At 64.5% G+C, this 55,550-nt stretch carries 56 protein-coding genes and 1 pseudogene (1 of these 57 running past the window's edge); 25 read left to right on the top strand and 32 right to left on the bottom strand.

Translation table 11 applies throughout. The annotated features are described in order from the left end of the window. A protein-coding gene (locus tag RT582_RS16940) for a LysR family transcriptional regulator (protein WP_278446718.1) crosses the window boundary here: on the bottom strand, window positions 1–841 show its 5' portion. 59 nt of this gene lie to the left of the window's left edge; only the first 841 of its 900 coding nucleotides appear in the window; it begins with the start codon at window positions 839–841; the stop codon falls past the left edge of the window. 207 nt (window positions 842–1,048) lie between these two features. Here RT582_RS16940 and trpB point away from each other — a divergent pair, with 207 nt between their 5' ends. Continuing rightward, window positions 1,049–2,260: a tryptophan synthase subunit beta gene (gene trpB, locus RT582_RS16935; RefSeq protein ID WP_313478690.1), complete on the top strand. Its 1,212-nt coding sequence runs from the start codon at window positions 1,049–1,051 to the stop codon at window positions 2,258–2,260. Then, window positions 2,257–3,078: a tryptophan synthase subunit alpha gene (trpA, locus tag RT582_RS16930; protein WP_313478689.1), complete on the top strand. Its 822-nt coding sequence runs from the start codon at window positions 2,257–2,259 to the stop codon at window positions 3,076–3,078. Before trpB ends, trpA begins: the two co-directional genes overlap by 4 nt. Before the next feature lie 172 nt (window positions 3,079–3,250). Here the strand turns inward: trpA and RT582_RS16925 are convergent, their stop codons facing one another. The 4 genes from RT582_RS16925 to RT582_RS16910 all read right to left on the bottom strand — a co-directional run bounded on the left by RT582_RS16925 (window position 3,251) and on the right by RT582_RS16910 (window position 5,491). Continuing rightward, window positions 3,251–3,439: a DUF1289 domain-containing protein gene (locus tag RT582_RS16925; protein WP_313478687.1), complete on the bottom strand. Its 189-nt coding sequence runs from the start codon at window positions 3,437–3,439 to the stop codon at window positions 3,251–3,253. A 2-nt stretch (window positions 3,440–3,441) separates the two neighbouring features. Next, window positions 3,442–3,813 (bottom strand): hypothetical protein, encoded by a 372-nt coding sequence (locus tag RT582_RS16920; protein ID WP_313478684.1) that lies wholly within the window; start codon window positions 3,811–3,813, stop codon window positions 3,442–3,444. Window positions 3,814–4,016: 203 nt separating this feature from the next. Next, a complete protein-coding gene (locus RT582_RS16915; protein WP_313478681.1) occupies window positions 4,017–5,258 on the bottom strand; it encodes a type II toxin-antitoxin system HipA family toxin in 1,242 nt (413 codons plus the stop codon). Continuing rightward, on the bottom strand, window positions 5,255–5,491 hold the full coding sequence (locus RT582_RS16910) for a helix-turn-helix domain-containing protein (protein WP_230357644.1): 237 nt from the start codon (window positions 5,489–5,491) through the stop codon (window positions 5,255–5,257). The genes RT582_RS16915 and RT582_RS16910 overlap by 4 nt, the downstream gene beginning before the upstream one ends. Window positions 5,492–5,750: 259 nt before the next feature. On the opposite strand from RT582_RS16910, the gene yghU reads away from it, so the two are divergent. From yghU to RT582_RS16895, 3 genes are all read left to right on the top strand, one after another. Next, on the top strand, window positions 5,751–6,593 hold the full coding sequence (gene yghU / locus RT582_RS16905; protein WP_313478678.1) for a glutathione-dependent disulfide-bond oxidoreductase: 843 nt from the start codon (window positions 5,751–5,753) through the stop codon (window positions 6,591–6,593). 300 nt (window positions 6,594–6,893) lie between these two features. Then, window positions 6,894–7,703, top strand: coding sequence for a hypothetical protein (locus RT582_RS16900; RefSeq protein ID WP_313478675.1), 810 nt, complete (start codon window positions 6,894–6,896; stop codon window positions 7,701–7,703). Window positions 7,704–7,916: 213 nt separating this feature from the next. Further along, the gene (locus tag RT582_RS16895) at window positions 7,917–8,312 is read left to right on the top strand and encodes a hypothetical protein (protein WP_313478673.1); all 396 of its coding nucleotides are present in this window, start codon (window positions 7,917–7,919) and stop codon (window positions 8,310–8,312) included. A 96-nt stretch (window positions 8,313–8,408) separates the two neighbouring features. On the opposite strand, the gene RT582_RS16890 is transcribed toward RT582_RS16895, so the two are convergent. The 9 genes and pseudogenes from RT582_RS16890 to RT582_RS16850 form a co-directional block, all read right to left on the bottom strand. After that, the gene (locus tag RT582_RS16890) at window positions 8,409–8,912 is read right to left on the bottom strand and encodes a DUF4126 family protein (protein ID WP_313478670.1); all 504 of its coding nucleotides are present in this window, start codon (window positions 8,910–8,912) and stop codon (window positions 8,409–8,411) included. Window positions 8,913–9,009: 97 nt separating this feature from the next. Beyond that, window positions 9,010–9,414, bottom strand: a complete 405-nt coding sequence (locus RT582_RS16885) for a hypothetical protein (protein WP_042925965.1) — start codon at window positions 9,412–9,414, stop codon at window positions 9,010–9,012. Window positions 9,415–9,529: 115 nt separating this feature from the next. Beyond that, window positions 9,530–9,823: a GNAT family N-acetyltransferase gene (locus tag RT582_RS16880; RefSeq protein WP_313478668.1), complete on the bottom strand. Its 294-nt coding sequence runs from the start codon at window positions 9,821–9,823 to the stop codon at window positions 9,530–9,532. 213 nt (window positions 9,824–10,036) lie between these two features. After that, window positions 10,037–10,663 carry a Type 1 glutamine amidotransferase-like domain-containing protein gene (locus RT582_RS16875; RefSeq protein WP_125878319.1) on the bottom strand — a complete coding sequence of 209 codons (627 nt, stop codon included), beginning with the start codon at window positions 10,661–10,663 and terminating at the stop codon, window positions 10,037–10,039. Between the two features lie 169 nt (window positions 10,664–10,832). Then, a pseudogene (locus RT582_RS16870) lies at window positions 10,833–12,666 on the bottom strand (ABC transporter ATP-binding protein). Window positions 12,667–12,916: 250 nt separating this feature from the next. Next, window positions 12,917–13,483 carry a DUF1993 domain-containing protein gene (locus RT582_RS16865; protein WP_313478664.1) on the bottom strand — a complete coding sequence of 189 codons (567 nt, stop codon included), beginning with the start codon at window positions 13,481–13,483 and terminating at the stop codon, window positions 12,917–12,919. Between the two features lie 150 nt (window positions 13,484–13,633). Next, entirely contained in the window at window positions 13,634–13,972 is a 339-nt protein-coding gene (locus tag RT582_RS16860) for a hypothetical protein (RefSeq protein WP_313478661.1), read from the bottom strand. Window positions 13,973–14,085: 113 nt separating this feature from the next. Further along, window positions 14,086–15,387 carry a hypothetical protein gene (locus tag RT582_RS16855; protein ID WP_313478658.1) on the bottom strand — a complete coding sequence of 434 codons (1,302 nt, stop codon included), beginning with the start codon at window positions 15,385–15,387 and terminating at the stop codon, window positions 14,086–14,088. Between the two features lie 87 nt (window positions 15,388–15,474). Then, window positions 15,475–15,660 (bottom strand): NERD domain-containing protein, encoded by a 186-nt coding sequence (locus RT582_RS16850; protein WP_313478656.1) that lies wholly within the window; start codon window positions 15,658–15,660, stop codon window positions 15,475–15,477. Between the two features lie 236 nt (window positions 15,661–15,896). Between RT582_RS16850 and RT582_RS16845 the strand changes: the two genes are divergently transcribed. Next, entirely contained in the window at window positions 15,897–16,436 is a 540-nt protein-coding gene (locus RT582_RS16845; RefSeq protein WP_313478653.1) for a DUF421 domain-containing protein, read from the top strand. Between the two features lie 129 nt (window positions 16,437–16,565). After that, window positions 16,566–17,453 (top strand): LysR substrate-binding domain-containing protein, encoded by an 888-nt coding sequence (locus RT582_RS16840; RefSeq protein WP_313478650.1) that lies wholly within the window; start codon window positions 16,566–16,568, stop codon window positions 17,451–17,453. An 11-nt stretch (window positions 17,454–17,464) separates the two neighbouring features. On the opposite strand, the gene RT582_RS16835 is transcribed toward RT582_RS16840, so the two are convergent. The 3 genes from RT582_RS16835 to RT582_RS16825 all read right to left on the bottom strand — a co-directional run bounded on the left by RT582_RS16835 (window position 17,465) and on the right by RT582_RS16825 (window position 21,804). Next, the gene (locus RT582_RS16835; protein WP_313478647.1) at window positions 17,465–19,507 is read right to left on the bottom strand and encodes a hybrid sensor histidine kinase/response regulator; all 2,043 of its coding nucleotides are present in this window, start codon (window positions 19,505–19,507) and stop codon (window positions 17,465–17,467) included. Between the two features lie 433 nt (window positions 19,508–19,940). Beyond that, window positions 19,941–21,422: a YdgA family protein gene (locus RT582_RS16830; RefSeq protein ID WP_313478645.1), complete on the bottom strand. Its 1,482-nt coding sequence runs from the start codon at window positions 21,420–21,422 to the stop codon at window positions 19,941–19,943. A 184-nt stretch (window positions 21,423–21,606) separates the two neighbouring features. Then, complete coding sequence (locus tag RT582_RS16825) at window positions 21,607–21,804, bottom strand: DUF2934 domain-containing protein (protein ID WP_023446418.1); 198 nt, start codon at window positions 21,802–21,804, stop codon at window positions 21,607–21,609. Between the two features lie 248 nt (window positions 21,805–22,052). Here RT582_RS16825 and pgm point away from each other — a divergent pair, with 248 nt between their 5' ends. Beyond that, window positions 22,053–23,717, top strand: coding sequence for a phosphoglucomutase (alpha-D-glucose-1,6-bisphosphate-dependent) (gene pgm, locus RT582_RS16820; protein ID WP_313478641.1), 1,665 nt, complete (start codon window positions 22,053–22,055; stop codon window positions 23,715–23,717). 16 nt (window positions 23,718–23,733) lie between these two features. On the opposite strand, the gene RT582_RS16815 is transcribed toward pgm, so the two are convergent. The 7 genes from RT582_RS16815 to pbpG all read right to left on the bottom strand — a co-directional run bounded on the left by RT582_RS16815 (window position 23,734) and on the right by pbpG (window position 32,057). Continuing rightward, window positions 23,734–23,919 carry a hypothetical protein gene (locus RT582_RS16815; protein WP_125878311.1) on the bottom strand — a complete coding sequence of 62 codons (186 nt, stop codon included), beginning with the start codon at window positions 23,917–23,919 and terminating at the stop codon, window positions 23,734–23,736. Between the two features lie 106 nt (window positions 23,920–24,025). Then, complete coding sequence (locus tag RT582_RS16810; protein WP_313478637.1) at window positions 24,026–24,631, bottom strand: eCIS core domain-containing protein; 606 nt, start codon at window positions 24,629–24,631, stop codon at window positions 24,026–24,028. A 79-nt stretch (window positions 24,632–24,710) separates the two neighbouring features. Next, window positions 24,711–26,780, bottom strand: coding sequence for a maltose alpha-D-glucosyltransferase (gene treS, locus RT582_RS16805; protein WP_313478634.1), 2,070 nt, complete (start codon window positions 26,778–26,780; stop codon window positions 24,711–24,713). Between the two features lie 57 nt (window positions 26,781–26,837). Beyond that, a complete protein-coding gene (locus RT582_RS16800) occupies window positions 26,838–28,394 on the bottom strand; it encodes a PepSY domain-containing protein (RefSeq protein WP_313478631.1) in 1,557 nt (518 codons plus the stop codon). Window positions 28,395–28,399: 5 nt separating this feature from the next. Continuing rightward, the gene (locus RT582_RS16795; protein ID WP_313478628.1) at window positions 28,400–30,448 is read right to left on the bottom strand and encodes a TonB-dependent receptor; all 2,049 of its coding nucleotides are present in this window, start codon (window positions 30,446–30,448) and stop codon (window positions 28,400–28,402) included. A gap of 120 nt (window positions 30,449–30,568) precedes the next feature. Next, complete coding sequence (locus RT582_RS16790) at window positions 30,569–30,961, bottom strand: DUF2946 family protein (RefSeq protein WP_313478625.1); 393 nt, start codon at window positions 30,959–30,961, stop codon at window positions 30,569–30,571. Between the two features lie 154 nt (window positions 30,962–31,115). Beyond that, window positions 31,116–32,057, bottom strand: coding sequence for a D-alanyl-D-alanine endopeptidase (pbpG, locus tag RT582_RS16785; protein ID WP_104098675.1), 942 nt, complete (start codon window positions 32,055–32,057; stop codon window positions 31,116–31,118). A 233-nt stretch (window positions 32,058–32,290) separates the two neighbouring features. On the opposite strand from pbpG, the gene RT582_RS16780 reads away from it, so the two are divergent. Together RT582_RS16780 and RT582_RS16775 are read left to right on the top strand one after the other, a co-directional pair. Beyond that, the gene (locus RT582_RS16780) at window positions 32,291–32,599 is read left to right on the top strand and encodes a DUF883 family protein (RefSeq protein ID WP_003282345.1); all 309 of its coding nucleotides are present in this window, start codon (window positions 32,291–32,293) and stop codon (window positions 32,597–32,599) included. Window positions 32,600–32,611: 12 nt separating this feature from the next. Next, window positions 32,612–33,223 carry an NAD(P)-dependent oxidoreductase gene (locus tag RT582_RS16775; RefSeq protein WP_313478622.1) on the top strand — a complete coding sequence of 204 codons (612 nt, stop codon included), beginning with the start codon at window positions 32,612–32,614 and terminating at the stop codon, window positions 33,221–33,223. A 156-nt stretch (window positions 33,224–33,379) separates the two neighbouring features. Here RT582_RS16775 and aroE read toward each other — a convergent pair whose 3' ends face one another. Both aroE and hemF read right to left on the bottom strand, forming a co-directional pair. Beyond that, window positions 33,380–34,192 carry a shikimate dehydrogenase gene (gene aroE, locus RT582_RS16770; RefSeq protein ID WP_014818513.1) on the bottom strand — a complete coding sequence of 271 codons (813 nt, stop codon included), beginning with the start codon at window positions 34,190–34,192 and terminating at the stop codon, window positions 33,380–33,382. Between the two features lie 42 nt (window positions 34,193–34,234). Next, window positions 34,235–35,152 (bottom strand): oxygen-dependent coproporphyrinogen oxidase, encoded by a 918-nt coding sequence (gene hemF / locus RT582_RS16765; RefSeq protein ID WP_313478620.1) that lies wholly within the window; start codon window positions 35,150–35,152, stop codon window positions 34,235–34,237. Between the two features lie 152 nt (window positions 35,153–35,304). On the opposite strand from hemF, the gene RT582_RS16760 reads away from it, so the two are divergent. Beyond that, window positions 35,305–36,282, top strand: coding sequence for an NADPH:quinone reductase (locus tag RT582_RS16760; RefSeq protein WP_313478618.1), 978 nt, complete (start codon window positions 35,305–35,307; stop codon window positions 36,280–36,282). A 54-nt stretch (window positions 36,283–36,336) separates the two neighbouring features. Here RT582_RS16760 and RT582_RS16755 read toward each other — a convergent pair whose 3' ends face one another. The 3 genes from RT582_RS16755 to RT582_RS16745 all read right to left on the bottom strand — a co-directional run bounded on the left by RT582_RS16755 (window position 36,337) and on the right by RT582_RS16745 (window position 39,280). Next, a complete protein-coding gene (locus tag RT582_RS16755) occupies window positions 36,337–36,894 on the bottom strand; it encodes an L-threonylcarbamoyladenylate synthase (protein WP_023446431.1) in 558 nt (185 codons plus the stop codon). Between the two features lie 176 nt (window positions 36,895–37,070). Continuing rightward, a complete protein-coding gene (gene dprA / locus RT582_RS16750) occupies window positions 37,071–38,168 on the bottom strand; it encodes a DNA-processing protein DprA (RefSeq protein WP_104098673.1) in 1,098 nt (365 codons plus the stop codon). Window positions 38,169–38,254: 86 nt separating this feature from the next. Continuing rightward, complete coding sequence (locus tag RT582_RS16745; RefSeq protein ID WP_313478616.1) at window positions 38,255–39,280, bottom strand: LysM peptidoglycan-binding domain-containing protein; 1,026 nt, start codon at window positions 39,278–39,280, stop codon at window positions 38,255–38,257. Window positions 39,281–39,428: 148 nt separating this feature from the next. Here RT582_RS16745 and def point away from each other — a divergent pair, with 148 nt between their 5' ends. From def to RT582_RS16700, 9 genes are all read left to right on the top strand, one after another. Beyond that, entirely contained in the window at window positions 39,429–39,935 is a 507-nt protein-coding gene (def, locus tag RT582_RS16740) for a peptide deformylase (protein ID WP_014818507.1), read from the top strand. A gap of 211 nt (window positions 39,936–40,146) precedes the next feature. Beyond that, a complete protein-coding gene (fmt, locus tag RT582_RS16735; protein WP_313478613.1) occupies window positions 40,147–41,091 on the top strand; it encodes a methionyl-tRNA formyltransferase in 945 nt (314 codons plus the stop codon). Further along, entirely contained in the window at window positions 41,088–42,410 is a 1,323-nt protein-coding gene (rsmB, locus tag RT582_RS16730; protein WP_104098671.1) for a 16S rRNA (cytosine(967)-C(5))-methyltransferase RsmB, read from the top strand. Before fmt ends, rsmB begins: the two co-directional genes overlap by 4 nt. A gap of 75 nt (window positions 42,411–42,485) precedes the next feature. Continuing rightward, window positions 42,486–43,859 carry a Trk system potassium transporter TrkA gene (gene trkA, locus RT582_RS16725; protein ID WP_014818504.1) on the top strand — a complete coding sequence of 458 codons (1,374 nt, stop codon included), beginning with the start codon at window positions 42,486–42,488 and terminating at the stop codon, window positions 43,857–43,859. Window positions 43,860–44,184: 325 nt separating this feature from the next. Continuing rightward, window positions 44,185–45,042, top strand: a complete 858-nt coding sequence (ehuB, locus tag RT582_RS16720; RefSeq protein ID WP_023446435.1) for an ectoine/hydroxyectoine ABC transporter substrate-binding protein EhuB — start codon at window positions 44,185–44,187, stop codon at window positions 45,040–45,042. 120 nt (window positions 45,043–45,162) lie between these two features. Next, window positions 45,163–45,822 (top strand): ectoine/hydroxyectoine ABC transporter permease subunit EhuC, encoded by a 660-nt coding sequence (gene ehuC / locus RT582_RS16715; protein WP_003284262.1) that lies wholly within the window; start codon window positions 45,163–45,165, stop codon window positions 45,820–45,822. After that, window positions 45,819–46,478, top strand: coding sequence for an ectoine/hydroxyectoine ABC transporter permease subunit EhuD (ehuD, locus tag RT582_RS16710; RefSeq protein ID WP_008569079.1), 660 nt, complete (start codon window positions 45,819–45,821; stop codon window positions 46,476–46,478). Before ehuC ends, ehuD begins: the two co-directional genes overlap by 4 nt. Then, window positions 46,475–47,311 (top strand): ectoine/hydroxyectoine ABC transporter ATP-binding protein EhuA, encoded by an 837-nt coding sequence (gene ehuA, locus RT582_RS16705; protein WP_023446438.1) that lies wholly within the window; start codon window positions 46,475–46,477, stop codon window positions 47,309–47,311. Before ehuD ends, ehuA begins: the two co-directional genes overlap by 4 nt. 145 nt (window positions 47,312–47,456) lie before the next feature. Beyond that, entirely contained in the window at window positions 47,457–47,774 is a 318-nt protein-coding gene (locus RT582_RS16700; RefSeq protein ID WP_014818499.1) for a tetratricopeptide repeat protein, read from the top strand. 22 nt (window positions 47,775–47,796) lie between these two features. Here RT582_RS16700 and RT582_RS16695 read toward each other — a convergent pair whose 3' ends face one another. From RT582_RS16695 to RT582_RS16685, 3 genes are all read right to left on the bottom strand, one after another. Further along, window positions 47,797–48,063 (bottom strand): PilZ domain-containing protein, encoded by a 267-nt coding sequence (locus RT582_RS16695; RefSeq protein WP_014818498.1) that lies wholly within the window; start codon window positions 48,061–48,063, stop codon window positions 47,797–47,799. Between the two features lie 33 nt (window positions 48,064–48,096). Next, the gene (locus RT582_RS16690; protein ID WP_313478609.1) at window positions 48,097–48,984 is read right to left on the bottom strand and encodes a lysophospholipid acyltransferase; all 888 of its coding nucleotides are present in this window, start codon (window positions 48,982–48,984) and stop codon (window positions 48,097–48,099) included. 92 nt (window positions 48,985–49,076) lie between these two features. Continuing rightward, window positions 49,077–49,649 (bottom strand): DNA-3-methyladenine glycosylase I, encoded by a 573-nt coding sequence (locus RT582_RS16685; RefSeq protein ID WP_023446441.1) that lies wholly within the window; start codon window positions 49,647–49,649, stop codon window positions 49,077–49,079. Between the two features lie 107 nt (window positions 49,650–49,756). Between RT582_RS16685 and glyQ the strand changes: the two genes are divergently transcribed. The 5 genes from glyQ to RT582_RS16660 are packed head-to-tail and all read left to right on the top strand — an operon-like array spanning window position 49,757 to window position 55,480. After that, the gene (glyQ, locus tag RT582_RS16680; protein ID WP_003284253.1) at window positions 49,757–50,704 is read left to right on the top strand and encodes a glycine--tRNA ligase subunit alpha; all 948 of its coding nucleotides are present in this window, start codon (window positions 49,757–49,759) and stop codon (window positions 50,702–50,704) included. Next, window positions 50,701–52,755 (top strand): glycine--tRNA ligase subunit beta, encoded by a 2,055-nt coding sequence (gene glyS / locus RT582_RS16675; RefSeq protein WP_313478606.1) that lies wholly within the window; start codon window positions 50,701–50,703, stop codon window positions 52,753–52,755. Before glyQ ends, glyS begins: the two co-directional genes overlap by 4 nt. A gap of 4 nt (window positions 52,756–52,759) precedes the next feature. Next, window positions 52,760–53,302, top strand: a complete 543-nt coding sequence (gene gmhB, locus RT582_RS16670; RefSeq protein WP_041013087.1) for a D-glycero-beta-D-manno-heptose 1,7-bisphosphate 7-phosphatase — start codon at window positions 52,760–52,762, stop codon at window positions 53,300–53,302. Further along, window positions 53,299–54,048: a lysophospholipid acyltransferase family protein gene (locus RT582_RS16665; protein WP_313478603.1), complete on the top strand. Its 750-nt coding sequence runs from the start codon at window positions 53,299–53,301 to the stop codon at window positions 54,046–54,048. The genes gmhB and RT582_RS16665 overlap by 4 nt, the downstream gene beginning before the upstream one ends. A gap of 52 nt (window positions 54,049–54,100) precedes the next feature. Next, a complete protein-coding gene (locus RT582_RS16660) occupies window positions 54,101–55,480 on the top strand; it encodes a GGDEF domain-containing protein (RefSeq protein WP_313478601.1) in 1,380 nt (459 codons plus the stop codon). Window positions 55,481–55,550 lie beyond the last annotated feature (70 nt).

Raw genomic sequence — 55,550 nt, 5'->3', positions numbered from 1 at the left:
GCCGATCCAGCCGCCGCGCCGGCACCCAGAGCGCCAGCCGGGCGCTGGTTTCGACGAAGCCCCAGGGCGCCAGCAACCGGCCGGACTTCAGATCGTCGGCGACCAGCTGCTGGGGCGCGATGGCCACGCCAAGGCCGGCCAGCGCCGCCTCGAGAAGGAAGTACAGGTGCTCGAAGCTTTGCCCCAGGCGCAGCCGTGCAGGGTCCAGCCCCTGCTGGCGCGCCCAGTTCGGCCAGGCCTGCGGGCGTGAAGCGGTATGCAGCAGCGTCTCCTCGAGCAGGGCCGCCGGCGCCGCGTCGCGCAGCTCGACGCAACGCGGATGGTAGGGGCTGAGCACCGGGCCGATGCGCTCGGCGGCAAGTTCGAACACCTGCATGTCCGCCGGCCACGGTGGCTCGGCATACCACAGCGTCGCATCCAGCCCCGGCTTGCGCGGGTCCAGCTCGCCCTCGCTGGCCGATAGCTGCAGGCGCAGCTCCGGCAGGTCGCGATTGAGCCGGTCCAGCCGCGGAATGAACCAGCGCGCCAAAAGGCTGCCGGGACAACCGAGCACGAACGGCGCCTCGCTGGTCTGTCGCTGCAGCTCGATGCAGGTGCTGCGCAGGCGTTCGAAGGCCTCGCTGGCGGCGTCACGCAGACGCACGCCGGCATCGGTGAGTTTTACGCCGCGCCCTTCCTTGGCGAACAGGGCCAGACCGAGGGCTTCTTCGAGCTGCTTCAGCTGCCGGCTGATGGCCCCGTGGGTGACGTGCAGCTCGCGTGCGGCTTCGCTTACGCTACCCAGGCGGGCAGCCGCCTCGAAGGCACGCAGGGCATTGAGCGGTGGCAGATCGCGGGCCATATATGTGAGTTTTCCTGACAGGTTCGGGCGATCTTATCGCTTTTAACCCGGCGCCGGCAGCCGTAAGCTCACCCTCAATGATTGCCGTAGGGTGGAAACCGCGAAGCGATTTTCCACGCTGGCGTATCGATCGCGTGGACAAGGCTGCACCGTTGTCCACCCTACGCTCACCCCGACTGCGTGTCGGCACCCTCCAAGGAGCCTCGCATGACCTCATACCGCACCGGCCCGGACAACCGCGGGCTGTTCGGCCGCTTCGGCGGCCAGTTCGTCGCCGAAACCCTGATGCCACTGATCAACGAGCTGGCCGCCGAATACGAAAAGGCCAAGACCGATCCGGCCTTCCTCGAGGAGCTGGCCTATTTCCAGCGTGACTACATCGGCCGCGCCAGCCCGCTGTACTTCGCCGAGCGCCTGACCGAGCAGTTCGGCGGCGCGAAGATCTACCTCAAGCGCGAAGACCTGAACCACACCGGCGCGCACAAGATCAACAACTGCATCGGCCAGATCCTGCTGGCCAAGCGCATGGGCAAGCAGCGCATCATCGCCGAGACCGGCGCCGGCATGCACGGCGTGGCCACCGCCACCGTGGCCGCGCGCTTCGGCATGCAGTGCGTGGTCTACATGGGCACTACCGACATCGAGCGCCAGCAGGCCAACGTCTTCCGCATGAAGCTCTTGGGCGCCGAGGTGATCCCGGTCACCGCCGGCACCGGCACGCTGAAGGACGCGATGAACGAGGCCCTGCGCGACTGGGTGACCAACGTCCACAACACCTTCTACCTGATCGGCACCGCCGCCGGCCCGCACCCCTACCCGGCCATGGTGCGCGACTTCCAGTCGGTGATCGGCAACGAAGTACGCGAGCAGATCATGCAGAAGGAAGGCCGCCTGCCCGACTCGCTGGTCGCCTGCATCGGTGGCGGCTCCAATGCCATCGGCCTGTTCCACCCGTTCCTCGATGACGAGTCCGTGCAGATCGTCGGCGTCGAAGCGGCCGGCCACGGCATCGAGACCGGCAAACACGCCGCGAGCATGGCCGGTGGCGCACCGGGTGTGCTGCACGGCAACCGCACCTTCCTCTTGCAAGACGCCGACGGCCAGATCACCGATGCGCATTCGATTTCCGCCGGCCTCGACTACCCAGGCGTCGGCCCTGAGCACGCCTGGTTGCACGAGATCAAGCGCGTCGAATACGTGCCATGCACCGACGACGAAGCGTTGAAAGCTTTCCACCTGTGCTGCCGACTGGAAGGCATCATCCCGGCGCTGGAGTCCGCCCACGCCCTGGCCGAAGCCTTCAAGCGCGCGGCGAAGCTGCCCAAGGATCATCTGATGGTGGTCAACCTCTCCGGCCGCGGCGACAAGGACATGCAAACCGTCATGCACCACTACGACGAACAGGAAGAACATATATGAGCTCGGTGAACTCCCGTCTGCAGACGCGCTTCGCACAGCTGAAGCAGGAAGACCGCGCCGCGCTGGTGACCTTCGTGACCGCCGGTGACCCGGACTACGCCACCTCGCTCGCCATCCTCAAGGGCCTGCCGGACGCCGGCGCCGATGTCATCGAGCTGGGCATGCCGTTCACCGACCCGATGGCTGACGGCCCGGCGATCCAGCTGGCCAACATCCGCGCTCTGGCGGCGAAGCAGAACCTGCCGAAGACGCTGCAGATGGTCCGTGAATTCCGCGAATCCAACAGCAGCACCCCGCTGGTATTGATGGGCTACTACAACCCGATCTTCGCCTACGGCGTCGAGCGCTTCGTCAGCGATGCGAAAGAAGCCGGTGTCGACGGCCTGATCGTCGTCGACCTGCCGCCGGAGCATAACGACGAACTCTGCGACCCGGCCCAGAGCGCCGGCATCGACTTCATCCGCCTGACCACCCCGACCACCGACGACCAGCGCCTGCCGGTCGTGCTAAACGGCAGCTCGGGCTTCGTCTACTACGTCTCGGTGGCCGGCGTGACCGGTGCAGGTTCCGCCACCCTGGAACACGTCGAGGAAGCGGTAGCGCGCCTCAAGCGCCACACCGACCTGCCGGTGTGCGTCGGCTTCGGCATCCGCACCCCGGAACAGGCCGCCGCCATCGCACGGCTGACCGAAGGCGTGGTGGTGGGCTCGGCACTGATCGACCAGATCGCCGGGGCCAAGAGCCCTGAGGCTGCGGTTGAAGGCGTGCTTGGCCTGTGCCGCGAGATCAGCGCCGGAGTACGTGGCGCCCGCGGCTGAGGCTTTAATGCCGTAACCGAAAAGCCGCTGCCCCCGTGAGAGGGCAGCGGCTTTTTTCATTCCTGTAGCGGGCTTTTCAGCAGATTCCGGCCGACCGGCATCAGGCATGGACATGCCGGCGGCCCCGCCCAGCGCCGGCAGGCGACACCCACGCGTGGCGCCCCTTGTGGGCTCAGCCTTTCTTTTTCTTCTTCTTCAGTGCCTTCAACCGCTGCGCCGCGCGCTCTACCGTGGACTTCTTGTCCGGCCGCTTCATGCGCTTCCATTTGCGGATCTCGTCCTTGGTGCGACCACAGCTGGTACACACCTCGTCCGTGAGCTTGCAGACGGAAATGCACGGATTCTCGACGTCCTTGCCCATGGTCAGTGCCGTGTCGTGGCGTTGCGGGCCAGGCGACGTTGCCAGTCACCGCCATCGTCGCGCTTGCAGGCTTCCTCGCTGTCGAAGCGCACCGGTGCAATCAGGGCATCCATGTCCACACCCGCCTCAGCGAGTGCCGCTCGGGTAAGCGCCTGCATGCGTGCGCCCTGACCTTGGGCAATCGCCAGAGCGCGCTGCGCCTCCGTGACGAATACCCAGGTGACCTGCAGGCTCTCGGGAAAGCGCGCGTAATCGACCTCATGGGTGAGCCAGCTGAATCCGACGATCTCCGCCTTGCCCGCCTCGCAGGCCTGGCTCAGGCAGCTGGAGAGTTGCCGTTCCATACGGGTCTGGTCGCGTTTGCTGAGGGACATCGTGAAGTCCTGTTACGGTTTGGCCCCGAGCCGAAGGGACAGTAAGCAGGAGTCTAACGCGACCCCTGCATGCCGGACCGTCGGCACCGCTTGTTGTCAGTACCACTGATCGATTACTGACTATGCTTGCCACGCTCGCAGCAATCTCACACAGCGAGGCTCTAGCGTGGGCTGTAGGCATTCACGAAGGAGGACCCTGGGCGCTACAGCTTGCGGTAGCGGCGGCACTGCTGAACGACGTATTTGCGCACATGCTGCACCTTCGCCCAACCCGCCTCATCCATGCCAACCGTCTGCAGTTCAGCTTGCAACTCGGCGCTATTGGCAGCTGGCTCGAGCAGATCCAGCATTTGCCGCAGCTCCCGCAGTACGAACGGCGGCGCGAGGCCCATGTGGCGCGCCAGCTCTTCCCAATCGGCTCTGCGCAGCTGCTGCGGATGGAAGTTACTGCCGACCGCGAAACCAAGGCTGGGGCTGTAGGGCAGCACCATCGTACATACCAGGTCATAGGCCGGCGCCAATGACCAGCGCCCCTTGGCGTCTTGTAACAGCGAAATGTTCTTGGCATGGCCATCGCTGTTGCCGGCCAGCACGTTGAATATCTGCCAGCGCAGCAGCTGGCGCACCTGCAGCGCAGGCATGGCCGTCACCGCGCGCAACAGGTCTGCGCAGGCAGCCAGCGTCGGGCCGCCCTCTTCCTGGTACTTGAGCCGCCGCGGATAGCCAAGCGCCTGGCACATGTCCTCCTGGTGCACACGCTCGATCTGGTTATCCACTCGCTCACGATCGTAACGAGTCACAGCAAGATATTGAGCCTTCCCTGCCTGACCTGCGTGCGAGTCGGATACCACAAGCCCAGCGATCCGAGCCAGGCGGTTCATATAGAGTTCGTTGAAAACCAACGCCGGCTTTAGCGAGAACTTGATCAGATGCGAAGAAGCGGAGGCGCCGCGCGGGAGGTAGAGCTGGCCGCCTTCGAGGATTACGGGAATCTTGTCCTGGGCGCCGGCAAGCGAAAGCCGTGTCGCCTTGCCCGGCTGGAACAAGGCGTAGCGCTCCTTACCCTGCGCCCAGCGCGCCAGCTGATTGGGGTCGACCGGCTCCTGGCCAGATTCGATCAACGCATCGGCCCGCTCCGGGTCAACAATGCGCAACGCACCGGCACAATCACCACCGATGGCGGCCAACAGCGAAAAGTCGTTATCAGCGATCCCAAGCCGGTTCACCAGCAACTGCCGCGAAGCTTCTTCGGGAAGCAGATTGGCAAACCAGTTATGTGCCGTGCCGAGCGTTGGCGCAAACATACCGGTTGCAAGCGGCAAGCTATTGGAGATTGCAAACCGCGCTGCTTCGCTATAACGAAAACCCATGCTGCGGCCATCGTCACCCAGCCAAAGCTCACCGATACGGCAATCACCCCGGTAGACGCCGAGCAGTCCGCTCACAGGTCGCTCCCGTCACGTCTAGCCGCCAACAGCTCGATGCCAAGCGTATGGCACACGTTCAGCACCCGCCCGAACGAACAGCTCTCGCGGCCATTTTCCAGCTCGCTCAGAAAGCGCACGCTCACGCCACATAGACCGGCAGCGTCCACCAGACGCAGCCCCTGCCCCTTGCGAGTGCGCTGGATCAGTTTGCCCAGCTCGGCCATCGAAACAAATGCGGTAGGTCCACCCATTTTCCCGTTCCGTACAATTTGGTCTTCGGAAACAGCTCATTCCCAATTTTTTCCCAATAGGGAAAATACTCTCCGTCGCTGGCGAGTGCACTGGATTTTTTACCGATCGGGAAAAAGATCTTCCAGCTCATCTCAACAACCACCTCGCAGAACAAACCATCGGTCATCGATGACCAATATCGAGCCGCTTGATTTCGACAGCGCCGGCTGAGGGCGTAGCATGCCCTGCACATCCCCAGAGCCACCGAGGAGGTTGTTCATGCCTGATACCCCTTACGTCCCGCCGAAGGTCTGGACCCACGACGCGCCTTCGGGCGGCAAGTTCGCCAGCATCAATGCCCCCACCGCTGGTACGCGGGAGGAGAAGGCCTTGCCGGTGGGCAAACATCCGCTGCAGCTCTACTCGCTGGCGACGCCCAATGGCGTGAAGGTCTCGATCATGCTCGAAGAGCTGCTCGCCGCCGGCCACAGCGGCGCCGAGTACGATGCCTGGCTGATCAACATCGGTGAGGGCGATCAGTTCGGCAGCGGCTTCGTCGAGATCAATCCCAACTCGAAGATCCCCGCGCTGGCCGATCACAGCGTCGACGGCAAGCCGCTACGGGTGTTCGAGTCCGCTTCGATCCTCGCCTACCTGGCGGAGAAGTTCGGCGCCTTCCTGCCCACGGAAATCCGTGCGCGTACCGAGACGCTGAACTGGCTGTTCTGGCAGATGGGCTCGGCGCCCTTCCTCGGTGGCGGCTTCGGGCACTTCTACGCCTACGCGCCGGAGAAGTACGAGTACCCGATCAACCGCTACGCGATGGAGGTCAAGCGCCAGCTCGACGTGCTCGACCGCCAGCTGGCGGAGAATCGTTACGTTGCCGGTGACGAATACACGATCGCCGACATGGCGATCTGGCCCTGGTACGGCGTGCTCGCGCGGGGCGAGCTGTACGACGCTGGCGAATTCCTTTCCGTGCAGGACTACAAGCACGTCCAGCGCTGGGCCGCGGAAGTCGCCGAGCGCCCGGCCGTGATCCGCGGGCGCAAGGTCAATCGCACCTGGGGCAATGAATCCGAACAGGCCCCCGAGCGCCACAGCGCTGCCGACCTGGACTGAACCGCAACCTGATCGGGCGGAGGAAGGCGCGAAGCCTTTCCACCGCCCTTGATCTTGCCCTGGCAGGCTGCCCGGCCCCGTCTGCCGAGGGGGCCTGCTTCAACGCTCCTCATCGCCGCGCAGTCCTCCGCGCAGCGACCTGCACTGCCCTCCTCCGACCGCTGATCCTCCACGCTGAACTATGCCGGTGCGCTCCGACCCAATGTCTATGAGCGCCGTTAAATCCGCGATAGACGCGGCCATCATCGCGACACGCGCAGCGCTCACATCCCGGTTGTTCAACACAACGTGAGGTGGATCATGAGACATACACTGGTAGCAGCGTTCGCAACGCTGACCGACGCCAACCGCACCCGCGGCGATCTGATGTCGCGGGGCATAGCGCGCGAACAGATTCACGCCATTGGTGCCGAGAGCGCCGATATCCATGCCTACGATGCGCCCTACACCACCACTCCCGACGTCCCGGTGGATCGTACGCATCACGAATCCAAGGTCACGCATTTCTTCAAATCGCTGTTCGGCCATGAACCGCACGAAACGCACCGCCACTACGCCACCGCCTATCCAGATGCCGTACGCCGCGGTGCCCTGGTGATCGCCGTGGATGTCGACGATGAAGATCAGCTGGCCAAGGCGCGCGATGCTCTGGAATACAACGGTGCCATCGACATCAACGAGCGCGGCGGCACCGGCACAGTCGAAGGCTATCCAGGCCCGAGCAGCCCCTATGCTGGCGCGACCGGCGGCGACAGTCACCTCGACAAGCACTTCAGCGCAACCGGCACGGCAACCGCTGGCAGCGACCGACCTCTGAGTGGCGCGCACACCGGCGACGGTGCCCACATCGGCAATACAACCGCGCCCGGCGCCGACCCGACCGATTACAACGACCGCAGCTCGGCCGACACCGGTCGCTATGACATCGGCGGCGCGGCCAAGCGCGCCGGCACCGACTACCCGGACACCACCGCCACCACGGCACCCACCGGTGCCGGCGCGACCGGCCACGGCAGTAGCCCGGACACGCCGGAAGTGGCACCCGGCGTCGGCACCCGTGACGCCGGCCTCTGCCGCGACCGCATCTGCGTGATCCAGCGACCGAGCTGACCGCTGCTGCGCAGTACCACGGGCCGCATCACGCGGCCCGTTTTATGTCATGTCCCGGCCGGGCGGCCGCACCCTGCCGACGCGCAATCCATCACGGCCTTAGCCTGCTGCGACGATTGGCGCAGAGCCCGACTGCTGAGTGCTGGATGCACCTGGCGTATGCTGGATTCATCCGGCAGCCCGAGTGCTGCCACGCCCTGCGAGGGCCAAGTCATGCATCTGCCGACAATCGTCCCGTCTTGCCTGCTGCTGTGCTTGTCGGTATTCCCCGACGTCTGGGCCGCACAGCTGGCCATGGAACAGACGGAAGGCGACTCGAAGAGCGCCTTCGTCCTGCATGAAGGCGGCAACATGCACACCGACCAGGCGGCCCTGCGCGAGCGTCGCGCCAAGGCGTACGAAGTGGAGCTGCGCGAAGCCCACGACGAGCTGATGGCCGCCAAATACGCCATCACCCAGAAATACCTGGCCAAGCTGCCAGCCCATGAGCGCGAAGCTATGCAGGCCGAAGTGGCCGCGCAGCACGCCACCTTCGCCTACCGCTACCCCGAAGCCCACGCGCGCTTGCTGCAGAGCAATCCGCACAAGACCGAGATCAGCCAGGACTGACGGGTCCCGAGGGCAACCCGCGCAGGGTGAAAAACGGCAACGCCTTTTCCACGCGCCCGCGTCACCGCACCACGAAACGCGAGGAGTTCACGGCGTCTAGCGCCCGCGCCGCTCCGCGCCCAACGCCCGCCGCAGCCCGGCTCGGCCAATCACCAACGCCAGACATTCCTCCGCCGCACCCAGGGCCGCATTGACCAGCGGCCTCGGCTGATAGGGCTTGCGCAGGCTCAGCCCGACCCTGGATGCGACCAGCGCCGCCGTCGCACCGAGCAAGGCCGGCACCAGCACCGGCTCGCGACGGACACCGGCCAGCGCCGCCGCGCTGACGCCGCCGGACAGCGCACGAAACATCATCGACGGCACGATGGTGCGATCCGGCGCGAAGGGCATCTTGTCGCCGATCATCTCGCTGGCCGCGAGCGTTGGCAGAAAGGTCTGCGCGGTGTCCGACGTCAGCAGTTGCGCAGCCTCCCCCGCCCCGGCGAGATCATCGCGCTCGCTCAACGCCCGGCTGACCAGCGTCGGCGCCAGCATGCTGCGCATGCCCGTCACCGCCCCGATCGCCAGGGCGGCCCATAACAAATTGCTCGAAGTCGACATCGTCAGATCTCCCGGTGGTTACCAATACCGACCGGGCGCCCGACGCCAGCGTTCGGCTGCGCAGCGCAGCCAGCGACGGATGACACGCTCGCAGTGCTCACCACTGGTAGAGCCCGTAGGCGAACACGCCAAGGCCAAAGCCCATCTGCGCCAGCAACAGCGCGCGGATGGCAAAGGTGTAGCTGATCACCCGGCTCTGCCCAAGCGCATCGGCAGCGAACAGCCGGTGGCTCTCGGGAAACTCGGCTTCCATCTCCTTCAGCGCAGTGATGGTCAGCTCCAGCAGCTGCCGGCTGCGTGCATCCACCAGCCAGAACACCTGCGCCAGCAAGACGGTAAAGGCACCGAGCAGAATCAGCAGCCCGGGCGAGAAGCCGCGCTGCAGCGCCGCCAGCACACCGCCATCGGCGAAGATCGCCAGCACCACGAAGAAGTTGAAGCCACGCAGGCGCTGCTCGGCATTGAGCTTGAAATGCGCCCAGACAAACTCTCGACCATCCACGCGATTGCCCTCAGAGGAAACCAGCTGCTAAAGCAACGCCACGCGGCGCAGCGGCAGCGATCACTCAGATAAGAGCGTCGGCTCCGGCAATAAATCCCGCCGGAAGGCGCGGCGCTCAGGCCGGATCGACCAGGTCCTGCCACTGCGCGTGGCGCTCGATGTAGCTGGCGATGAACTCGCACTGCGGCACCACCCGCTTGCCGCGGCGCCGCGCATCCTCCAGCGCGGCCTTGGCCAGCACACTGCCAAGCCCCTGCCCGGACAGGCTGGGGTCGACCTCGGTATGGGTAAAGACCATCCGCTCGCCCTGCTCGCTGTACTCGGCGGCGCCGAGTGACTGGCCGTCGACCAGCAGCTCATAGCGCTGCTGCGCGGCATCGTGGCGGACGGTGGCTTGTCGATCGCTCATGGCGGGCTCCCTCTCAGTTAATGACTGCGCTAGAGGTACGAGTGGGCGCAATGTATGAGGGTTCAGGTGGCGCGACGACGAACCGGAATGCGCCGTGCGCGTTGCTCAGGGCCTTGCAAGCCCGCGCCATGGCGCTGCTCCAGAGGTAGCGGCGGCAAGGGCTTTTGGTAACTGATAGAGGCTTGGCAGAGCAGGCAGGCCTTGAAGCTGGCGTTAGCCTCGTGCGCCGCTCGTTTGGATTTCAGCGTGACCGCCCGACACGACGATCGCCTGGTTATTGCTGAATGGGCGAAGCGCCAATACCTGCCCATACTCCTTCAGCACCTGCTCGACGGCCTCGTCGAACGGCGCATTTCGGTAGTGCGGCAGCGGGTAGAAATCGACCAGCCCCAGGGCGGTGTAGGACTCCAGATCAGGCGCCGCAGTGACGTCGTCCAGAGCCCGAATATAGTCAATGCTCGGGGCGAGTATCGCGGAGCCGGCGGATTCGCCGATATAGCACTTCCCGGCCCTGACCTGTTCCGCGATCAACCTGTCCGCGCCCTTGCGCTTCAGCTCCTGCAGCAGAAAGAAGGTGTTGCCGCCTGACACATAGATGTAATCGCCACGTTCGAGCTTGCTGACGATCTCGTCCTGAGTTGCGGTTGAAACCTCGAGTTCATTGATCACCAGACCGGCTTCGACAAGCGCCTCCCTGGCCGCAACAAGGTAGGAATTGACCTCCTCGGCAAGGCTCGCCGTAGGAATCAGCGTAACCGTCCTGCCGCGGCACTCGCCTCCGGTGAACCTGACAAACAAGTCCACGACCTCAGCAAAGGAGGATGTCAGGAAGATATTCATGGTCACCTCTGCGCTCGACTGGATTTGGGCTCGCCAGACTCGCCCCTGTTCTGAGAAAACGGCCGGATAGCTGATACAGACCTGCTGCGCTGCGTGGGAGTGCCGCGAGTGCGCCACGCTTCGACCGCCTCGACGAACTCACCCGCTACCGATCCCACGCCCGTTCGAATCAATCCACCCCGACAAAACCTCCGGTCTGGTGCTGCCACAGCCGCGCATAGAGCCCGCCGCGGGCGATCAGCTCGGCGTGGGTGCCGGTCTCGATCACCTGCCCCTGGTCGATCACCACCAGCCGATCCATGCGCGCGATGGTCGACAGCCGGTGGGCGATGGCGATCACCGTCTTGCCTTCCATCAGGGTATCCAGGCTCTCCTGAATCGCCGCCTCGACCTCCGAATCCAGCGCCGAGGTGGCTTCGTCGAGCACCAGGATCGGCGCGTCCTTGAGCAGCACCCGGGCGATGGCGATGCGCTGCCGTTGCCCGCCGGAGAGCTTCACGCCGCGCTCGCCCACCATCGCCTCGAAGGCCAAGCCGCCCTGGCTGTCGTCCAGGGTCTTGATGAAGGTGTCCGCACGGGCCTTGCGCGCCGCGGCCCAGAGTTCTTCCTCGGTGGCGTCGGGCTTGCCGTAGCGCAGGTTGTCGCGGATCGAACGGTGCAGCAGCGAGGTGTCCTGGGTGACCACGCCGATATTGGCGCGCAGGCTTTCCTGGCTGACCTCGGCGACGTTCTGCCCGTCGATCAGGATGCGCCCGCTCTCCAGGTCGTAGAGGCGCAGCAGCAGGTTGACCAGCGTCGACTTGCCCGCACCCGACGGCCCGACCAGGCCGATCTTCTCGCCCGGGCGAATGTCGATGCTCAGCCCGCTGATCACCCCGCCCTGCTTGCCGTAGTGGAAATGCACATCCTCGAAGCGCACGCCGCCCTGCTCCACCTGCAACGGCCTGGCGTCCTCAGGGTCGAGCACATCACGCGGCCGGACGATGCTCTTCATGCCGTCCTGCACGGTGCCGACGTTCTCGAAGATGCCGTTGACCACCCACATGATCCACTCGGCCATGTTGTTGATGCGGATCACCAGGCCCAGCGCCAGGGCGATGGCGCCTGTGGTGATCAGCGCCTCGCTCCACAGCCACAGCGCCAGCGCGCCGGTGCCGACGATCAACAGGCCGTTCATGCAAGTGATCAGGAAATCCAGGCTGGTTATCACCCGCGACTGCAGGCGGAACTTGCCAAGCAGCTCCTGCATGGCCTCGCGGGCGTAGCCCTCCTCCCGCGAATGGGCGAACAGCTTGAGCGTGGCGACGTTGCTGTAGCCGTCCACCACCCGCCCCATCACCTTCGAACGCGCCGCGGAAGCCGCCGCCGAGCGTGCGCGGATGCGCGGCACGAAATACCAGAGCGCGGCGCTGTAGCCGACGATCCACAGCAGCAACGGCACGATCAGGCGCAGGTCGGCGGCGGCGAACAGATACAGCGCACTGCCCGCATAGACCACAACATGCCACAGCGCATCGATCACCTGCATGGCCGAATCGCGCAGCGACGGCCCGGTCTGCATCACGCGCTGGGCGATGCGCCCGGCGAAGTCGTTCTGGAAGAAGTTCAGGCTCTGCTTGAGCACGTAGCGGTGGTTCTGCCAGCGGATCAGATTGGTCAGCCCCGGGTTGATCGCCTGATGCGTCAGCAGGTTGTGCAGGCCGAATACCAGGGGCCGGATGACCAGCGCCACCGCCGCCATCCACAGCAGTTCGTTGCGGTGCTCAGTGAAGAAGGTCCGCGCGTCATCAGTCGTCTGGGCCATGTCGATCAGTTGGCCGAGAAAAGCTGAACAGCGCCACCTCGATCAGCGCCGCGAAAAAGCCGACCACCAGCACGGCCGTCATCAACGGCCAGACCTGCTTCAGGTAATGGCCATAGAAGCGCAGCATCCCGGCCGGCGGCTCTACGTCCGGGCTGGGCTTGAAGACATCGATCAGGTTTTCGAAACGGCGGAACAGCATGGGGAAGTCTGCTTTGTGGCGAGGTGGGCGAACGTCATTCGCAAATACGACCGCTCTGGCGCGGCATCCCGGTTGGACGCCCCGAGCCCCGGAGCGTTTCGTCAACCACCTGCCCTGCCCATCGATTCGCATCGGTGGACAAGCGCAGCGTTGTCCACCCTACGCCACTCCGCCTCCTCTGCCGACACCGGGCATACGTAGGGTGGAAAACGGCGAAGCCTTTTCCACGCGCTACTTTCAGGCCACCTCGTTAGTCCTTCGGAACCGATCCCGGCCGCAGATACGGCAGCATATGCGCCACGTAATCCGCCTTGCCCAGCTCGATCCCTTCCTTACGCAGGATCGAATACGCGGTCATCACATGAAAATAGAACTGCGCCAGCGTCCAGTCGCGGGCGTACTGCTCCGCGGTCAGGTCGAAGATCATCCCGTTTGCCAGCTCATGGGCGATTGGCTTGTCCGCGTCCATATCCAGCGCATCGGCGGCGAGGCCGTCGAGCAACGCCACCGTTTCTTCGATCCGGGCATAGGCATCGGCCAGCGTGCCCGGCCGCTCACCCGCCTGCCGCCCCTCGTCCAGCAACTCGTTGATCACCGCCGGGAAGGCCTCGCCTCTCAACCGGGACACGGCTTCCCGCGCCTGCACACAGGCAAACCGAACCTGAGTCGACAGCGGAAACATATCCGGCGCTAACCGCGCGGATAACAACGCCTGCGCCTCCGCTTCCGGCAGCAGGGCCTGCGCCTTCTTTAGCCAGCCGGAGAGGGTTTTGAGCATTTGCGTGTAGGTTGGGACGAGGAGGGTTGTTAGCTGCATAGGTTTACCTTGAGAGAGGCGATCTACGCCGATTAGGTGACAGCTTTACTTGTTGGACCTATCTACCTGAAGGTAAGTAATTCTTTCTTCTTTTTTAAGGCAGGCCGGGTAAACATTCCAGCAAAAAAGCTAGCCGCTTCAGCAGCTTCTTTAGAATTTAAGCTCTAGGTCGCCTTCAAATGCATATTCACTACCCTCTTCAATCCAACATCCTGAAATCGATAAGTACTTATCCGCGTCCTCCAATAACCGAAATCTTAGCCTGCATGGCACACCTTGCTGCCCCGTTTCCTCTTGTCGAGAGTTCACCATGTCAGATTCGAAAAAATCACTTCGTAACTGAGCCACTCCAGAACGCCGCCATTTCCCTTGACCACCCCAACTGGCTATGACCTCGAAAGCTACAGATGATCTATCATCGCGAACAATAAAAGATATGACATCGATGACGTCATCATCTTCAAAATACAACTCACCTTGATACTTCACAACTCACCTCGTTACCTCAAAAATTAATCTGTGCTCTTCATATGAGAGCGACTTTATTTGCCTACAGGCTTGCTTTTGCTTGCATTTCCTTTCCGCCACTTTAAATTTAGTGGTTAGATTTCTTCGATTGGATTAGGTATATCCGCAAGTATCTCTTCTCGATCGCAGTGCCGCAGAAAGAAGTATAGGGAGGAATCAATTATCTTGAGAACTTTACCACCGCGATCGTAATCCACAAACGGTGGTTGAATCCGCTTCGCTATCTGATGCTGAGTTAGATTATGTAGAAATTGCCCAAGGTCACTGGACCTGACATCTTCAGGTCGATGATGTATTTTTCGGATTTCCTCAAGAAGTCGCCCCCGCGTCAAACCTTTTTGAATATCGTCGAAATCCTGAGTTAGAAGCAATTTTACGAAGTAGTATGGGTATGCCAGCGATGGCTTCCCGCTCTGCGCGCTTTTCCGAACCCTAACATCTACAAAAGACTCGAAGTTCCGGACGTGACGGACACCGTACTCATTGGCTTTGTCTTTCTTAGCTTTCTCCAAGTTTTCCTTGGTTATCAATACCTTGTGCGCGGAGGTTTCTTTTACACCCGCATCTAGACAACAAAGCTTGCACAGCTCTTGAACAACGCCAACGCTATCGAATGACTCAGCAACTAAGGCCTCTCTAACCTCGGAAAAATCAACATTAAGCAAAACTTCTCCTTTTTCGAGAACGGATAAGAAGTCTGATTTATCCCAGGGTTCAACTGGGACTTCTGTTACTCGATCTAGCAGGTCGCCGTTAAACTGAACGAGTCTATTAGCTTCACGCCATATACCAAGAACAATAAATACATAGTGATGATCTTGAAATATCCGAAGATCGTATGCCAACGACTCTTGCACTTCGTGAGGCAGATAATGGAAATTTTCCAATACAATAAACTTGCAAAAATTTTGCGCATGCAAAACTTCTGATACGTCCTGCGCCAAAGCGAGATTATATTCGATGTGGGTTTGCGTTCTAGATGTTCCATCTTGCACTTTATCGGACAGCTCGGCCTTTACGTCACCGCTTCCGATGAATGGAATCTTCACCTTGAAGCCGCCACCAACCTTACCCCCATGTTCATAGCTTGCTTCGACACTTTCAGACTCGAGAAAGGTAACTCCAATTTGGCGAAGAACGGATTTGTAGATGTCGATCGTGGTAGTTTGCGGGGAGCATTCAACCTTGATGTAGTCCTCCGGCTTTAGGTGCTTCAGAATTAGAGAAGTTTTCCCCTGCTTGGACGATCCGTAGACAATAACTTCATTTCCGCTGCTAAGTGCTTCCCGGAACCGTTGATCGACAGCCTCTCGTTCAATATATGATTTTATAAGAGTACTCTTCACGCCAAAAACATCGATCGTTTTATGATTCATTCACTATTCTCTCGATAAAGGGGACAGATCCATTTATTTAGCTATGTAACTCGTTCCCACCTACCCAAGCAAATTTCCATTCTTGAGTTAGAGAGCGGAGATACTGCAGCGCGGATGCAGGACGAAGAAGTCGGGATAGCGCGCCTTGAGCCCGACCGGGACGCTTCTCCAGAGGTAATCGCGGTCCGGCAGCTTCTCCAGCTGCTCGGCAGAACGCCGCTCGCCGGGCGTGCCGAACTGGCATTGCGAGCGAACAGTAAAAAAGCGCGTCATCTGTACCTTCCTTGGTAGCGGACCGGTGCAGACCGTAGCGTCGCAGCGGAACCGTGATCGAGTGCGCAGTTGCTGCGCGTGCTGGCACATTAGCCACTGCTTCCGTATGGGTAAAGCAGACGATGGATTAATCCTCGGTTTTCACACTGTCGACTGACGCGCGGTCATTCGCGCCGTTTGCACTTTCCCGCCGCCTACCCTGTCCACCCCTGCAAGGCTCAGTTGCGGAGGTGGTCGTGGAAGGCATGTTTTTCAGTAGCGGAACGACGTTGATACGCACGCTGGTGGTGGGCGTGCTGGCCTATATCAGCCTGGTGCTGTTGTTGCGTCTGTCGGGACGGCGGACGTTGTCGAAGATGAATGCGTTCGATCTGGTGGTGACGGTGGCGCTGGGTTCGACCTTCGCGACGATTCTGCTTAATCGCAATGTGTCGCTGGCCGAAGGGGTGCTGGCGTTCGCGCTCTTGATCGGGCTGCAGTATGTGGTCACCTGGTCCAGCGTGCGGGTGGCGTGGGTGCGGCGTACGGTGACGGGCGAGCCTGCGTTGCTGTTCTATCGCGGGCGTTTTCTCGGCGATGCCTTGCGCGCGGCGCGGGTGACCGAAGACGAAGTGCGGGCCGCCGCGCGCAGCCAGGGGCTGGCCGCGCTGGATGGCATCGAGGCGGTGGTGCTGGAGACCGATGGCAGTTTCAGCGTGATCACCGATGGCGCCGGCGACAGCCGTTCCACGCTGGACGGGGTGAATGTGCCGGGGCCGAATGAAAAGGGTGTTTGAGGGTGGCACCCTTCGCCGGCGGCTGATCGACGCGCCCGCCGCCGGGCGCCCGCGCCGGTCCGGTTGCAGCCGCGCGGTGGTGCCGCCAGACTCGTTGCTTTCCGCCACCCCTTCGATGCGACCTCACCGATGAAAACCAACCTCGACGAAATGCTCGCCTTTGTCAGCGTGGTCGACAGTGGCTCGATCAGCGCCGCTGCCGTGCAGCTGGAACAGACCGCTTCGGGCGTCAGCCGGGCGTTGAGTCGGCTGGAGGACAAGCTGGCGGTGACGCTGTTGCGCCGCACCACACGGCGCCTCGAGCTGACCGAGGAGGGCGAGGTGTTCCTGGCGCAGGCGCGGCGCATTCTGGCCAGCGTTGAGGAGGCCGAGGAGCAGATGGCGCTGCGACGGCAGACCCCGGCGGGGCGCTTGCGGGTCAACACCGCTTCGCCGTTCATGCTGCATGTGATCGCACCGCTGATCGGCGACTTTCGCGCGCGCTACCCGCAGATTGAGCTGGAGCTGTACAGCGACGACCGCATCATCGATCTGCTGGAGCGGCGTACCGACCTGGCCATCCGCATCGGCCCGCTGCCGGATTCCAGCCTGCATGCGCGGCCGCTGTGCCACACCATGCGCCGGGTGCTGGCGAGCCCGACCTATCTGCAGCGGCACGGCGTGCTGGAGAGCGTCGAGGCGCTGGCCGGGCACAGCCTGATCGGCTTTACCGAGCCGGACCGGCTCAACGACTGGCCGCTGCGCCATGCGCTGGGGGAAAGCTGGCGGATCACCCCGGCGCTGCGTGTCTCCAGCGGCGATACGGCGCGTGAACTGGCACTGGCCGGTGAGGGGCTGGTGTGCCTGTCCGACTTCATGACGGACAGGGATCGCCAGCGCGGCGAGCTGGTGGAGGTGCTGGCGGCGCGGCGCGTCGACGTGCGCCAGCCGATCAACGCGGTGTACTACCGCAACAGCGCGCTGGCCTCGCGCATCGCCTGCTTTATCGACTTTCTCAGCGAACGCCTGGGCGCGTAGCCGGCCACCCCTCAGCCGTTGCCGAGAATCTCGCCGACCTTGCTGGCGAAGACATCGATGGCGAAGGGCTTGGTGATCACCGCCATGTCCGGGCCGAGAAAATCGTTGGCGGCGAAGCTCTCGGCATAGCCGGTGGCGAACAGCACTTTCAGGCCGGGGCGTTGCTGGCGGGCGATGTCAGCCAGTTGCCGACCATTCATGCCGGGCAGACCGACGTCCGAGATCAGCAGGTCAATGCGTTGCCCGCTCTCGGTGATACGGAGCGCTTCGCTGGCTTCGCCGGCTTCCAGCGTTTCATAGCCCAGCTCGTTCAGCACTTCGACCACCAGCGCGCGTACCACCGGCTCATCCTCGACCACCAGGATGGTTTCGCCGGCGCCTGTGGGCGTGCGTTCGGGTTCGTGGGCGAGGGCGGTGACTTCGCCCTGATGTACCGGCAGGTAGAGGTGCACCCGCGTGCCGATATCCGGCTCGGATTCGATCTGGATGTAGCCCTTGGACTGCTTGATGTAGCCATAGACCATCGACAGCCCCAGTCCGGTGCCCTGGCCGATCGGCTTGGTGGTGAAGAACGGCTCGAAGGCTCGCGCCATGACATTCGGCGCCATGCCGGTGCCGGTGTCGACGACGCTGAGCAGCACATACTCACCCGCGGCCATGCCGCTTTTATTTGAATCGGGTGACTTGCCCATGGTGAAGCTGGCGGTCGAAAGTGTGATCCGGCCGCCGTAGGGCATGGCATCTCGCGCATTGATGACGAGGTTGATCAGCGCGGTCTCGAGCTGATTCACATCCATGCAGGCCGGCAGCAACCCGCCGCTGAGGCGCGTCTCGATGGTGATGTTCTCGCCCGTGGTGCGATGCAGCAGATCCTCCAGCGAGGCCACCAGCTGGTTGACGTCGACCGGCTTGAGGTCGAGCGCCTGCTGCCGTGAGAAGGCCAGCAGCCGCTGGGTCAGCGCGGCGGCGCGCTGGGCGGACGTCACGGCGCCGCCGATATAGCGCTCCAGCTCCAGCGGCTCGTTGCGCTGATGGCGTCGCTGCATCAGGTCGAGGCTGCCGATGATGCCGGTCAGCAGGTTGTTGAAGTCGTGGGCGATACCGCCGGTGAGCTGGCCGACGGCCTCCATCTTCTGCGCCTGGCGCAGGGCTTCTTCGGCGCGGCTGAGCTCGGTGACCTCGGTGGCCACCCGCGCTTCGAGGGTCTCGTTGAGCTGGCGCAGGCTGTTCTCGCTGACGCGCAGCGCGTCTTCGGCATACCTGCGTGCACTGATGTCGGTGCAGGCGCCAGCGACATAGGCGAGCGTGCCGTTGGCATCGCGAAAGGCCTTGGCCTTGCAGGCCAGCCAGCACTCCGCGCCGGCACGCAGCAGACGAAACTCCGCGGTGTAATCGTCGCCCCTGGCGTAGTGAGCAAAGGCCAGCCGTACATCGGCGCGGTCTTCGGGATGGACCTGCTCGACGAAGGTATCGACGCTGGTCACCTTCAGCCCGAGCGGCAGGCAGAAGAGCTGCTCCAGCCCGCTGTCCAGGCTGAGGCTGCCATCACTGAGAAACCAGGTGAAGGTGCCGATGCCGGAAGCGAGCAACGCAGCGCGAAAGCGCTCCTCGAAGTGGCTGAGACTGTCGCTGTGCTCCCGCTGGACCTCCTCGGTCACGTCTTCGACCTGGTGGATGATGTAGAGCACCTCACCCCGCTGATCGAGCACCGGAACATTCAGCGGCCGCCAGTAGCGCAGCTCGAAACCGCCGCCCAGCGCTGCGGGCCGGGGGATGTCGTAGCGGGTGATCGCCATGCGATCCGGCGCGCGGCTGCGCAGCACACGCTCAAGCGAGTCGCGCAGTACACCGGTGCCGAACTCGGTTGGATCGTCCGGATTCTTGCGGAACACGTCGAATACCGGTCGGCCCACGCTTTCTTCCCTGCGCGTGTGGGTGGCGCGCAGTTGCGCGTCGCTTGCAGCGAGGATGGTGAAATCCTGATCAGGCGCGAGGATCAGATGCAGGTTGGGGACGGCTTCGAATATCGCCTGATAGTTGAGCGTCTGCGTCATCGGACTAGCGGAACCCTTGAATGAAACCTCGGCCGGGCGCTTCCATCTGCCAGAGGTTTAATAGTGTGAATGGGCGTGCGTTCTCTCGGTGCGTCAGAGCGGAATCGGCTATGTCCCGACTCGGCCTTGCGCATTGGTCATACTCAGCAGAGGCGGCAAGGGCGACGATGGTTCCAGTAACCGGACGGAGCGCAGGAGAATATCGGAATAGCGTGACGCGATGGGCGTTGGCAGGTGCAGGTAGCGGCCGCAATGAGATCAGGTCAGAGGTCGCGCAGCCGGCTCGGGGCAGGGCGAGGGCAGGAAGGGGTCGGGGAGGTGACGGTTGATCGGAACGCCGCAAACGCCCTAAAGCGACACGGCCCTGCCCAGCGAGGTGCTGAACAGGGCCGCGGGGTTTTCTGTCACTGCGGACGCATCCGCAGGCTGGCGCTTACTGGCCGAGCAGACCGGCGTTCTGCGCCGAACCGAAGGCGAAGCCGATGAATTCCTGCACGCTCATTTCGCGGCCGTTGAAGGTCACCCGGTTGTCTGCGTAATGCAGCGAGCTGACCAGGCGTTCGCCTTCCAGGCGCGACCAGCCGGTGTCCAGCGCCATGCCGCTGAACAGCTCGGTGGCGGCGTCGGTTTCCTGCTGCAGTGCCGCCTTATCGAGCTGGCCGTCAGGCTGGTTGTTCTGCGCGACCAGTCCGGCGATGTCGCGCACCAGGTCCTTGTCGATACCGGCTTCGGCCTTGAGCGAGGCGAGCATGCTGGTGATCATCGCATCCGGGGTGAAGGCGTCTGCGCTCGGCGATTGCAGGTCGAGCACGACGGACAGACGGGCCGAGCCGTGGGCAGTCTCGAAGCCGAACTCGTCGAGGGCCAGGGTGGGTTTGTGTTCCAGCAGCTGCAGGCCATGCGCCTGCAGTTCCTGCTGCTGGGCGGCGGTCATGCCGGCGAAGGATTCCTCCGGCGTGGCGCTGCTGTCGAGGATTGCCTTGTAGCTCGCGACCAGCGCCTTGAGGCTGCTTTCCTCGAGGTTGCGCAGGCTGAAGGCGAGGGTGAGGTTGCGCAAGGCCTGGCCTTTGGCGCTGACCTCGCCGATGCCGTAGGCGATGGTCTGGTCGAGGCCGCGGCTGCCGCGGCTCAGCGACTCCTCGACGGAGGCCTGCTGGATGACCACGGCGGGTTCGTCGCCGGCCTTGATTTCCATGCGTTCCAGGGTGATGGCGGACGGGCCGAAGCCGAAGCCCGCGTCATAATCCTGCTTGTCGGCGCTCAGGCCGATGCCGCGCAGGCTCACCTGTACCGGCTGGCCGCTGTCGCTGCGCTGCAGGTCGATGTCGACTTCCGCCAGTTCACCGTCCATGCGTACGTCGCTGCCGTCCTTGTTCGCCTCGAAGTTGAGGTTGGCGGGGGCGATGCGCACGCTGCCGTCTTCGTCCTCGATCTTCAGCGCGGCGGTGCGTAGATCGCCGGCCTGGCCGCCGTCGTAGCCGATGGTCACGTCACCCACCAGCGGCACTTCGCCGGAGGCGGCGTCGAACAGTTTTTGCGTCAGCGGAGTACGTTCGAGTTCGAAATGGCTCTGCGCGGCGACCGGCATCAGCTGGCCACGGCTCAGACGTGAGACGGGGAAAGGGCCGTGTTCGAGGCGATCCTGCAGCAGCAGAGCGTAGTTTTCGGTGTTGCCTTCGTCGTCCGCCACTTCGATGTCGATCTGGTAACGCGCGGTGCTGGAGAGCAGGCCGCGTTCGAAGCTGAGCAGGGTGAGGCCGACCTCGGCACCGGCGCCGACGCCCATCTCGCGCAGCTTGAGGTTGGCCTGGTCGACGGCATCACGGGCGGTCGATTCGACCTGGGTGCTGGTGTAGAAGGTAGCGGCGCCGAAGAGGGCCAGGGGAACGGCAACGGCGAGTGCGAGCTTTTTCATGGAGGCATCCTGTGCGGTGGCTGGGCAGACGTCCTGTCAGCCGGTGGTTGGCAAGCGGCGGCACTCTAGCAGCGCGCAGCGGCCGGCTCCAGCGCGCCGGGGCAGAGGATGGGAAGGGTGAGAACGTGGCAGCAGATTCGGGCGGGACGACGCCTGCTGCGCCTTCGCCGCCCTGCCTGCGTGGTTAATGCATGTTGTCCGATTTCGGCATGGGTATCGCCACACTGCTTTCCACACTGCCGGCCTCGGCGTCGCCTTCCTTGTAGAAGGGTTCGATTTCCTCGCGGGCCTGTTGCCAATGCTCGCTTTCCTTGCCTTCCGGCTGGCCTTCGGCTTGCCAGATTTCATAGGCGCGCTGGCGGATTCGTTCGTCGACGTTCATGTGACAACCTCCTGGTCGCGGGCTCGCGAACGCGAGCCGCTAAGCAGTGGAAAGGGGGCTGTGACGGAGGTTCCGGCGGGGCGACGAGCGCGCATGGCCAAAAGGTCGCAGGCTGGATAACGCCGCGCATGGAACCGCCGGCGCTGATGCGGTCGAAGCTCTGGATAAATGGCGCCGACTGGCGTTTCATTCGCTTCGCGCCACGCCCGCCTGGGCCGGCGTACCGCCTTTTCGCACAGGACTGACCGATGAGTATCGCCGCCAACGCAGGACGCCTGCCCGACCCGCACACCCTGACCCACCTGCCGCGCCTGGTGGCGCGCTACTACAGCGACCGGCCGGACCCATCCGACCCGGCGCAGCAGGTGGCGTTCGGCACCTCCGGGCACCGCGGCTCCTCGCTCAAGGGCAGCTTCAACGAGTGGCATATCCTCGCCACCACCCAGGCGATCTGCGATTACCGCCGCCAGGAAGGCATCGACGGCCCGCTGTTCATGGGCATGGACACCCACGCGCTGTCCGAACCGGCATTCATCTCGGCGCTGGAAGTGCTGGCAGCCAACGGCATCGAGACGCGCATCGACGCCGGTTGCCCGGAAACCAGCGGCGAGCCGGGCTACACGCCGACCCCGGCGATCTCCAACGCGATCCTCAGCTACAACCGCGGCCGCACCAGCGGGCTGGCCGACGGCATCGTCATCACGCCTTCGCACAACCCACCGGGCGATGGCGGCTTCAAGTACAACCCCACCAACGGCGGCCCGGCCGACACCGGGGTGACCAAGTGGATTCAGGAGCGCGCCAATGCGCTGCTGGTCGCCGGTCTCGATGGCGTCAAGCGCATGGATTACCGCCAGGCGCTGAAGGCCCCGACCACCCAGCGCTTCGATTTCATCGGCGCCTATGTCGGCGGGCTGGAGCGGGTGATCGACCTCGACGCCATCCGTGGCTCGGGTCTGAAGTTCGCCGTCGACCCGCTGGGCGGCGCCGGCGTGCACTACTGGCCGCGCATCGCCGAGCGCTTCGGTTTGCCGCTGGAGGTGCTGTCCACGGTAGTCGACCCGACCTTCCGCTTCATGCGCCTGGACTGGGACGGCAAGATCCGCATGGACTGCAGCTCGCCACATGCCATGGCCGGGCTGATCGAGAACAAGGACCGCTTCGACGTGGCCTTCGCCTGCGACACCGACCACGACCGCCACGGCATTGTCACCCGCTCCGGCGGGCTGATGAACCCCAACCATTACCTGGCGGTGGCCATCGAATACCTGTTCACCCATCGCCCGGGCTGGAGCGCCGAGGCCGGCATCGGCAAGACGCTGGTGTCCTCGTCGATGATCGACCGCGTCGCCGCCGGCATCGAGCGTCGCCTGGTGGAGGTACCGGTGGGCTTCAAGTGGTTCGTCGACGGCCTGATGGATGGCAGCCTGGGCTTCGGCGGCGAGGAATCGGCCGGCGCTTCGTTCCTCGACAAGCAGGGTGGCGCCTGGTCCACCGACAAAGACGGGCTGATCCTCGGCCTGCTCGCCGCGGAGATCACCGCAGTCACCGGCAAGGACCCGAGCGAGCGCTACAAGGCGCTGACCGACCGCTTCGGCGCGCCGGTGTATCAGCGCATCGACGCCGCGGCCAACCGCGAGCAGAAGGCACGCCTGGGCAAGCTGTCCGCGTCGCAGGTCTCGGCGAAGGAGCTGGCCGGCCAGCCGATCACGCGCATCCTCACCGAGGCACCGGGCAACGGCGCGGCCATTGGCGGGCTGAAGGTGGAAACGGCGAACGGCTGGTTCGCCGCACGGCCGTCCGGCACCGAGGACGTCTACAAGATCTACGCCGAGAGTTTCGAAGGCGAAGCGCACCTGGCGCGCATTCAGGCCGAGGCCAAGGCGCTGGTGGATTCGGTACTGGCGGGCTGAAAGCCAAGGCCCGGGGTCAGGCGTCGGGCTTTAGCTGCTGGCGGTCACTGATGCTGACCGCCAGCTGCGCGGCTTCGACGTCGTCGGTCAGGTAGCGGCTGTTGCCATCGGCATCGGTGACCCGATAGACCATGGCAATATCCGGGTGGCGCAGATGCTCGGGAATGTCGTCGCCTTCGAGCTTGGTCACGGTCACACTCATGGCTCGGCTCCTGTTGGCGGTGTCTGTCTGGCATGTGACTGCGCCGCGGCCGATCCGATCCGCTGAAACCGGGAGCCGCGCATCCGACACGGCGCGAGCGCATCGCTCAGCGTGGCGCATCCAGCGCCTTTTCCACCTCGATTTCCAGCGCATAGGCCGGCTGTTCCACGACGCGGTGGTCCAGCGTGTAGCGTCGAGCGAACTCGGCGACGCCCCAATCCAGATACTGTTCGACGTGCTTGAGCTCATGGGCCCAGAGCGCGACGTTGTCCTGCGCATCGCTGGCGTGGCGGAAGACGATGATGTCGATCAGGGTCACGGCGTTGACGTCCGGATTGCGCAGCAGGGTGTTGCCGGCATTCAGCGCCACCTCGTCGCCGACGCGGTAGTGCGCGCTTTCCAGCACGGCGAGATCGAAGAAGGCTTCGAGCTGCGAGCGGATATGCAGCGGCATCGGCTCGACGCCGCCGGCCACCAGGCGATCCCGCGATTGCTGAATCCAGTTCTGCAGCGCCAGCGCGGCCATGCGCTGCACGCGGTCATACACGGCTTGGGTGTCGCTGGCAGAACCGGGCACGCAGAGGCAGCTGCCGCTCAGGCAGATTGGCTGTTGGCCAGGCGGGCAGGCCGTCTGTGCCAGAGCCGGAGCGCCGGCCCATGCCATGCAGGCGAGCAGCAGGGAAAGGCGGCGAAGAAGCGGGGTGAACGACACGCGAAGTCCTCGAAGGCGAGGGCGAGCCCCGGGCCGGTGCGCACTATAGCCGTGCGCCCGGGGCTCGCGAAGAGGGCCTTCAGATCACCGGCGATGCGGCGCTCACCACCCGTAGGGCCAGGCCTTCATAGGGGTCGAGGTTGAAGGTCAGCTCGCAGTTCTCGGTGAGGTCGCCTTCCACGCGCTCGTGGATGATGTCCACCACCGGGCCGGGCGCCACGCCGGGCAGGCAGACGGTTTCGCTGATGGTCTCGGCGCTGAAGTTCAGCGCGGTGATCTGTACGCCTTTGCCGGCCGGCAGCTCGTGAACCATGATCAGCAACCCCGGCGCCTGCACATCGGGAATCAGGATCTGCTTGCTCGCGGCGATGTCGTAGGCCTGGCGCACGCTGAGGATGCGCTTGAGCTGGCAGGCGAAGGAACCGGTGCTCTGCAGCTGCTCGGCCAGGCTGCCATACAAGGCGCGGGCTTTCGGCAAGCCTTCGGCGGACGTCGATGCCTCCGGTGCCAGGTCCGCCAGGTCATAGCCGCCGCGGTTGATCCAACGGGTATCGCCGTCGCGCATCAGGTGCTCGACCTGCTCGGGCGCCAGCGGCAGGGCGCCGACCAGATCCCAGCCGGATAGGGCGAACACGCCGGGCTGCATGGCATTGAACATCACCAGCAGGATATGCAGGCGCTGGATCTGCTCCACTTCGGCCGGGCCGATGGCGTCCAGATCGCGGATATTCAGCGCCGCCGCGATCACGCTCGCGGTAGTGCAAGCCACGCCGTTGGTAACGAACTTGAGGTTGTAGGGCGCATGCTCGCCGGTCAGCCGTTCGTACAGCTCCTCGCGGATCAGCTCGCGCAGGTGCCCGCCGGGCAGCGTCTGGCCCTTGTAGTGGTAGTGGTCGTAGGCGTGCAGCGTCCAGAAATGCACCAGTTCCAGGGTCAGCTCGTCGTGGTTCTGCAGTGCATGGATCAGCGAGGCCGGGTCGATGCCGAAGGCGTGCACCTCGCGCAGCATCATGCGCAGGAACTCGGTGTCGCCGGTCACCAGCGCGTGGTGATAGGCCGGACGGGTGATGAAGTCGTAGGACAGGTCGGCACCGCCGTGGGACATGGCGGCGATATCGTCGATGGTCAGGTTCAGTTCCTGGAAGCTGAAGCCGCCGGCCTTGCGGATCGCGCCGGCGAGCAGCTGGTTGCCGGTGACCGACAGCGGATGGCCCTCGGACCAGGCGGTGCCCTCGGCCCTTCGCTCGACACCGAGAAAGCCGTTGGCATCCAGGCGCAGCATGCGGGCGCCGGCCACATCAATGGCATGCAGGGCATCGCCAATGATCAGCTGCTGGGCGGCGAACGTCGGATCGAGCCAGTTCAGCGACGGCTGACCTTCCTTGAAATAGTGCAGGTAGACCCAGCGCCTGACCTTGCCGTCGACCCCGGTGACTTCCCCGGTGGCGCTCCAGTCGGTGTCCTTGATGCCGGGCTCGAAGAAGATCACCCGCTGCAACTGGCCGACGATGTAGTGCTTTTCATGCAGGCGATCAACGACCGGCGGTTCGAGATTGACCGAATCGCGTCCCGGCGGCACCTCGGGCAGCAATTCCCAGTCCTCCTCGCGGATCTCCACCATGTGGTACAGCCCCGGGTAGTCGCCGTAGGCCATTTCCGCGAGGCGGAAGTCGGCGCCCTTGCCGGTGTGCGCCGGGACGATGTCGTCGATGACGATGGCGTTGTGCGCGGCGGCGACCCGGCTGAGCTGCAGCATCTGCTCTTCGGTGCCCAGCTTCGGGTCGATATCGAAGCTGATGCGGTCGAAGTTGCCATCGATGGTCGGCGTGTACTCGCGGCCGCTCAAGCCACCAGAGCGCTTCATCGGGCCGTTGTGGATACCTTGCACACCCAGCTCGGAGAGCGCGCTCCACAGGCGGTCGTTACCCAGCGCTTCGAGCACCGTACCGCCCTCGGGGGTGATGATGGCTGCCGGGTAGGCGGTGAACCACACCGAGCCAATGGCACTGGCATCGCGCGGACGCGCCTGGGCGTAGGGCCGCTGCCAGAGCCGCGCCTGGCCGGCATAGAGGCGCGACCGCTCGCGCGCCGCGTGCAACATGGACTGGTCCACCAGCCACTGGATATAGCTATCGTCTGGGGTGCTCATTCGACGTCGGTTCCCGCTGTGCTAAGGGAAATGTAGTCGTTTGAGTCGGGTGCTCCGTCATCGTTGCATCGAATCGTCCGCCGAAGTTGTCCCGGCCAGCCGCGACGGCCGGGCATCCGGCGCGGCCCGTGGCCTGACGCGCCGTGGCCGACCACGCAGGCGACGCCAGCCCAGCAGCACGCCACTGATGGCGATCGCCAGCATGCCGGCGCTGAACGCCAGCAGCAGGCCGTCACGCAGCAGCGGCCGTTGCAGCAAGGGCAGCCAATCCCAGCTGTGCAGCAGCTTGAACACCCAGCGCACGGCACGCCGGCGCTGGTCCAGCTGTTCGATAACGGTGCCGCTGTAAGGATCGATGTGCAGCCAGGTCGCCGCCGGATCGTCGAAACGCACCCGCAGCATCGGCAGCCGTCGCGGTAGATGGCTGTAGAGGCTCGGTTCGCTGCGGGCGTAGTAGTGGAAGTCTTCCTGTTCCAGCCAGTCGAAGCGCAGCTGCTGTTCGGGCCAGGCCTGGCGGACCTGGCGCTCCAGCAGGGCGCGCTCAAGGCGTTCCTGTGCCGGCTCGGCACTGGCGACGGGCAGAATGCGTGTTTCACCCTTGGCATCGCTACCGAGCAGATAGGGCTGATCGCCGAGCACCTGCCACTGCAGCTCCACCGGTTCGATACCAGCCTCGCGGAATCGGGCCAGCGCAGCGGCCAGATCCGTATCCAGCGCCTCGGTGTTTAGCGGCGCTTGCCGCAGCGCGGCGGCATCGATGATCGAGCGCTTCTCGAACAGCCCCCAGGGCTCCATCGACAGCATGCCGCTGACCAGCCAGACCAGCAGCGCCACGCCGACCAGCAGGCCGCCAACGTGGTGCACGCGGCCAGCGCCAGCCGGGTAGGGCGAGTGCGAGCCGTTGCGGTAACGCCCGGCGAAGCGCCAGCGCAGCAGCCCGATCGCCATGCCCAGCAGCACCAGCACCGCGGCCAGCAGCGCACCGTAGACCAGCGCCACCGACCAGATCGCCTTCGGCATGGCTTCACGTAACGGGTAGAGCCAGTGCAGCCAGGCGCCCAGCAGGTTCCAGGCGCGCTCGTGGGCGGTGGCGTCGCGCACCACCAGCCCGGTATGGCTGGAAACGTACAGCAGGCGACCTTCGGCATCGTTCGCCTGCACCCGATACAGCGGGCGCTCGCGGGCCAGAGCGTGGTTGCGCGTCCAAGCATCCTCCTCGACCCGGTCGAGCAAGCGCACCTCGGCGCCGTCCGCGAACTGCCGCGCGCTGGCCAGTGCCTCGGCAGCACCTATGTGCTCGATCCGCCGGCCGCTGCGCGCATCGACCGCCAGCAACGGACCGTCACCGTAGTCCAGCAGATAGCGCGGCGAGCCTCCGGCACCCGTCAGACGCAGACTGAGCGGCGTGCGCGGGTCTGCGCTGACGGCAAGCGCTGCGCCCGGTGCGATGCAGCAATCGGCACTCAGCGGCTGCAAGCGCGACAGGTGCTCCTCTGGCGTCAACTTGGGGTAGCCGACGAAGAGCATCACCACGCCGCTGACGATCCAGAGCAGGACAAACAGGCCAAGCCCGATACCCAGCCAGCGGTGCGCGAGGTACAGATAGCGCTTCATGCGGCTCAGAAGTCCAGGGTCACGGCGGCATACAGCGAGCGGCCATCACCCGGCGCATGCAGTGTCTCCGCGCCGTCGTACCAGACGTACTCGTAGTAGCGGTCGGTGAGATTCTTCAGCTGCAGGTCGACGGCCAGCTGCTCGGTCAGTTGATAGCTGGCGCCGAGGTTGAACAGCACGTAGCCGCCGTATTTGCCCTGGGTGTTCTCGCGTTCGAGGTAGTAGTCGGTCTGGCCGTTGAGCCAGGCGCTGAGCTGCAGGTCCGGCGTCGCCTGGTAGGTGCTGCCGGCCGAGTACAGCCGCTGCGGCACGTGGTCGATCTGCTGGCCCTGGCTGGACGGCAGGCTGGGGTCGGCCTTCTCGATTTCGGAGAACTGCCAGGAGTGCGCTAGCCACAGATTCAGATCGCTGGCGGGGTAGAGGTTGAGCTGGGCGTCATAACCCCAGCGGCGCGTCTGCCCGAGGTTTTCCGATTCACCGCTGGGGTCGTTGAGCCGGCGCCGCACCTCGTCCGTGGCCACCTGCTCCCAGTAGGCGATGCGCCCATCGATCCAGTGCGCGGGGCTGAACTTGATGCCGGTCTCCCAGCCATCGTTGATCGACGGCGAGAGATCGCTGGTGCGCGGCGGCACCTTGTAGGCGGCCGCGCCGGTGCCGATCTGGAAGGTCCGGCCCCAGTTGCCATACAGGCTCAGCTGCTCGATGGGGGTGTAGATCAGGCTGATCTTCGGCTGCTCGATGCTGCCGTAGTCGTTGATCGCGTAATCGTTGCCGCTCAGCTCATCGGTGAAGTCGCCCTCGATGCGGTCGACGCGAAACGCCGGGATGATCTTCAGCGACTCGACCGGCTGGATCACCGCCTTCAGGTAGGCGCCGTAGCTGTCGTAATCGAAGCGCTGGTCGCGGGTCTGGGTCACGACCTGGCGCTCGACGGTGGTGTAGCGCTCGCTGCGGTTGCGCTGCTGCTCGGTGTCGAGCCCGCCTTCAACGGCCAGGTCATGCAGCCAGGACACGTCCGGGCGATAGGTCAGCGAGGTGCGCGCGCCGTAGTGCTTTTCCTCACTGGTACGCCGCTGCTGTGGCGCCGATTGCGAGAAACGCACCCAGCGGTCGTCGTCCAGGGTGTTGAGCCAGACCTTGGTCGCCCAGCTGAGATCGCTGGCCAGCTGGCTGTCCAGATGCAGGCTGAGCTGATTCATGCGCCGCTCGCCCATGTCGCTGGATGACAGCGCGTAGGACTGACGGGGCGAGTGCCGCACGTCCTCGCGGGACAGGTAACCCGGCTCGTCGGCCTCGGCCTCGTAATTCCGGGCGATCAGGCCAAGGCGCCAGTTGCCGGCGTCCGGCGTGTAGAACCATTTGCCGGACAGGCTGGTGCGCTCGCTGCCGGCATGGTCGCGGTAGCCATCGCTCTTCTGCTGACCGATGAAGTAGTTCTGCGTCCAGTTGCCGCTTTCGATGCCCTTGGCCAGCTGCAGCTCCTGGGTGTCGTAGCTGCCGTAGCGCAGCCGCGCCTTGCCGTAGTCGCCACCTATGCGCGACTGCACGGCGACATTGCCGGCGATGTTGTACAGGCCGTAGCGCGGATCGTTGGTGCCACGCACCACCTCGATGCCGTCGATTTCCAGCGGGAACAGCATGTCCAGATAGGGCATGTTGCCGTCGTTGCTGTTGCTCGGGATGCCGTCGATCAGCAGCTTGACCGCGTTGACCTCGCCTTCGCCATTGAAGCCGCGGAAGGACAGCTTGCCGGAGCTGGTGCCCTGGCCGAATTCGGTGAGCATCACTCCCGGCGCGCGGCGAAACAGCTCCCAGCTGTAGAGCACCGGCTGCTGTTCGAGAATGTCGCTGCCGAGCAGGTCGACCGAGCTGATCACGCTGCTGGTCGGCAAGCCACCACCAGACTGGGTGGCGGTGACGGTGCTGCTGCCCAGCGACAGCGCGGAGGCAGCGGTATCGGCAAGGCTTGCCGGCAGATAAGCAGCAGCCAGGGCCGCAATAACAAGACGAGGCAGCGCAGGGCGCCGCGACAGGTGCGCAGGATGGTCGAGCATCTCGCATGTTCCTTGTGCAACAGACAGGGCCGTACGGCGAATGGCCGCAGGCAAACGCCAACACCACCGTGGTCGGTGCAGGCAATTCAGGCGAAGCAACGAAGGGTGACGCCAGCGGCGTCAGGCGAGGGGGGAGGCGCGCGGGTTAAGGGCTGGCCATTGTTGCCGTGGCGACGGCCGATGGGCGCCTGCTTCGACAGCGAGGACCGGGCCGCCACGAATTTCCTGCGGTAGCAGCGGTGCGGCGCCGGGCAGCGCTGCCAGGCCCATCGAGCCGGCGCAGCAGCAGCACGGCGGCATCCCGCCATGGGTTGCCGGTTCATGCTCGCCATGCTCCGCCGACCCGTGCAGTGCGTGCGACTGCTGCAGCTGTGCCTGCATCAACGGGCAATGGCCGCTCCAGCCGAGCAGCCGCCTGGTCTCTGCCGGCAACAGGCCCGACAGCGGCATGCTCAGCAGATGGATCAGCAGGGCCAGGCTGGCGAGCCAGGCGGGAAGGCGGCGGCGTGTCATCGACGATCCGATCAGGCGCAGGTGCGAATGGCGTTCATGATAGGAACGACTCTCAGCAAAAAGAGTTGCGCAAACTCAAGAATGTTCGCTGATCGTCAGGCCTGCCGGTTAGGTTCGCCGCGCGACGCCATCGCCACGCAGCGAACGGCAGACCTCAGCGGGCGTCGAGCAGTGCCTGCGCCGCGTCGGCGGGTTGGCCGGCCAGCTGCTGGCGCTGCGCCTGCTTCTGCTGCTTGTAGGCCAGTGCCGCGGCGGGTACCGGGGTGACGGTGCCGGTTTCCAGCCACTTCTTCAGCCTGTTGGCGTCGGCCATGTGGGTGTACTTGCCGAACGCATCGAGCACCACGAAGGCCACCGGCCGCTGTTTCATGGTGGTGCTCATCACCAGGCAATGCCCGGCGGCATTGGTGAAACCGGTCTTGCTCAGCTGGATGTCCCAGTTGTTCTTGCGCACCAGGGCGTTGGTGTTGCGAAAGCCGAGGGTGTAGTTGGGTTTGCGGAAGGCAACGGTCTTCTCGTCGGTGGTGCTGAACTGCTGTATCAGCGCGTACTGGCGGCTGGAGCGGATCAGCTTGACCAGGTCATTGGCACTGGAGACATTGCGTTCGGACAGCCCGGTGGGCTCGACATAGTGTGTGCGGGTCATGCCCAGCGCCCGCGCCTTGGCGTTCATCGCCTGGATGAAGGCCGAGTAGCCACCCGGAAAGTGGTGGGCGAGGCTCGCGGCGGCGCGGTTCTCGGAAGACATCAGGGTCAGCAGCAGCATCTCGCGGCGGCTGATCTCGCTGCCGATACGCACGCGGGAGAACACGCCCTGCATCTCCCTGGCATCGCGGATGGTCACCGGCAGCGCCTGATCCAGCGGCAGCTTGGCGTCCAGCACGACCATGGCGGTCATCAGTTTGGTCACCGAGGCGATCGGCACCACCATGTCCGGATTGCTGGAATAGAGCACTTCATTGGTCTTCAGATCGACCAGCAGGGCGCTGCCGGAGGCGAGTTCCTGTACGGCCGGCTTGGCGGCCTGGGCATGGATGGGTGGCAAAGAGGCCAGGCAGGCGAACAGCAGACTGGCGAGGGTACGACGAAAGTTCACGATGGGTGTTTCCCCGCGATGGAAGGGCGAAATGCGCTGAATGCGACGTGGTAGACGTTTCGCCAGTATAGGGAATCGCCCGCAGACTCGCCTCTTTCCGATGAGCGGTTCGTCGGAAGAGCAGCGCCAGAGCGGCCGCGTGACGATCCGGCCGGCGTTGCACTGCAGATCGGGCCGCACCTCTGCCTGTTTTCGGAGTCAAACAACCACACTTACCGAGGGGAGGTCCCACCATGTCCCGTTTCAGCAAAGCCACCACCCGCGAAGAAGTTCAACACGAGATCGACAGCCTGATGCGCGCGCTCGATGAGCTCAAGCACGATGCCGCCCACGACTCGCGCAAGCGCCTGAGCGCACTGCGTTCGCGTGCCGAGTCACTCTGGCACGACAACGACTGGGATGAGCACTATGCCGATATCTCCCGACGCACCCGCGAAGCCAGCCGTGCTGCGCGCGAATGCGCCAAGGAGCATCCGCTGGGTACCCTGGCTCTGGCCGCAGGCGCCTTTGCCGTGATCGGCTATCTGATCACCCGTCGCTGATCGGCAGCCGTCATGCTCAATGCCGAAACGCCACGGTTGAAGTTCGCCCTTTACGGCGCGCACGACGACCTTGGCAGCGCGCTGCTGGTGGAGCTGCTCAGCCGCCAGCATGAGGCCGTGGCATTGCTCGACGACCTCAATTCGATAGCCGCCCGGCCAGGTCTGCGGACCAAGCCGGGCAATCCGTTCGATGCAGTGAGCGTCAGCGAGAGCGTGGCCGGGATGGATGCGGTGGTCTGTCTGTTTCAGACGCCGCGTCTGCCGGGTGCCGATACGGTTACCGGGGAGTCGCCCCAGCGCGACTTCTACCAGGCGGTGGAGGCGCTGTTGCTCGGCCTGGAGCGCGCCAAGGTCGAGCGCCTGCTGCTGGTTGCCGATTTTCCGGCGATCGAGCTGCAGCCGGAGGTCGAGGCTGCACTGCAACGACTGGTCAGCCATCCGCTGCGCTGGACGCTGGTAGACGCGCCGTCAGCCGGTAACCAACTGACCATCGAGGCGCTGGCCGAAGCGGCTGGCAAGGGTGACGCCAATCCCTATCGGGAATTGCAACGCATCGCCGCCGGCATCGTCGATGAACTGGAAAACCCCCAGCACATTCATCAGCGCATTCACTTCAGCGGCTAGTGGCCTGTGCGGTGAGTTTGTTGAGGCAAGTTTGGATGACCATTGTTCCGAGACAAGGCGCTGCGACGAGTCATAGCGGGCTATGGCGAGGAGCAGCAACGCAGTATCGGGGCCATGGGCGCCGAAATTGACCAACTGAACTTACCAAACAGGCCACTAGCTTAGCTGCCGACGCAGTTCGGCGAGCACCGGCGCCGTGTCCGGGCGTACGCCGCGCCACAGTTCGAAGGCCTCCGCCGCCTGCTCCACCAGCATGCCGAGCCCGTCCCGGGTGTCCGCGCCCAGCGCTGCCGCCCACTGGCAGAACGCCGTGGGCCTGGCGGCGTACATCATGTCGTAGCAGAAGCTCTGACCCGGCCGGATCAGGCTGTCGGCTAGCGGTGGCAGTTCGCCGCCGAGGCTGGCCGAGGTGCCATTGATGATCAGGTCAACCGGTTCGGCAAGATCGGCGAAGGTGCTGGCGGACAGCGGCCCCAGTTCGGCGAATTCCTGCACCAGCTGTTCGGCCTTGCTCGGCGTGCGGTTGGCGATGATCAGCGCCGCGGGCTTTTGCGCCAGCAACGGCTCGAGTACGCCACGCACGGCCCCGCCAGCGCCGAGCAGCAAAATGCGCTGGCCCGCCAGCGCTACACCGGCGTTCAGCAGATCGCTCACCAGCCCGGCACCGTCGGTGTTGTCACCGAGCAGGCGGCCGTCTTCGAGCTTCTTCAGGGTATTCACCGCACCGGCACGGCGGGCGCGCTCGGTGAGTTGATCGGCCATCCCATAGGCCTGTTCCTTGAACGGCACGGTGACGTTGGCCCCCTGGCCGTCCCGGAAAAATGCCCGGGCGAACCCCGGAAAGTCGTCCAGCGGCGCCAGCAGTGCCTCGTAGCACAGCGCATGGCCGGTCTGCGCGGCGAACAGGGCGTGAATCTGCGGTGATTTGCTGTGGCCGATGGGGTTGCCGAAGACGCCGTAGCGGTCCATGGGTGAGTCCTTGCAATGTGGGGTGCAGGTAGCAGTCGAAGGTCAGGGCTGCTCGGCGAGCCAGTCGCGGTCCTGCAGGAAGTATTCGGTCAGGCGCGCTTCCGGTGTGCCTGGCTCGGGATGCTTGTCATAGCCCCAGGCCACTTGCGGCGGCAGCGACATCAGGATGGATTCGGTACGCCCGCCCGATTGCAGACCGAACAGCGTGCCGCGGTCATAGACCAGGTTGTATTCGACGTAGCGGCCGCGGCGCAGCAGCTGGAACTGCCGCTCGCGCTCACCGAATGGCGAAGCCTTGCGCCGCTGGACGATGGGCAGGTAGGCGTCGAGGTAGGCATCGCCGACCGCACGCATGAAGGCGAAACTGGTGTCGAAATCCCACTGGTTCAGGTCGTCGAAGAACAGCCCGCCGACCCCGCGCGGCTCATGGCGGTGCTTGATGTGGAAATAGCGATCGCACCATTCCTTGTAGCGCGGATAGACATCCGCACCGAACGGCGCGCAGGCGTCCCGCGCGACCCGGTGCCAGTGCACGCAGTCTTCCTCGGCGCCGTAGTAGGGCGTCAGGTCGAAGCCGCCGCCGAACCACCAGACCGGTTCCTCGCCTTCCTTCTCGGCGATGAAGAAGCGCACGTTGGCGTGGGACGTGGGCACATACGGATTGTGCGGGTGGATCACCAGCGACACACCAAGCGCCTCGAAGCCACGCCCGGCCAGATCCGGGCGATGGGCGCTGGCCGACGGCGGCAGGCTGTCGCCATGCACGTGGGAGAAGTTCACCCCGCCCTTCTCGATCAGTGCGCCGTTCTCGATCACCCGCGTCCGGCCACCGCCGCCACCGGGCCGCGTCCAGGCGTCCTCGGCGAAGCGCGCGCCGCCATCTTCGGCCTCCAGCGCAGCGCAGATGCGGTCCTGCAGATCGAGCAGATAGGCTTTGACGGCTTCGGTCCTGTGGTTCACGAAATCACCTTGCGAATGACCGCACGCAGCCCTTGAGGCGCGGCTGGGCGGTGCTTGAAACGGGGTCGGCCGGCAAGCATAGCATTCAGCTGATTGACGAACGCAGCCCCGGCGGGTTGGATAGACGCTCTTTCAATGACCAGGAGCCAGACATGTCCCAGCGCATCCAATTCAGCCAGCACGGCGGTCCCGAAGTCCTGGAACAGGTCGATATGCCGCTCAGCGCGCCGGCTGCAGGCGAAGTGCGGGTGCGCAACCATGCCATCGGCCTGAACTTCATCGACACCTATTTCCGCGGCGGTCTGTATCAGCCGCCGAGCCTCCCATCCGGGCTGGGCACCGAGGGTGCCGGTGTGGTCGATGCGGTGGGTGAGGGTGTGCAGCACCTGCAGCCGGGTGACCGGGTCGCCTATGCCACCGGCCCGCTCGGCGCCTACGGGGAGCACCACACGCTGCCGGCTCGGCATCTGGTCAAACTTCCGGACTCCATCAGCTTCGAGCAGGCTGCCGCAGTGATGCTCAAGGGCCTGACCTGCCAGTACCTGCTGCGCCAGACCCACTCGCTGCAGGCCGGCGAGACGGTGCTGTTCCATGCCGCCGCCGGCGGTGTCGGATCGATCGCCTGTCAGTGGGCGCGCGCACTCGGCGCGCAGTTGATCGGGGTGGTGGGCTCGGCGGAAAAGGCCGAGCGAGCCAAGGCCCTGGGCGCCTGGGCCACCATCGATCGTACCCGCGAGGACGTGGTGCAGCGCGTGCTGGAGCTGACCGAAGGCAGGAAGTGCCCGGTGGTCTACGACTCGGTGGGCAAGAGCAGCTGGGAAATCTCGCTGGACTGCGTCGCCCCGCGCGGCCTACTGGTCAGCTTCGGCAACGCCTCCGGGGCCGTCACCGGGGTGAACCTGGGTGTGCTGGCGCAGAAGGGCTCGCTGTTCGTCACTCGGCCAACTCTGGCCGGTTACGCCGACACGCCGGAACGTCTGCAGGCCATGGCCGATGAATTGTTCGAGATGATCGGCAGCGGCAAGATCCAGGTCGAGATCGGCCAGCGCTACCCGCTCAGCGAAGCGGCCGAAGCCCATCGCAAACTGGCGGCTGGGGAAACCACCGGATCGACCATTCTGCTGCCCTGACGCCGCGGCGGCTGCCTTTATAGGGACAGCCGCACAGTGTGTTTCACCGCCGGCTCAGGCCGGACGAATCACTTCGCCCGTGCGCAGATCGCGAATGACACTGGGGTTACGTCGCCCACCCAGCGGGCCGGTGAACACGGCGTCGAGCTGACGCGGGAAATACTGCTCGACCCGCAGCCGCGAACGCGCTGCTGGACGGCCGGCAGGGTTGGCGGACGTCGAGACCAGCGGGCCGGTCAACGCACACAGCCGCGTGACCAGTGGATGATCGGTCACCCGCAGCGCGACGCTGTCGTGCCGCCCGGTGATCCACTCCGGCAAGCGGCCGCGATGCGGCACCAACCAGGTATTCGGCCCCGGCCATGTAGCGGCCAGGCGGTCAAGCCAGCGCTCGGGCACATCGTCCAGCAGGAAGTCGAACTGCTCGATGCTGTCGGCGATCAGGATCAGGCCCTTCTCCACCGGCCGCTCCTTGAGCGCCAGCAGGCGCAGCACCGCCTCTTCATCCCATGGGTCGCAACCCACGCCCCAGACCGCTTCGGTCGGGTAGGCGATCACTCCGCCGGCGCGAACCACCCGCGCCACTTGCTGCACACGCCAATCGCCGATCATGCCGACCTCTGCCTGACTGAAAAGCCGGCAGTTTACCCAAGGCACCTGCCGTCGAGCAGGGGGCTGGACGGCCGATTCGCAACAGCCTGCAACAGACCCTCCGCATTTCGAGCGCGCAAACAACAGGGCGTGAATCGGCAGGCGCACGACATATCTGCTGTGCGACTCAGCTCCGCCTAGCGCGAGATCACCGTCCAGAAGCCGTTGTCGCAGGCCACCAGCCCGTCGACTTCCAGTTCGGTCAGCTGCGCCAGCACCTGCCCCAGCGGCTGATCGAGCGCCATGGCCAGTGCTTCACTGCTGCGCGGCGCGGCCAGCAGTTCGCGTAGCAGCGGATTGTCCGGCTGCGTCGGCGCCGGGCCTTCGCCGTCGAGCAAGTCGACGCGCTGCCAGCCGCGCAGGGCTTCGAGCACATCCTCGACCGACTCCACCAGCGCCGCGCCCTGGCGAATCAGCTGATGGCAGCCTCGGGCGCCGGGATGATGGATCGAACCGGGGATCGCGTAGACCTCCCGGCCCTGCTCGGCAGCGAGTCGCGCGGTGATCAGCGAACCGCTCGACGGGCTTGCCTCGACCACCAGCACGCCCAGCGACAGGCCACTGATGATGCGATTGCGCCGCGGAAAGTTGCTCGCCTGCGGTGGGCAGTCCAGTGGCAGCTCGGACACCAGCGCACCGCCTTCGTCGACGATCTGCTGGGCGAGGCCGACGTGACGCTGCGGATACAGCCGTTCGAGACCGGTACCGAGCACCGCGACGGTCTTGCCGCCGGCGTCCAGCGCGCCCTGATGCGCCGCACCATCAATGCCCAGCGCCAGCCCGCTGGTGATGACGAAGCCGGCACCGGCCAGGCTGCGGGAGAACGCTCGGGCATTGTCCAGGCCATTGCGCGAGGCGCGGCGGCTGCCGACCATCGCCAGCTGGGGTCGCTCGAGCAAGCCGGGATCGCCGGAAATGAACAGTAGCGGTGGCGCATCCGGCAGTTCAGCCAGCAAGGCGGGGTAGTTCGGGTCGTCCCAGCAGAGCAGATGCCGGTCCGGCTGCTCCAGCCAGGCAAGGGCGGCACTGGCACGCTCGCGGATGTCGGCGCTGCGTCGTGGCTCGGCACAACTGGCCGGCAATCCCAGCGACCGCCAGGCACTGGCCGGCGCGCTCAACGCCGACGCGGCATCGGGAAAGGCGCTCAGCAACTTGCGCAGGCGGCGTGGGCCGAGTTCGGGCAATAGATGCAGACGCAGCCGGGCTTCCAGCTCGGCAGGGGAAATGGCAGGCATGGCGAACACTCCTTGTCTCTTTGCACCGCATCCGTGCGGTGTTGTCGCAGCATGAAAAAGCCCCGCATTCGCGGGGCTCTCTTGTTTCAGGGGTTACGGACCTTGTCGCTCACCGCCAGTGAGCGGGTGGCCTGCAGTATCAGGCCGTAGCTGAGCTTGTCGTAGGTGCGGAACACCATCAGCAGGCCGGAACGCTCGTCCGGAATCTTCACGTTCTCACCCGTCACGCGGTCACGTACGGTTTCGCCGGTCTTGTAGACCGCCAGTACGTTGCCGTCCTTCAGGCCGTCGCGAGCGCCCTTGTTCAGGGTGACCACGTCAAACTGGCCGATCTGGGTAACGCCGCGCGGTACATCGAGAATCACACCGTCCACCTCCGTCGCAGGCGAGCTGGGCATGAACGTCGAGTTGACCGCACGCTCCTCGCTGGCGAACAGACGATCGCCGATGCGGGCTTCCTGGGTGGTACGGGTCAGGTGCATGGTGGCGATATCGCCTTCGACTTCGATGATGTCCACGGTGCCGATGTCATCGGCGTTGATACCGAGAAATTCGCCGGTTTCCGGATCGACGTAGGTCTTGCCCTGGCGGAAGATGCCGTACGCCGGCATGTCTTCTTCGAAGCTGCCGCGGCCGTAGATGCGGTCGCCCGCGCCGCTGACCACCCGCTCGGCGTTGCCGGCGACGATGTAGGGCGCACCCTGAAACTGCTCGGCGGTATCGATGATGCGGTTGCTCAGCAGGAAGCTGTTGATCGCTTCCAGCGGAATGGTCGGGATGGCTTCGGCCATCGGCGTGGTGCGAACGGTCGGCGACAGTTTGATGGTGCCGCGCGAGGCACCGCGGTCGAGCACCAGGCGCGGCTGGCCGTCGACGTAGACCAGGCTCAGGGTATCACCGGGATAGATCAGATGAGGGTTGGCAATCTGCGGGTTGGCATGCCACAGCTCCGGCCATTTCCACGGCTCGCGGAGGAAGCGGCCGGAAATGTCCCAGAGTGTGTCGCCCTTCACCACCGTATAACGCTCCGGATGGTTGTCCTTGAGCTGCACCGCGGCCTGGGCGAGCCCGCCGACGGCCACCAGCAGCAGGGCGAGTAGTGATTTCCTCATGTGGTGAATCCCTTTATTATGTGCCTTCACGTAAAGCGCCCTAGCGCCGCGGAACCCTTTTGGATCGCGGCATTAAGCCGTTTTCCATGCTGCTCGGCATCTTAGCAGCGGCTTTTGACTTTATTCCATAAGTGCATCACAAACGCATATGGCCATTCTGAACATCCTTGAATTTCCCGATCCGCGGCTGCGCACCATCGCCAAACCGGTGGATGTGGTCGATGACGAGATCCGTCAGCTGATCGACGACATGTTCGAGACCATGTACGAGGCTCCAGGCATCGGCCTGGCCGCGACGCAGGTCAATGTGCACAAGCGCGTGGTGGTGATGGACCTGTCCGAAGACCGGTCCGAGCCGCGAGTCTTCATCAATCCCGAATTCGAATCGCTGACCGACGAGATGGACCAGTACCAGGAAGGCTGCCTGTCGGTACCGGGCTTCTATGAGAACGTCGACCGTCCGCAGAAAGTGCGGATCAAGGCGCTGGATCGTGACGGCAAACCCTACGAGATGGTCGCCGAAGGCCTGCTCGCGGTGTGCATCCAGCACGAATGCGATCACCTCAACGGCAAACTGTTTGTCGACTATCTCTCCAGCCTCAAGCGCGACCGGATCAAGAAGAAGCTGGAAAAGATTCACCGCCAGCAAGCTTGATTCCCGAACCTCGAAGGCTTGCCATACAGGCTGAGTGAAAACGTCGCGAGCGAAGGTTAGGCAAGGACTAGGCGTCCCCGCAAAAACAGGCGAGGAAGCGGAGTTTACGGGCTGTAAATGAGCATTCCGAGCCTGGTTTTAACGCAGCATTAACTGAGCGCAGCAGTTTTCAGCAGCCTGTGCCGCAAGCCTTTTTCTTAGCGAGCCCCCCATGACCCAGCCTTTGCGCATCGTTTTCGCCGGCACCCCGGAATTCGCCGCTCAGCATCTGCAAGCCCTGCTCGACGCGGGCAAATCGATCGTTGCCGTCTACACCCAGCCGGATCGCCCCGCAGGCCGCGGCCAGAAGCTGATGCCCAGCCCGGTCAAGCAGCTCGCCGTGCAGCACGACATTCCGGTATTCCAGCCGCAGACGCTGCGTGACCCGGCGGCGCAGACGGAATTGGCGGACCTGCAGGCGGACCTGATGGTGGTGGTCGCCTACGGCCTGATCCTGCCTCAAGCGGTGCTCGACCTGCCGCGCCTGGGCTGCATCAACAGCCATGCCTCGCTATTGCCGCGCTGGCGTGGTGCCGCGCCGATCCAACGTGCGATCGAAGCCGGTGACAGCGAATCCGGCGTCACCGTGATGCAGATGGAGGCGGGCCTCGACACCGGGCCGATGCTGCTCAAGGTCCATACGCCAATATCCGCCGAGGACACCGGCGGCACGCTGCACGACCGTCTCGCCGAGCTCGGCTCGCAGGCGGTGGTGCAGGCCGTCGACGCACTGGCTGCCAGTTCGCTGGTGCCCGAAGCCCAGAACGACAGCCTCGCCACCTATGCGCACAAGCTGAGCAAGGACGAGGCGCGCATCGACTGGACTCGCCCGGCCGTCGAGCTGGAGCGGCTGATCCGTGCCTTCAACCCCTGGCCGATCTGCCACAGCACGCTGAATGGCGAAACGCTGAAGATTCACGCCGCACGCCTCGGCGAAGGCCAGGGCGAGCCCGGACGCATTCTCGAAGCGAGCAAGGAAGGGCTGACCGTTGCCTGCGCTGAAGGCGCATTGTCGCTGACTCGTCTGCAACTGCCCGGCGGCAAGTCGCTTGGCTTCGGCGACCTGTACAACAGCCGCCGCGAGCAGTTCGCCCCTGGCCTGGTGCTCGGTCAATGAACCCGCGCCTGGCCGCAGCCCGTGCGCTGAGTGTCGTGCTCTCGGGCAAAGCCTCGCTGGGCAGCAGCCTGCCCGAGGTACTCGGCAAGGTGGACGCGCGCGACCGCGGCCTGACCCAGGACCTGGCCTTCGGCACTGCACGCTGGTATCCGCGCCTGGCAGGTTTGGCCGACAAGCTGCTGCAGAAGCCATTCAAGGCTGCCGATCGCGATGTCGAGGCGCTGCTGCTGGTGGGGCTGTACCAGCTGTTCCATACCCGTATTCCGGCCCATGCGGCCATCGGCGAAACCGTCGGCTGCGTCGACAAGCTGAAGAAGCCCTGGGCCAAGGGCCTGCTCAACGCTGTGTTGCGACGCGCCCAGCGTGAGGGCGAAGCGCTGCTGACCGAGCTGGAACACGACCCAGTGATTCGCGTGGCCCATCCGCGCTGGCTGCAGAAGGCGCTCAAGGCGCATTGGCCCGAGCATTGGGAAGCCATCTGCGCGGCCAATAATGCCCATCCGCCGATGATGTTGCGGGTCAATCGCCGCCAGGTCAGCCGCGACGCCTATCTGGCTGAGTTGCAGGCCGCTGGAATCGACGCCCATCCGTGCGAGTTCAGTGAGGACGGCATTCGCCTGGTTGCGCCGTGCGACGTGCATCAGCTGCCGGGCTTTGCCGAAGGGCGGGTCAGCGTGCAGGACGAGGCCGCACAGCTGGCCGCCTCGCTGCTCGACCTGGCGCCGGGACAGCGCGTGCTGGACGCCTGTTGCGCACCGGGTGGCAAGACCTGTCACCTGCTCGAACGCGAGCCGCAATTGGCCGGGCTGATTGCGCTGGATCTGGAACCCAAGCGTCTGGTGCGCGTTCGGGAAAACCTCGAGCGTCTGCATTTACAGGCCGAACTGGTCGCCGACGACGCCCGCGCCACCGAGCGCTGGTGGGACGGCAAGCCGTTCCAGCGCATCCTGCTCGACGCACCCTGTTCGGCCACCGGCGTGATCCGCCGCCATCCGGACATCAAGCTGACGCGCCAGGCCGATGACATCGCCCCCCTTGCCGCGCTGCAGGGCGAGATGCTCGATGCGCTGTGGCCGACCCTGGACGTCGGCGGCATCCTGCTCTATGCCACCTGCTCGGTGCTGCCGACCGAGAACCGCGAGGTGATCGGCGCCTTCCTCGAACGCACGCCCGGCGCGCGCGAATTGGACCTCCCGGGCGGCTTCGGCCTGCAGCAGCCGCATGGTCGCCAGCTGCTGCCGCAGGAGAGCGGCCACGACGGCTTCTACTATGCCAAGCTGATCAAGATCGCGGCGCAGCCACGTGGTGTCAGTGGGTGAGTCGAAATCCCGGCGCAGTGCGCGCGGGCCCAACATGGAAGCGGCGGCAAACATCCGCCTTTCAGGAGTGATCGCGTGAAGATCATCATTCTCGGCGCCGGCCAGGTCGGCGGTACCCTCGCCGAACACCTCGCCAGCGAAGCCAACGACATCACCGTGGTCGACACCGACGGCGACCGCCTGCGCGATCTCGGTGATCGCCTGGACATCCGCACCATTCAGGGCCGCGGCTCGTTTCCCACGGTGCTGCGCCAGGCTGGGGCAGACGACGCCGACATGCTGGTGGCGGTGACCAACAGCGACGAGACCAACATGGTCGCCTGCCAGGTCGCCTACACCCTGTTCCATACGCCGACCAAGATCGCCCGCGTGCGCGAAGCGGCCTACTTGGTGCGCTCCGGTCTGTTCGCCAACGAGGCGATTCCGGTCGACGTGCTGATCAGCCCGGAACAGGTGGTCACCAACTACATCAAGCGCCTGATCGAACATCCCGGCTCGCTGCAGGTAATCGACTTCGCCGAAGGCAAGGCACAGCTGGTGGCGGTGCGCGCCTACTACGGCGGGCCGCTGGTCGGCCAGGAGCTGCGCCAACTGCGCCGTCACATGCCCAACGTCGATACCCGCGTGGCCGCCATCTTCCGTCGCAACCAGGCCATCCTGCCCCGTGGCGACACGGTGATCGAGGCCGATGACGAGGTGTTCTTCATCGCCGCCAGGGGCCATATCCGCGCGGTGATGAGCGAAATGCGCCGGCTCGACGAGAACTACAAGCGCATCGTCATCGCCGGTGGCGGCCACATCGGCGAGCGGCTGGCCGAAGCGATCGAGAGCCGTTACCAGGTGAAGATCATCGAGATGAACCCGGCGCGCTGTCGCTACCTGTCGGACACGCTGGACAGCACGATCATCCTGCAGGGCAGCGCTTCCGACCGCGACCTGCTGGTCGAGGAGAACATCAGCGAGGCGGATGTGTTCCTCGCACTGACCAACGACGACGAGGCCAACATCATGTCGTCGCTGCTGGCCAAGCGGCTGGGCGCGCGCAAGGTGATGTGCATCATCAACAACCCGGCCTACGTCGATCTGGTTCAGGGTGGCGAGATCGACATCGCTATCAGCCCGCAGCTCGCCACCATCGGTACCCTGCTGACCCACGTACGCCGCGGCGACATCGTCAGCGCCCACTCGCTGCGCCGTGGCGCGGCCGAAGCCATCGAGGTGATCGCCCATGGCGATCCGCGTTCGAGCAAGGTGATCGGGCGCCCCATCGAGCAGATCGCGCTGCCCCCGGGTACCACCATCGGCGCGGTGATTCGCGACGACCAGGTGCTGATCGCCCATGACGACACACGGATCGAGTCCGGCGACCACGTCATCCTGTTCCTCGTCGACAAGAAGCACATTCGCGACGTCGAGCGCCTATTCCAGGCCGGTCTGACCTTCTTCTAGCGATCATTGCTACTGCATGGACGGCCCGCCACTCGGCGGGCCGTTTCGTTTTTTCAATTACCCACGACTCCCGGCCCGATCAGCTGGAATAGACGGCATTCCCACCGATCGCCTCCATTCGATCCCGATGCCCTCCGATTTCCATTTTATGGCCAGCTTTTGTACCCTCCTGGCTTGCCGCCCGCGCGGCCTGACGATTGAGCCACGCTATCGTCGTTCGGTTTTACCGCATCAGAAGAGTCCCCAACTGAGCTCGAGCAATTGCCGCTCCTAGACAAATAACGATCCGATTCCTCGGGTCTCTACAAGGAACAGGAGAAACTCCATGAGGAACAGCACCATCCCGACACGCTCCCGCCGGCTGCTGATCGGCTGCGCCGCCCTGGCCAGCATCGGTTTCGCCAGCCTGACCCAGGCCGATACCCTGGAAGACATCAAGGACAGCAGCAGCGTCCGCATCGGCTACGCCAATGAAACCCCCTTCGCCTACACCGCTCTCGACGGCAGCGTCACCGGCGAATCGCCAGAGATCGTGCGCAAGGTGTTCGAGCGCATGCAGATCGACACCATCAAACCGGTACTGACCGAGTGGGGCTCGCTGATCCCCGGCCTGCGCGCCGGGCGCTTCGACCTCATCGCAGCGGGCATGTACATCACCCCTGAACGCTGCAAGCAGGTGCTGTTCACCGATCCGCACTACCGCCTGCTCGACACCCTGCTGGTGGCCGAAGGCAACCCGAAGAACCTACGCAGCTACGAAGACATCGCCAACAACCCGGACGTGAAGATCGCCATCATGTCCGGCACGGTGAACCTCGGTTATGCGCGCAAGGCCGGCATCAAGGATTCGCAGATTCTGCAGGTCCCGGATACCACCTCTCAGCTGCAGGCCGTGCGCGGTGGTCGCGCCGATGCCGCCATCGGCACCCAGCTGACCATGAAGGGGCTGGCGGACAAGGCCGGTGACGATGTCGAGGCCATCGCCGACTTCAAGGACGATCCAGCCCGTGCCGGTTATGGCGCGCTGGCCTTCCGTCCGCAGGACAAGGCGCTGCGTGACGCGGTCAATGCCGAGCTCAAGCAGTGGCTGGGCAGCGAGGAGCATCTGAAGACCATCGAACCATTCGGCTTTGATCGCTCCAACATCACCGACAAGACTGCCGCCGAGCTCTGCGGCGCCTGAAGCCCGTCGGGGCGGCTGGTTGGCGCCGCCGACCGCTGTCCCGCCTGTGAACGCTGACCAAGGCTGCGCCGCTGTTTGCGCAGCCTCGCTCAGCGCTCCGGAAAACCGGATAGCGCCATCATGATCGAACTGCTTCCTCTGCTGCTGCAGGGTGCCTGGGTCACCGTGAAGGTGACCTTCTTCGGCTCACTGCTGGCCATCGCCTGCGCGCTGATCGCCGCGCTGGCGCGGCTTTCGCCGGTGGCGCCGTTGCGCTGGCTGGCCATCACCTACATCGAGGTCTTCCGCGGCTCGTCGCTGCTGGTGCAGCTGTTCTGGCTGTACTTCGTGCTGCCGATGCCACCGTTCAATGTCGAAATGAGCGCCTTCGCCGTGGCAGTGGTCGGCCTGGGCCTGAACATCGGCGCCTATGGCGCCGAGGTGCTGCGCGGCGCGATCCGCTCGGTACACCAGGGCCAGCACGAAGCCTGTCAGGCGCTGAACATGACGCCGCTGACACGCATGCGCCGAATCATCCTGCCGCAGGCGTTGCTCGCGGCAATTCCGCCCGGCACCAACCTGCTGATCGAGTTGCTGAAGAACACTTCGCTGGTGTCGCTGATCACCCTGTCGGATCTGGCCTTCCGCGCCCGCCAGCTGGATCAGGCGACGCTGATGACCATGGAGATCTTCGGCCTGGCGCTGGTGATCTACTTCGTCCTGGCCCAGGCGATCAACTTCGGCATGCGCCAGCTGGAACGCCGGCTGGCCCGCGGGCGGATGCGCGGAGGCCTGTCATGAATTTCTTCGACTGGCAGTTCGCCCGCGAGATCCTGCCGCGCCTGCTGGATGCCTCGCTGACCACCATCGGCATCGCCCTGGCCGGTTTCGCCATTGCCGTGGTGCTAGGTTTGTTCCTCGCCATTGGCCGCCGCAGCCGCCTGCGCTGGCTATCCTGGCCGATCACCGGGCTGATCGAGTTCATCCGCAGCACACCGCTGCTGATTCAGGTGTACTTCCTGTTCTACGTGTTCCCCAACTACGGCCTCAACCTCAGCGCGATGCAGGCGGGCATCATCGGTATCGCCCTGCACTACGCCTGCTACACCGCCGAGGTGTACCGCGCCGGCCTGGACGCGGTACCCCGGTCGCAATGGGAAGCCGTCACCGCACTGAACATGAAGCCCTGGACCGCCTACCGCGACGTGATCCTGCCGCAAGCGTTGCGTCCGGTGCTGCCGGCGCTGGGCAACTACCTGATCTCGATCCTCAAGGACACCCCGGTGCTGTCGGCGATCACCGTGGTGGAAATCATGCAGCGAGCCAAGAACATCGGCTCCGAGAGTTTCCGCTATCTGGAGCCGATCACCATGGTCGGCCTGTTCTTTCTCATTCTCAGCCTCGGCCTCGCCTGGTGCGTGCGCCGTCTGGAAAACCGCATGGAGCTGGCCCGATGAATACGCCGATGCAGTCCACGGACACCCTGAACCCGACGCCGCAACAACCGGAGCAGGCGCAACCTTTGGTGCGCTTCGCCGGCGTGACCAAGCGCTACGGTGAACTGACCGTGCTCGACGGGCTCGACCTGCAGATAGAGGAAGGCGAGAAGGTCGCGATCATCGGCCCCAGCGGCTCGGGCAAATCCACCCTGTTGCGGGTGCTGATGACCCTGGAAGGCATTGACGAAGGCGTGATCGAGGTCGACGGCGAGCCGCTGACGCACATGCCCGACACCAGCGGGCAGTTGGTGCCGGCCAATGCCCGTCACCTGCGACGGGTGCGTGGCAAGGTCGGCATGGTGTTCCAGAGCTTCAACCTGTTCCCGCACATGAACGCGTTGCAGAACGTCATGGAAGCGCCGGTGCAGGTGCTCGGGCTGAGCAAGCGCGAGGCCCGCGAGCGGGCAGAGGAGCTGCTGGCCATGGTCGGCCTGGAGGACAAGCTGGAGCACTTCCCGGCGCAACTCTCCGGCGGTCAGCAACAGCGCGTGGCGATTGCCCGCGCACTGGCGATGCGGCCGAAGGTGATGCTGTTCGACGAAGTGACCTCGGCGCTGGACCCGGAGCTCTGCGGCGAAGTGCTCAATGTCATCCGCCGCCTCGGCGAGGCGCACAACCTGACGATGCTGATGGTGACCCACCAGATGGGCTTTGCCCGTGAGTTCGCCGATCGCGTGTGCTTCTTCCACCAGGGTCGGATTCACGAGCAGGGCAGCCCGGACGAGCTGTTCAACAACCCGCGCGAGGAACGCACCCGGGAGTTTCTCAGCGCGGTCAACGAGGCCCACTGAGCCGCTTGCGACCCAGCCCACACGAAGACGGCGAAAGCCCCGCAGCAGCTAAGACCAATGGCGTATGCTGCCGCTATTGCCCGCCGGCGGCGATGCACTAAAGTGAGGAAACGCCCCGGAGCGCTGCACCGAAAAGGTCTTCAAGATGCTCGAATCGCTGGAAAAGATGCTTTCCCAAGGCATGGACAATCCGATGCTGCGTTTCGGCCTCGGCAAGGGCTACATGGATGCCGGGCAGCCGGGGCGGGCGGCAGAGCACCTGCGCCGCTGCGTCGAACTCGATCCGAAATACTCCGCTGCGTGGAAACTGCTGGGCAAGGCGCTGCAGGCCGATGGCGACAAGCCCGGCGCCCATCAGGCGTGGGAGCGCGGAATCGCCGCGGCGAACGCCCAGGGCGACAAGCAGGCGGAAAAGGAAATGACCGTATTCCTGCGCCGGCTCGACCGGCTGACGCCCGACTGAACCGGCGCGCCGCGGCCAGCGGTCAGGTTTCGTGCACGAACTGCAGGCCGACCCCTTCGGCATCCACCCGCATCACCACCATTCGCAGTTCCGGCGCCGGAATCGGCAGGTCCTGGACCTGGCCGGTCACCTCGTCGCCGGGATGCAGCACCACCAGCTCCGGATGCCGGACGTAGACGCCGCCATCGGATAGATCACGGGTCTGCGCGAAGACCTCGCCAAAGGCCGGATGCGCAATGCGGATGCGGCACTTCATGTTGGTACGCGGATGCTGTCTCTGGTTTTGCATGCGCTCGTCCCTGTTGTTGTTGTTTGAGCCTGATCAGTACCAGCGCTTCTCGCCGGAGGGGCGTTTCTTGAAGCGCTTCATGGTCCACATGTACTGGCTGGGATAGGCGCGCACATACTTCTCGATCATTGCGCTCATCGCCGCTACGCCAGTTTCCGCATCTTCGCTGTACATCCCTTCGGGTGCGGCCTCGAGGACGACCTTGTAGCCCGAACCGTCCTCCAGACGCAATGCATGAAGGAACACCCCAACCGCCTTGCCGCCGGCGAGCATGCCGGGCACGAACTTGCTGGTCAGCGCCTGGGTGGCGAAGAAGGGCACGAAGATGCCACTGCCTTCGCTCGGCTCCGGGTCCGCCGGAATACCCACCGCACCACCGCGCCGAACCTCCTTGATGACGCTGAGAATGCCTTCCCTGGTCGAGGGCGCGACGCGATTGCCCAGCTGCACACGCTGCTGGCGCAGCAGATCGTCCACCGCCTTCAGTTTCGGCGGTCGGTAGAAGATGATCGGCTTGCATTGCGCGCAGTAGAAATGATTGAGCACTTCCCAATTGCCCAGGTGACTGGTGATGCCGACCACGCCCTTGCCCGAGGCCAGCACCGCTTGCAGCACGTCCAGGCCTTCGACTTCGCGGACCAGTTTCAGGGTCTTTTCCGCCGGCCAGATCCAGGCGCAGGCGCTTTCGGTGAAGGTCATGCCGGTTTCACGCAGGGTGCGGCCGAGCAGGGCGTCGAGTTCCGCCGGGCTCAGCTCGGGGAAGCACTTGTGCAGGTTGATTCGCGCGACGTCCCGCGAGCGGTTCGGCAGCTTCCACATCAGCCAGCCGATCATCGAGCCCAGGCCCTGGACCATGCGCCAGGGCAGTCGAGCGAACAGTCGCAGGGAGCCGACGACGATGGCACCTTTGAGCTTTTCCACACCGCACTCCGAAATTTTCAGGTTGCCTAGTCTACCTGCAACCGTCGCCAGCTTTCAGGCGCAGCGGCGGCAACGACACACATCCTGGCAGCTCAGGCGTGCAGTGTTTCAAGCATCCCGGCCAGCTCGGCGTGGCGCTCGCAATCGGTCAGGTGGTCCATGACCATGCCGCAGGCCTGCATGTAGGCGTAGCAGATGGTCGGGCCGACGAAGCTGAAGCCGGCCTTCTTCAGCGCGCGGCTCATCGCCTCGGCCTCGGGGGAGACCGCCGGCACCTGATCGATGCGCTCGAAGCGGTTGATCTTCGGCTCGCCGCCGACGAACGACCAGACGAAACCCACCGGATCCTCCAGCTGCAACCAGGCGCGGGCATTCTGCCGCGCCGCCTTGAGCTTGAGACGGTTGCGGATGATGCCGGGGTCCAGCATGCGCTCGTCGATCTCGGCATCGCTCATGCGCGCCAGGCGTTCGGCATCGAAACCGAACAGCACCTGCCGGTAGCGCTCGCGCTTGCGCAACACGGTGATCCAGGAGAGCCCGGCCTGAAAGGCTTCGAGCAAGAGGAATTCGAACAGTACCTGCGGATCGCGGGCCGGTACGCCCCATTCGCGATCGTGGTAGTCGATGTACAGCGGGTCCGTGCCGCACCAGGCGCAACGTGGCATGTGGTTTCCTTGCGCAGGCCTCGTCCGATGGCCGAAACCATCGCAAGCGCGACCATGCGGGGGGTATACTTCGAGGCTTTCTGTCGAAGCCCAGCACAGGTGAAATTTTGAGCCAGACTACGCCTGCCGTGCGCACCTTCCAAGACCTGATCCTCGCCCTGCAAAGCTACTGGGCCGAGCAGGGTTGCGTGGTCCTGCAGCCCTATGACATGGAAATGGGCGCCGGTACATTCCACACCGCCACCTTCCTGCGCGCCATCGGTCCCGAGACCTGGAACGCCGCCTATGTTCAGCCTTCGCGCCGCCCGGCCGATGGCCGCTATGGCGAGAACCCCAACCGCCTGCAGCACTACTACCAGTTCCAGGTGGTGCTCAAGCCCAACCCGGACAACATCCAGGACCTGTACCTGGAGTCGCTGCGCCGCATCGGCGTCGACACCTCGGTGCACGACGTACGCTTCGTCGAGGACAACTGGGAATCGCCGACCCTGGGCGCCTGGGGTCTGGGCTGGGAAGTCTGGCTCAACGGCATGGAAGTCACCCAGTTCACCTACTTCCAGCAGGTCGGCGGTGTGGAGTGCTACCCGGTCACCGGCGAGATTACCTACGGTCTCGAGCGCCTGGCCATGTACCTGCAGGGCGTCGACTCGGTCTACGACCTGATCTGGGCTGATGGTCCGTTCGGCACCGTGACCTACGGCGATGTGTTCCACCAGAACGAGGTGGAGCAGTCGACCTACAACTTCGAGCACGCCAATGTGCCGAAGCTGTTCGAACTCTTCGATTTCTACGAGAGCGAGGCCAACCGTCTGATGGCTGCCGAGCTGCCGCTGCCGGCCTACGAAATGGTGGTCAAGGCGTCGCACACCTTCAACCTGCTCGATGCCCGCCGTGCCATTTCGGTCACCGCGCGCCAACAGTACATCCTGCGCGTGCGCAGCCTGGCCCGCTCGATCGCCCAGAGCTACCTGCTGGCCCGCGCCAAACTCGGCTTCCCTATGGCCACCCCCGAACTGCGTGACGAAGTGCTGGCCAAGCTGGAGGCTGCAGAATGAGTGCACTGGATTTTCTCGTCGAACTGGGTACCGAAGAACTCCCACCGAAGGCGCTCGCCAAGCTGGCCGAAGCTTTCTGCGCCGGTATCGAGAAGGGCCTGAAGGACGCCGGCCTGGACTTCGTGAAAGCCCAGGCCTATGCCGCGCCGCGCCGCCTGGCGGTGCTGATCGAGCAGCTGGCGACTCAGCAGCCTGATCGCAGCATCAACCTCGACGGCCCGCCGATGCAGGCCGCCTTCGACGCCGACGGTGAGCCGACCCAGGCTGCCCTGGGCTTTGCCCGCAAGTGTGGCGTCGACCTTGCAGAGATCGATCGCAGCGGGCCGAAGCTCAAGTTCAGCCGTACCATCGAGGGCCAACCGGCCGCCCAGCTGCTGCCAGGCATCGTCGAGGCCTCGCTGAACGATCTGCCGATCCCGAAGCGCATGCGCTGGGCCGCACGCAAGGAAGAATTCGTCCGTCCGACCCAGTGGCTGGTGATGCTCTTCGGCGAGCAGGTGATCGATTGCGAGATACTCGCCCAGCGTGCCGGGCGCGAATCCCGCGGCCACCGCTTCCACAGCCCGGGCCAGGTGCATATTTCCAAGCCTTCCAGCTATCTGGAAGACCTGCGTGGCGCCCATGTGATCGCCGACTTCGCCGAGCGCCGCGAGCTGATCGCCAAGCGCGTCGAGCAGCTGGCTGCCGAGCAGAACGGTACGGCCATCGTGCCGCCGGCGCTGCTCGATGAAGTGACCGCGCTGGTCGAGTGGCCGGTGCCGCTGGTCTGCTCGTTCGAGGAACGCTTCCTCGAAGTACCGCAGGAAGCGCTGATCACCACCATGCAGGACAACCAGAAGTACTTCTGCCTGCTGGACGCCAACGGCAGGCTGCTGCCGCGCTTCATCACCGTGGCGAACATCGAATCGAAGGACCCGGCGCAGATCGTTTCCGGCAACGAGAAAGTCGTACGCCCGCGCCTGACCGACGCCGAGTTCTTCTTCAAGCAGGACAAGAAGCAGAAGCTCGACAGCTTCAACGAGCGCCTGAAGAACGTGGTGTTCCAGGCCCAGCTCGGCACCGTCTATGACAAGGCCGAGCGCGTCTCGCGCCTGGCCGGGCTGATCGCCGAGCGTACCGGCGGCGACAAGCAGCGCGCCGCGCGCGCCGGCCTGCTCTGTAAGTGCGACCTGGCCACCGAGATGGTTGGCGAGTTCCCGGAAATGCAGGGCGTTGCCGGTTACTACTACGCGCTCAACGACGGCGAGCCGGAAGACGTGGCGCTGGCGCTGAACGAGCAGTACATGCCGCGCGGTGCCGGCGGCGAGCTGCCGAGCACACTCACTGGGGCAGCTGTGGCCGTGGCGGACAAGCTCGACACCCTGGTCGGGATCTTCGGCATCGGCATGCTGCCAACCGGCTCCAAGGACCCCTACGCCCTGCGCCGCGCCGCCCTTGGCGTACTGCGCATCCTAATCGAGAAGCAGCTGGACCTGAACCTGGTCGAGGCAGTGAGCTTCGCCATCGACCAGTTCGGTACGCAGGTCAAGTCGGCCGGCCTCGCCGATCAGGTCCTGGAGTTCATCTTCGATCGCCTGCGTGCGCGCTACGAGGACGAAGGCGTCGACGTCGCTGCCTACCTCTCGGTGCGTGCCGTGCAGCCTGGTTCGGCGCTGGACTTCGACCAGCGCGTGCAGGCTGTGCAGGCGTTCCGCACATTGCCGGAAGCGGCGTCCCTGGCTGCCGCCAACAAGCGCGTCTCCAACCTGCTGAGCAAGTTCGATGCGAAGCTGCCGGAAGCGGTAGAGCCACGCTGGTTCGACAACGCCACCGAGTTCTCGCTGTACTCGGCGATTCAGCAGGCCGAGCAGGCGGTACAACCGTTGGCCGCCGCGCGTCAGTACCGCGAAGCGCTGGAGCGTTTGGCGCACCTGCGTGGCCCGGTGGATGCCTTCTTCGAGGCGGTGCTGGTAAATGCCGAAGACGCTTCGGTGCGTGCCAACCGTTATGCCTTGTTGGCCCGGCTGAGAGGACTGTTCCTTGGCGTTGCCGATATTTCCGCACTTGGCTAAGCCCGTGAAGCTGATCGTGCTGGACCGCGACGGGGTAATCAACGAGGACTCCGACGAGTACGTGAAGTCGCTGGAGGAGTGGATCCCCATTCCCGGGTCGCTGGAAGCCATCGCGCGTCTGTGCAAAGCCGGCTGGACGGTGGCGGTTGCCACCAACCAGTCCGGTGTCGCGCGCGGCAAGTTCGATCTGAGCACCCTCGGCGACATGCATTTCAAGATGCAGCAGCTGGTGATGGAGCAGGGCGGGCGCATCGACCTGATCGTGCACTGCCCACACGGCCCGGACGACGGCTGCAACTGCCGTAAGCCGAAGCCTGGAATGTTCCGCAGCATCGCCGAGCATTTCGGCCTGGCGGACCTGAAGGGTGTACCGGTGGTAGGCGACAGTCACCGCGATCTGCACGCCGGCATGCTGCTCGGCGGCGTGCCTTATCTGGTCAGGACCGGCAAAGGCCTGCGCACCCTGGAGGGTACTCTGCCGCCGGGCACTCAGGTCTTCGATGACCTTGCCGCTGTTGTCGATCATCTACTCGAGAGTTCTCGATGAGCGCCCTGTTACCCGTTCGTATCGCCCTGTTCTACTTCATGCTGGCGTTCACCGCGTTCGCCTGGTGCCTGGTGAGCCTGGTGTTCGCCCCGTTCATGGCGTTCCGCGCGCGCTATCGCTTCGTGGTACAGAACTGGTGTCGCTGCGCCGTGTGGTTGGGCAAGACGCTGGTTGGCCTGCGCTACGAGGTGCATGGCGCGGAGAATGTGCCGGCGCGTCCCTGCGTGATCCTGGCCAAGCACCAGAGCACCTGGGAAACCTTCTTTCTCTCGGCCTATTTCGAGCCGCTGACTCAGGTGCTCAAGCGTGAGTTGTTGCGGGTGCCGTTCTTCGGCTGGGCGATCATGCTGCTCAAGCCGATCGCCATTGATCGCGACAACCCCAAGGCGGCGCTGCGCCAAGTTGCCAAACAGGGTCACGAGCGTCTGGAGCAGGGCGCCTGGGTGCTGATCTTCCCGGAAGGCACCCGCGTACCAGTGGGTGAGCAGGGCAAGTTCTCCCGCAGCGGCGCGGCCCTGGCAGTCAACGCCGGTCTGCCAGTGCTGCCCATCGCGCACAACGCCGGCATGTTCTGGCCGAAGGCCGGTTGGGGCAAGCGTCCCGGCACTATCCAGGTGGTGATCGGCCCAGCCATGTTCGCCGACAGCGAGAGCCCGCGGGCCATCGCCGAGCTCAATCAACGCGCCGAAGATTGGATCAACGCGCAAGTCAGCCAGCTCGAAGCTCAGGGTCGCCCGACCCTCTGATCACTACGCTGAGGCAGGGCAGGGACGCCCGCCTCATCTTCACGAGTCCCCTATGCAGCAAATACCCAACCACCAGCTGGTCGCCGAATGGCTGCGCCTGCTGGACGGCTATCCTGCCGAAGCGGCTATCGCACTGCAGGCCGTTGCCGAAGAAAAGAGGGCCGAGCTGGCCGAGCATTTCTATTCCCAGATGCTTGCCGATCCTCATTCGGCCAGTTTCCTGTCCCATGATCAGGTGAAGAACCGCCTCGGCAAATCGATGCAGAAGTGGATCGTCACGGTATGTTCGTCGACGGCCCATAGCGACCTCGACGCCGTCATCGACCTGCAGCGCAAGGTCGGCGACATCCACGCCCGCATCGAGATTCCGGTCAGCCTGGTGCTGCGCGGCTCCCGCTCGCTCAAGGGCCGCCTGCGCCAGTTGCTGGAACAGCGCGATCTCGCCGAGCCAGTGCGACGCAAAGCGGCCCGCATGGGTTCCGACCTGATCGACCTGGCGGTGGAGATCATCTGCTTCGCCTATTCCCAGTCTCACGATCGCAACTCCCGCGCCGAGGAGGCCTATCGGCTGTTCTCCGTCTCGCAGAACATCGGCGTCGAAAAAGAGCGACAGCGCGCGGCACTGCTCGATTGGGAGAATCAGCTGATGTTCGACCTGGCGATCGGCAACCTGACCGGCGCGCTGCCGCAACTGGCGGGTTCCGAGTTCGGCCTGTGGTTCCGCCACAAGGCCTCCCACGCGTTCCAGGGTTCGCCGGAAAGCGCCAGTATCCTCGACTATATCGAGCGCATTGATCAGGAGCTCAAAGCCATTGGCGGGCTGCAGGACGCCAGTGCGCGGCTGGGCAAGCTGCATCAGATCCGCGAGCAGACCCGCTCGATCAAGTTTTTGCTCGACAGCCTGTTCGAACAGGCCAACGACCTGGAGGCCGGCCGAGACGTGCTGACGCGGCTACTCAACCGCAAGTTCCTGCCGGTGGTGATGGCCAAGGAAGTGCTTTACGCGCGCCAGTCGAACAACACCTTCGGCGTGCTCGCCATCGATGTCGACCACTTCAAGCGCATCAACGACACCCATGGCCATGACGGCGGTGACCAGATTCTGCAGCAGGTCGGTGCGCTGCTGGCCAGCAACACCCGCGGTGGCGACTATGCGTTCCGCCTGGGCGGCGAAGAGTTCCTGCTGGTATTAGTGGACATAGATGCCAACAAGGCGTTTGCCGCGGCAGAGAAGCTGCGCGAGCGCATCGCCCGTGAGCAGTTCCGTCTATCCAATGGAGCAGTTCTGCAGGTCACCGTCAGCATCGGGATGGCAGTGCATGACGGCCATCCGGATTACGAACGTCTGCTGCAACAGGCCGATCAGGCGCTGTATCAGGCAAAACACGAAGGGCGCAATCGCTGCGTGCTTCACAGTCCGGCGCTCGCCTAGCAAACGGCACGCAATGAAAAAGGGGAGCAACCTCGCGGCTGCTCCCCTTCTTTTTGCGCTTCGATTCAGG

The organism is Stutzerimonas kunmingensis, assembly GCF_032106285.1.
Lineage (GTDB): Bacteria > Pseudomonadota > Gammaproteobacteria > Pseudomonadales > Pseudomonadaceae > Stutzerimonas > Stutzerimonas kunmingensis_B.
The sequence above is the reverse complement of the archived record's forward strand: the minus strand, read 5'-3'. Positions and strand labels throughout refer to the sequence as shown.

What these genes read in the sequence shown, in the direction of transcription:
- RT582_RS16900 (WP_313478675.1), top strand. Translation starts at nt 6,894, where the DNA reads ATGAGACATACACTGGTAGCAGCGTTCGCAACGCTGACCGACGCCAAC.
- RT582_RS16920 (WP_313478684.1), bottom strand. Translation starts at nt 3,813, where the DNA reads ATGTCCCTCAGCAAACGCGACCAGACCCGTATGGAACGGCAACTCTCC.
- RT582_RS16825 (WP_023446418.1), bottom strand. Translation starts at nt 21,804, where the DNA reads ATGAACGTCGACGAACGAATCCGCCAGCGCGCCTATGAAATCTGGCAA.
- ehuD (WP_008569079.1), top strand. Translation starts at nt 45,819, where the DNA reads ATGAATTTCTTCGACTGGCAGTTCGCCCGCGAGATCCTGCCGCGCCTG.
- aroE (WP_014818513.1), bottom strand. Translation starts at nt 34,192, where the DNA reads ATGGACCGCTACGGCGTCTTCGGCAACCCCATCGGCCACAGCAAATCA.
- RT582_RS16790 (WP_313478625.1), bottom strand. Translation starts at nt 30,961, where the DNA reads ATGACACGCCGCCGCCTTCCCGCCTGGCTCGCCAGCCTGGCCCTGCTG.
- ehuB (WP_023446435.1), top strand. Translation starts at nt 44,185, where the DNA reads ATGAGGAACAGCACCATCCCGACACGCTCCCGCCGGCTGCTGATCGGC.
- RT582_RS16775 (WP_313478622.1), top strand. Translation starts at nt 32,612, where the DNA reads ATGCTCAATGCCGAAACGCCACGGTTGAAGTTCGCCCTTTACGGCGCG.
- RT582_RS16855 (WP_313478658.1), bottom strand. Translation starts at nt 15,387, where the DNA reads ATGAATCATAAAACGATCGATGTTTTTGGCGTGAAGAGTACTCTTATA.
- RT582_RS16835 (WP_313478647.1), bottom strand. Translation starts at nt 19,507, where the DNA reads ATGACGCAGACGCTCAACTATCAGGCGATATTCGAAGCCGTCCCCAAC.
- rsmB (WP_104098671.1), top strand. Translation starts at nt 41,088, where the DNA reads ATGAACCCGCGCCTGGCCGCAGCCCGTGCGCTGAGTGTCGTGCTCTCG.
- ehuA (WP_023446438.1), top strand. Translation starts at nt 46,475, where the DNA reads ATGAATACGCCGATGCAGTCCACGGACACCCTGAACCCGACGCCGCAA.
- RT582_RS16755 (WP_023446431.1), bottom strand. Translation starts at nt 36,894, where the DNA reads ATGATCGGCGATTGGCGTGTGCAGCAAGTGGCGCGGGTGGTTCGCGCC.
- RT582_RS16840 (WP_313478650.1), top strand. Translation starts at nt 16,566, where the DNA reads ATGAAAACCAACCTCGACGAAATGCTCGCCTTTGTCAGCGTGGTCGAC.
- RT582_RS16910 (WP_230357644.1), bottom strand. Translation starts at nt 5,491, where the DNA reads ATGGGTGGACCTACCGCATTTGTTTCGATGGCCGAGCTGGGCAAACTG.
- RT582_RS16925 (WP_313478687.1), bottom strand. Translation starts at nt 3,439, where the DNA reads ATGGGCAAGGACGTCGAGAATCCGTGCATTTCCGTCTGCAAGCTCACG.
- pgm (WP_313478641.1), top strand. Translation starts at nt 22,053, where the DNA reads ATGAGTATCGCCGCCAACGCAGGACGCCTGCCCGACCCGCACACCCTG.
- RT582_RS16685 (WP_023446441.1), bottom strand. Translation starts at nt 49,649, where the DNA reads ATGCCACGTTGCGCCTGGTGCGGCACGGACCCGCTGTACATCGACTAC.
- RT582_RS16760 (WP_313478618.1), top strand. Translation starts at nt 35,305, where the DNA reads ATGTCCCAGCGCATCCAATTCAGCCAGCACGGCGGTCCCGAAGTCCTG.
- RT582_RS16890 (WP_313478670.1), bottom strand. Translation starts at nt 8,912, where the DNA reads ATGTCGACTTCGAGCAATTTGTTATGGGCCGCCCTGGCGATCGGGGCG.
- RT582_RS16880 (WP_313478668.1), bottom strand. Translation starts at nt 9,823, where the DNA reads ATGAGCGATCGACAAGCCACCGTCCGCCACGATGCCGCGCAGCAGCGC.
- def (WP_014818507.1), top strand. Translation starts at nt 39,429, where the DNA reads ATGGCCATTCTGAACATCCTTGAATTTCCCGATCCGCGGCTGCGCACC.
- treS (WP_313478634.1), bottom strand. Translation starts at nt 26,780, where the DNA reads ATGAGCACCCCAGACGATAGCTATATCCAGTGGCTGGTGGACCAGTCC.
- RT582_RS16850 (WP_313478656.1), bottom strand. Translation starts at nt 15,660, where the DNA reads ATGACGCGCTTTTTTACTGTTCGCTCGCAATGCCAGTTCGGCACGCCC.
- RT582_RS16895 (WP_313478673.1), top strand. Translation starts at nt 7,917, where the DNA reads ATGCATCTGCCGACAATCGTCCCGTCTTGCCTGCTGCTGTGCTTGTCG.
- RT582_RS16665 (WP_313478603.1), top strand. Translation starts at nt 53,299, where the DNA reads ATGAGCGCCCTGTTACCCGTTCGTATCGCCCTGTTCTACTTCATGCTG.
- RT582_RS16745 (WP_313478616.1), bottom strand. Translation starts at nt 39,280, where the DNA reads ATGAGGAAATCACTACTCGCCCTGCTGCTGGTGGCCGTCGGCGGGCTC.
- RT582_RS16700 (WP_014818499.1), top strand. Translation starts at nt 47,457, where the DNA reads ATGCTCGAATCGCTGGAAAAGATGCTTTCCCAAGGCATGGACAATCCG.
- RT582_RS16695 (WP_014818498.1), bottom strand. Translation starts at nt 48,063, where the DNA reads ATGCAAAACCAGAGACAGCATCCGCGTACCAACATGAAGTGCCGCATC.
- RT582_RS16795 (WP_313478628.1), bottom strand. Translation starts at nt 30,448, where the DNA reads ATGCTCGACCATCCTGCGCACCTGTCGCGGCGCCCTGCGCTGCCTCGT.
- RT582_RS16875 (WP_125878319.1), bottom strand. Translation starts at nt 10,663, where the DNA reads ATGAATATCTTCCTGACATCCTCCTTTGCTGAGGTCGTGGACTTGTTT.
- RT582_RS16660 (WP_313478601.1), top strand. Translation starts at nt 54,101, where the DNA reads ATGCAGCAAATACCCAACCACCAGCTGGTCGCCGAATGGCTGCGCCTG.
- RT582_RS16830 (WP_313478645.1), bottom strand. Translation starts at nt 21,422, where the DNA reads ATGAAAAAGCTCGCACTCGCCGTTGCCGTTCCCCTGGCCCTCTTCGGC.
- RT582_RS16815 (WP_125878311.1), bottom strand. Translation starts at nt 23,919, where the DNA reads ATGAGTGTGACCGTGACCAAGCTCGAAGGCGACGACATTCCCGAGCAT.
- ehuC (WP_003284262.1), top strand. Translation starts at nt 45,163, where the DNA reads ATGATCGAACTGCTTCCTCTGCTGCTGCAGGGTGCCTGGGTCACCGTG.
- yghU (WP_313478678.1), top strand. Translation starts at nt 5,751, where the DNA reads ATGCCTGATACCCCTTACGTCCCGCCGAAGGTCTGGACCCACGACGCG.
- trpB (WP_313478690.1), top strand. Translation starts at nt 1,049, where the DNA reads ATGACCTCATACCGCACCGGCCCGGACAACCGCGGGCTGTTCGGCCGC.
- trpA (WP_313478689.1), top strand. Translation starts at nt 2,257, where the DNA reads ATGAGCTCGGTGAACTCCCGTCTGCAGACGCGCTTCGCACAGCTGAAG.
- RT582_RS16800 (WP_313478631.1), bottom strand. Translation starts at nt 28,394, where the DNA reads ATGAAGCGCTATCTGTACCTCGCGCACCGCTGGCTGGGTATCGGGCTT.
- glyS (WP_313478606.1), top strand. Translation starts at nt 50,701, where the DNA reads ATGAGTGCACTGGATTTTCTCGTCGAACTGGGTACCGAAGAACTCCCA.
- RT582_RS16780 (WP_003282345.1), top strand. Translation starts at nt 32,291, where the DNA reads ATGTCCCGTTTCAGCAAAGCCACCACCCGCGAAGAAGTTCAACACGAG.
- RT582_RS16865 (WP_313478664.1), bottom strand. Translation starts at nt 13,483, where the DNA reads ATGCAGCTAACAACCCTCCTCGTCCCAACCTACACGCAAATGCTCAAA.
- fmt (WP_313478613.1), top strand. Translation starts at nt 40,147, where the DNA reads ATGACCCAGCCTTTGCGCATCGTTTTCGCCGGCACCCCGGAATTCGCC.
- dprA (WP_104098673.1), bottom strand. Translation starts at nt 38,168, where the DNA reads ATGCCTGCCATTTCCCCTGCCGAGCTGGAAGCCCGGCTGCGTCTGCAT.